The 56396-nt window shown below is 73.3% G+C and carries 53 protein-coding genes and 1 pseudogene (1 of these 54 running past the window's edge); 30 read left to right on the plus strand and 24 right to left on the minus strand.

The features are described from left to right. Positions 1 to 126: 126 nt before the first annotated feature. Positions 127 to 1596 carry a dihydroorotase gene (locus tag QP089_RS40670; protein WP_285919549.1) on the plus strand — a complete coding sequence of 490 codons (1470 nt, stop codon included), beginning with the start codon at positions 127 to 129 and terminating at the stop codon, positions 1594 to 1596. Positions 1597 to 1615: 19 nt separating this feature from the next. Further along, positions 1616 to 2413, plus strand: a complete 798-nt coding sequence (locus QP089_RS40675; RefSeq protein WP_285919551.1) for an IclR family transcriptional regulator — start codon at positions 1616 to 1618, stop codon at positions 2411 to 2413. On the opposite strand, the gene QP089_RS40680 is transcribed toward QP089_RS40675, so the two are convergent. Then, positions 2364 to 3116 (minus strand): phosphodiesterase, encoded by a 753-nt coding sequence (locus QP089_RS40680; protein ID WP_285919553.1) that lies wholly within the window; start codon positions 3114 to 3116, stop codon positions 2364 to 2366. The genes QP089_RS40675 and QP089_RS40680 overlap by 50 nt on opposite strands. A gap of 46 nt (positions 3117 to 3162) precedes the next feature. Here QP089_RS40680 and pdxR point away from each other — a divergent pair, with 46 nt between their 5' ends. Both pdxR and bioB read left to right on the plus strand, forming a co-directional pair. Then, positions 3163 to 4629 carry a MocR-like pyridoxine biosynthesis transcription factor PdxR gene (gene pdxR / locus QP089_RS40685; RefSeq protein ID WP_285919555.1) on the plus strand — a complete coding sequence of 489 codons (1467 nt, stop codon included), beginning with the start codon at positions 3163 to 3165 and terminating at the stop codon, positions 4627 to 4629. A 33-nt stretch (positions 4630 to 4662) separates the two neighbouring features. After that, positions 4663 to 5724, plus strand: a complete 1062-nt coding sequence (gene bioB / locus QP089_RS40690; protein WP_285919557.1) for a biotin synthase BioB — start codon at positions 4663 to 4665, stop codon at positions 5722 to 5724. Positions 5725 to 5773: 49 nt separating this feature from the next. Here bioB and QP089_RS40695 read toward each other — a convergent pair whose 3' ends face one another. Next, a complete protein-coding gene (locus QP089_RS40695) occupies positions 5774 to 7336 on the minus strand; it encodes a GMC oxidoreductase (protein ID WP_285919558.1) in 1563 nt (520 codons plus the stop codon). A 162-nt stretch (positions 7337 to 7498) separates the two neighbouring features. On the opposite strand from QP089_RS40695, the gene QP089_RS40700 reads away from it, so the two are divergent. Beyond that, the gene (locus QP089_RS40700) at positions 7499 to 8497 is read left to right on the plus strand and encodes an aminoglycoside phosphotransferase family protein (RefSeq protein ID WP_285919560.1); all 999 of its coding nucleotides are present in this window, start codon (positions 7499 to 7501) and stop codon (positions 8495 to 8497) included. 266 nt (positions 8498 to 8763) lie between these two features. On the opposite strand, the gene QP089_RS40705 is transcribed toward QP089_RS40700, so the two are convergent. Further along, entirely contained in the window at positions 8764 to 9204 is a 441-nt protein-coding gene (locus QP089_RS40705) for an ATP-binding protein (RefSeq protein WP_285919562.1), read from the minus strand. Between the two features lie 231 nt (positions 9205 to 9435). Here QP089_RS40705 and QP089_RS40710 point away from each other — a divergent pair, with 231 nt between their 5' ends. From QP089_RS40710 to QP089_RS40720, 3 genes are read left to right on the plus strand one after another with little or no spacing between them, the layout of a single operon-like run. After that, positions 9436 to 10290, plus strand: a complete 855-nt coding sequence (locus QP089_RS40710) for a helix-turn-helix domain-containing protein (protein ID WP_285919564.1) — start codon at positions 9436 to 9438, stop codon at positions 10288 to 10290. After that, positions 10287 to 10493 carry a DUF397 domain-containing protein gene (locus QP089_RS40715; RefSeq protein ID WP_285919566.1) on the plus strand — a complete coding sequence of 69 codons (207 nt, stop codon included), beginning with the start codon at positions 10287 to 10289 and terminating at the stop codon, positions 10491 to 10493. Before QP089_RS40710 ends, QP089_RS40715 begins: the two co-directional genes overlap by 4 nt. A 20-nt stretch (positions 10494 to 10513) precedes the next feature. Next, complete coding sequence (locus QP089_RS40720; protein ID WP_285919764.1) at positions 10514 to 10696, plus strand: DUF397 domain-containing protein; 183 nt, start codon at positions 10514 to 10516, stop codon at positions 10694 to 10696. Between the two features lie 75 nt (positions 10697 to 10771). Here QP089_RS40720 and QP089_RS40725 read toward each other — a convergent pair whose 3' ends face one another. Next, a complete protein-coding gene (locus tag QP089_RS40725) occupies positions 10772 to 11821 on the minus strand; it encodes a LacI family DNA-binding transcriptional regulator (protein ID WP_285919568.1) in 1050 nt (349 codons plus the stop codon). A 37-nt stretch (positions 11822 to 11858) separates the two neighbouring features. Between QP089_RS40725 and QP089_RS40730 the strand changes: the two genes are divergently transcribed. Beyond that, on the plus strand, positions 11859 to 13073 hold the full coding sequence (locus tag QP089_RS40730; RefSeq protein ID WP_285919570.1) for an MFS transporter: 1215 nt from the start codon (positions 11859 to 11861) through the stop codon (positions 13071 to 13073). Positions 13074 to 13084: 11 nt separating this feature from the next. Here the strand turns inward: QP089_RS40730 and QP089_RS40735 are convergent, their stop codons facing one another. Further along, positions 13085 to 13684, minus strand: a complete 600-nt coding sequence (locus tag QP089_RS40735; protein WP_285919572.1) for a TetR/AcrR family transcriptional regulator — start codon at positions 13682 to 13684, stop codon at positions 13085 to 13087. 63 nt (positions 13685 to 13747) lie between these two features. Here QP089_RS40735 and QP089_RS40740 point away from each other — a divergent pair, with 63 nt between their 5' ends. From QP089_RS40740 to QP089_RS40750, 3 genes are all read left to right on the plus strand, one after another. Then, positions 13748 to 14563, plus strand: coding sequence for a class I SAM-dependent methyltransferase (locus QP089_RS40740; protein WP_285919573.1), 816 nt, complete (start codon positions 13748 to 13750; stop codon positions 14561 to 14563). A 91-nt stretch (positions 14564 to 14654) separates the two neighbouring features. Next, positions 14655 to 15209 carry a PadR family transcriptional regulator gene (locus tag QP089_RS40745; protein ID WP_285919575.1) on the plus strand — a complete coding sequence of 185 codons (555 nt, stop codon included), beginning with the start codon at positions 14655 to 14657 and terminating at the stop codon, positions 15207 to 15209. Continuing rightward, positions 15210 to 15980, plus strand: a complete 771-nt coding sequence (locus QP089_RS40750) for an SGNH/GDSL hydrolase family protein (protein ID WP_285919577.1) — start codon at positions 15210 to 15212, stop codon at positions 15978 to 15980. 2 nt (positions 15981 to 15982) lie between these two features. Here the strand turns inward: QP089_RS40750 and QP089_RS40755 are convergent, their stop codons facing one another. Beyond that, a complete protein-coding gene (locus QP089_RS40755; RefSeq protein WP_285919578.1) occupies positions 15983 to 16627 on the minus strand; it encodes a TetR/AcrR family transcriptional regulator in 645 nt (214 codons plus the stop codon). A gap of 76 nt (positions 16628 to 16703) precedes the next feature. Then, positions 16704 to 17159 (minus strand): MarR family winged helix-turn-helix transcriptional regulator, encoded by a 456-nt coding sequence (locus QP089_RS40760; RefSeq protein ID WP_285919580.1) that lies wholly within the window; start codon positions 17157 to 17159, stop codon positions 16704 to 16706. Positions 17160 to 17242: 83 nt separating this feature from the next. Between QP089_RS40760 and QP089_RS40765 the strand changes: the two genes are divergently transcribed. Continuing rightward, positions 17243 to 18772 (plus strand): MDR family MFS transporter, encoded by a 1530-nt coding sequence (locus QP089_RS40765; RefSeq protein WP_285919582.1) that lies wholly within the window; start codon positions 17243 to 17245, stop codon positions 18770 to 18772. Here QP089_RS40765 and QP089_RS40770 read toward each other — a convergent pair. The 3 genes from QP089_RS40770 to QP089_RS40780 all read right to left on the minus strand — a co-directional run bounded on the left by QP089_RS40770 (position 18747) and on the right by QP089_RS40780 (position 21156). Next, complete coding sequence (locus QP089_RS40770) at positions 18747 to 19412, minus strand: response regulator transcription factor (RefSeq protein ID WP_285919584.1); 666 nt, start codon at positions 19410 to 19412, stop codon at positions 18747 to 18749. The genes QP089_RS40765 and QP089_RS40770 overlap by 26 nt on opposite strands. 53 nt (positions 19413 to 19465) lie before the next feature. Further along, positions 19466 to 19888: a pyridoxamine 5'-phosphate oxidase family protein gene (locus tag QP089_RS40775; RefSeq protein ID WP_285919585.1), complete on the minus strand. Its 423-nt coding sequence runs from the start codon at positions 19886 to 19888 to the stop codon at positions 19466 to 19468. Between the two features lie 71 nt (positions 19889 to 19959). Then, positions 19960 to 21156 (minus strand): sensor histidine kinase, encoded by a 1197-nt coding sequence (locus tag QP089_RS40780; RefSeq protein ID WP_285919587.1) that lies wholly within the window; start codon positions 21154 to 21156, stop codon positions 19960 to 19962. A gap of 204 nt (positions 21157 to 21360) precedes the next feature. Between QP089_RS40780 and QP089_RS40785 the strand changes: the two genes are divergently transcribed. Continuing rightward, a complete protein-coding gene (locus tag QP089_RS40785; RefSeq protein ID WP_285919589.1) occupies positions 21361 to 22533 on the plus strand; it encodes a serine hydrolase domain-containing protein in 1173 nt (390 codons plus the stop codon). Between the two features lie 11 nt (positions 22534 to 22544). After that, positions 22545 to 24092, plus strand: coding sequence for an alpha/beta fold hydrolase (locus tag QP089_RS40790; protein WP_285919591.1), 1548 nt, complete (start codon positions 22545 to 22547; stop codon positions 24090 to 24092). 9 nt (positions 24093 to 24101) lie between these two features. Here QP089_RS40790 and QP089_RS40795 read toward each other — a convergent pair whose 3' ends face one another. Further along, complete coding sequence (locus QP089_RS40795) at positions 24102 to 24305, minus strand: DUF2249 domain-containing protein (protein ID WP_285919766.1); 204 nt, start codon at positions 24303 to 24305, stop codon at positions 24102 to 24104. A gap of 339 nt (positions 24306 to 24644) precedes the next feature. Here QP089_RS40795 and QP089_RS40800 point away from each other — a divergent pair, with 339 nt between their 5' ends. After that, a complete protein-coding gene (locus QP089_RS40800; RefSeq protein WP_285919592.1) occupies positions 24645 to 25277 on the plus strand; it encodes a helix-turn-helix transcriptional regulator in 633 nt (210 codons plus the stop codon). Between the two features lie 56 nt (positions 25278 to 25333). Then, the gene (locus QP089_RS40805; protein ID WP_285919594.1) at positions 25334 to 25768 is read left to right on the plus strand and encodes a hypothetical protein; all 435 of its coding nucleotides are present in this window, start codon (positions 25334 to 25336) and stop codon (positions 25766 to 25768) included. Here the strand turns inward: QP089_RS40805 and QP089_RS40810 are convergent, their stop codons facing one another. From QP089_RS40810 to tkt, 8 genes and pseudogenes are all read right to left on the minus strand, one after another. Further along, positions 25769 to 26974, minus strand: a complete 1206-nt coding sequence (locus QP089_RS40810; RefSeq protein WP_285919596.1) for a L,D-transpeptidase — start codon at positions 26972 to 26974, stop codon at positions 25769 to 25771. A 189-nt stretch (positions 26975 to 27163) separates the two neighbouring features. Then, entirely contained in the window at positions 27164 to 27946 is a 783-nt protein-coding gene (gene pgl, locus QP089_RS40815) for a 6-phosphogluconolactonase (RefSeq protein WP_285919598.1), read from the minus strand. Between the two features lie 182 nt (positions 27947 to 28128). Further along, positions 28129 to 29049 (minus strand): annotated as a pseudogene (gene opcA, locus QP089_RS40820) (glucose-6-phosphate dehydrogenase assembly protein OpcA); the annotation flags it as partial. Beyond that, a complete protein-coding gene (gene zwf, locus QP089_RS40825; protein ID WP_285919601.1) occupies positions 29049 to 30575 on the minus strand; it encodes a glucose-6-phosphate dehydrogenase in 1527 nt (508 codons plus the stop codon). The pseudogene opcA and the gene zwf, both read right to left, overlap by 1 nt. A gap of 201 nt (positions 30576 to 30776) precedes the next feature. After that, positions 30777 to 32483, minus strand: a complete 1707-nt coding sequence (locus QP089_RS40830; protein WP_285919603.1) for a phosphoheptose isomerase — start codon at positions 32481 to 32483, stop codon at positions 30777 to 30779. 154 nt (positions 32484 to 32637) lie between these two features. Next, entirely contained in the window at positions 32638 to 34308 is a 1671-nt protein-coding gene (locus tag QP089_RS40835) for a glucose-6-phosphate isomerase (protein ID WP_285919605.1), read from the minus strand. Next, positions 34305 to 35414 carry a transaldolase gene (tal, locus tag QP089_RS40840; RefSeq protein WP_285919607.1) on the minus strand — a complete coding sequence of 370 codons (1110 nt, stop codon included), beginning with the start codon at positions 35412 to 35414 and terminating at the stop codon, positions 34305 to 34307. Before tal ends, QP089_RS40835 begins: the two co-directional genes overlap by 4 nt. An 87-nt stretch (positions 35415 to 35501) precedes the next feature. After that, positions 35502 to 37628, minus strand: a complete 2127-nt coding sequence (gene tkt, locus QP089_RS40845; protein ID WP_285919610.1) for a transketolase — start codon at positions 37626 to 37628, stop codon at positions 35502 to 35504. Positions 37629 to 38237: 609 nt separating this feature from the next. On the opposite strand from tkt, the gene QP089_RS40850 reads away from it, so the two are divergent. The 3 genes from QP089_RS40850 to QP089_RS40860 are packed head-to-tail and all read left to right on the plus strand — an operon-like array spanning position 38238 to position 41563. Next, positions 38238 to 39233 carry a heme o synthase gene (locus QP089_RS40850; RefSeq protein ID WP_446474131.1) on the plus strand — a complete coding sequence of 332 codons (996 nt, stop codon included), beginning with the start codon at positions 38238 to 38240 and terminating at the stop codon, positions 39231 to 39233. Between the two features lie 60 nt (positions 39234 to 39293). After that, the gene (locus tag QP089_RS40855; protein ID WP_285919612.1) at positions 39294 to 40517 is read left to right on the plus strand and encodes a PrsW family intramembrane metalloprotease; all 1224 of its coding nucleotides are present in this window, start codon (positions 39294 to 39296) and stop codon (positions 40515 to 40517) included. Positions 40518 to 40564: 47 nt separating this feature from the next. Then, entirely contained in the window at positions 40565 to 41563 is a 999-nt protein-coding gene (locus tag QP089_RS40860) for a COX15/CtaA family protein (protein ID WP_285919613.1), read from the plus strand. A gap of 16 nt (positions 41564 to 41579) precedes the next feature. Here QP089_RS40860 and polX read toward each other — a convergent pair whose 3' ends face one another. The 5 genes from polX to QP089_RS40885 form a co-directional block, all read right to left on the minus strand. Beyond that, a complete protein-coding gene (gene polX / locus QP089_RS40865) occupies positions 41580 to 43298 on the minus strand; it encodes a DNA polymerase/3'-5' exonuclease PolX (protein WP_285919615.1) in 1719 nt (572 codons plus the stop codon). A 100-nt stretch (positions 43299 to 43398) separates the two neighbouring features. Continuing rightward, positions 43399 to 44238, minus strand: a complete 840-nt coding sequence (gene prcB / locus QP089_RS40870; protein WP_285919617.1) for a proteasome subunit beta — start codon at positions 44236 to 44238, stop codon at positions 43399 to 43401. Between the two features lie 61 nt (positions 44239 to 44299). After that, the gene (locus tag QP089_RS40875) at positions 44300 to 45235 is read right to left on the minus strand and encodes an EamA family transporter (RefSeq protein ID WP_285919619.1); all 936 of its coding nucleotides are present in this window, start codon (positions 45233 to 45235) and stop codon (positions 44300 to 44302) included. Positions 45236 to 45238: 3 nt separating this feature from the next. Further along, entirely contained in the window at positions 45239 to 46018 is a 780-nt protein-coding gene (locus QP089_RS40880; RefSeq protein WP_285919621.1) for an ABC transporter permease, read from the minus strand. Then, positions 46015 to 46941, minus strand: a complete 927-nt coding sequence (locus tag QP089_RS40885; protein WP_285919622.1) for an ABC transporter ATP-binding protein — start codon at positions 46939 to 46941, stop codon at positions 46015 to 46017. The genes QP089_RS40880 and QP089_RS40885 overlap by 4 nt, the downstream gene beginning before the upstream one ends. Before the next feature lie 201 nt (positions 46942 to 47142). Here QP089_RS40885 and argF point away from each other — a divergent pair, with 201 nt between their 5' ends. The 10 genes from argF to QP089_RS40935 form a co-directional block, all read left to right on the plus strand. After that, complete coding sequence (gene argF / locus QP089_RS40890; protein WP_285919623.1) at positions 47143 to 48144, plus strand: ornithine carbamoyltransferase; 1002 nt, start codon at positions 47143 to 47145, stop codon at positions 48142 to 48144. A 50-nt stretch (positions 48145 to 48194) separates the two neighbouring features. Beyond that, positions 48195 to 49130, plus strand: coding sequence for a carbamate kinase (arcC, locus tag QP089_RS40895; protein WP_285919625.1), 936 nt, complete (start codon positions 48195 to 48197; stop codon positions 49128 to 49130). Further along, positions 49127 to 50602 (plus strand): amino acid permease, encoded by a 1476-nt coding sequence (locus QP089_RS40900; protein WP_285919626.1) that lies wholly within the window; start codon positions 49127 to 49129, stop codon positions 50600 to 50602. The genes arcC and QP089_RS40900 overlap by 4 nt, the downstream gene beginning before the upstream one ends. Next, complete coding sequence (locus tag QP089_RS40905; RefSeq protein WP_285919628.1) at positions 50599 to 51546, plus strand: universal stress protein; 948 nt, start codon at positions 50599 to 50601, stop codon at positions 51544 to 51546. Before QP089_RS40900 ends, QP089_RS40905 begins: the two co-directional genes overlap by 4 nt. Positions 51547 to 51648: 102 nt before the next feature. Beyond that, positions 51649 to 52482, plus strand: coding sequence for a helix-turn-helix transcriptional regulator (locus tag QP089_RS40910; protein WP_446474132.1), 834 nt, complete (start codon positions 51649 to 51651; stop codon positions 52480 to 52482). Next, positions 52479 to 53888, plus strand: coding sequence for a Fe-S cluster assembly protein SufB (sufB, locus tag QP089_RS40915; protein WP_285919630.1), 1410 nt, complete (start codon positions 52479 to 52481; stop codon positions 53886 to 53888). Before QP089_RS40910 ends, sufB begins: the two co-directional genes overlap by 4 nt. Then, entirely contained in the window at positions 53888 to 55030 is a 1143-nt protein-coding gene (gene sufD, locus QP089_RS40920) for a Fe-S cluster assembly protein SufD (RefSeq protein WP_285919632.1), read from the plus strand. Before sufB ends, sufD begins: the two co-directional genes overlap by 1 nt. Then, positions 55027 to 55344, plus strand: coding sequence for a bifunctional 3-phenylpropionate/cinnamic acid dioxygenase ferredoxin subunit (locus QP089_RS40925; RefSeq protein WP_285919633.1), 318 nt, complete (start codon positions 55027 to 55029; stop codon positions 55342 to 55344). The genes sufD and QP089_RS40925 overlap by 4 nt, the downstream gene beginning before the upstream one ends. A 15-nt stretch (positions 55345 to 55359) precedes the next feature. After that, on the plus strand, positions 55360 to 56127 hold the full coding sequence (gene sufC, locus QP089_RS40930) for a Fe-S cluster assembly ATPase SufC (protein WP_285919635.1): 768 nt from the start codon (positions 55360 to 55362) through the stop codon (positions 56125 to 56127). Further along, positions 56124 to 56396: the 5' end (the start) of a cysteine desulfurase gene (locus QP089_RS40935; RefSeq protein ID WP_285919637.1), read on the plus strand. The gene runs 1011 nt beyond the window's last position; only the first 273 of its 1284 coding nucleotides appear in the window; the start codon lies at positions 56124 to 56126; the stop codon falls past the right edge of the window. The genes sufC and QP089_RS40935 overlap by 4 nt, the downstream gene beginning before the upstream one ends.

Here is a 56396-nt window from a genome sequence, read left to right on the forward strand (position 1 = left end):
GGGGCTCTGGGCGGCCAAGTCTCCTCAGCCATCGGACGGCGACTACATGGCAGCCATACCCAGAGCCCCCGGGCCCACCGATCTTACGAACGACCAGTTCAGACCCAAGGAAAAAGGTAGGACTCCATGGCAACGACCGAGCTGCTGCTCAAGAACGTGCGGGTGGTCCGCCCCGACGCCCCCGAGGGCGCTGAGCCCGAACCGCTCGACATCGCCGTCAACGACGGCACCATCGTCCGCCTTGCGCCCGACCTTCCCGATGACGACGCCGCGACGGTGATCGACGGCGGCGGCAAGCTGGCGTTCCCGGGCGTCGTCGACGCCCACCAGCATTGGGGCATCTACAACGAGCTGGCCACCGACGCCCGTTCGGAGAGCCGCGCCAGCGCGCAGGGCGGCGTCACCACGTCGTTGACCTACATGCGCACGGGCCAGTACTACCTGAACAAGGGCGGCCCCTACCGCGAGTTCTTCCCCGAGGTGCTGAGCGCCGCCAGTGGCAACGCCTATGTCGACTACGCGTTCCACCTTGCGCCGATGATGGCCGAGCACATCGACGAGATCCCGTACCTGGTGGAGGAGCACGGCGTCACCTCGTTCAAGATCTTCATGTTCTACGGCAGCCACGGGCTGCACGGGCGCTCCACCAGCCAGAGCGAGTTCCTGATGACGCCGCCGGACGAGCGGTACGACATCGCGCACTTCGAGTTCGTCATGCGCGGCATCCAGAAGGCCCGCGAGCAGCTGACGGACTACGCCGACCACATCTCCCTGTCGCTGCACTGCGAGACCGCCGAGATCATGACGGCCTACACCAAGATGGTCGAGCAGGAGGGCAAGCTCACCGGGCTGCGCGCCTACAGCGCGTCGCGTCCGCCGCACTCGGAGGGCCTGGCCGTCACCATCGCGTCCTACCTCGCGCACGAGACGGGCCTGCCGAACATCAACCTGCTGCACCTGTCGTCGGAGAAGGCGCTGTCGGCGGCGCTGACCATGGCGTCGGCGTTCCCGCACATCGACTTCCGCCGCGAGGTCACCATCGGCCACCTGCTCGCCGACGTCGACACCGCGCACGGCCTGGGCGGCAAGGTCAACCCGCCGCTGCGCGAGCGCGAGGACGTCGAGGCGCTGTGGCGGCACGTCCTGGCCGGCGAGGTCGACTGGATCGTCAGCGACCACGCCTGCTGCCGCGACGAGATGAAGTTCGGCGCCGACCGCGACGACGTCTTCCTGGCCAAGTCCGGGTTCGGCGGCGCCGAGTACCTGCTGCCGGGCCTGGTCGGCGAGGGCCTCAAGCGCGGCCTGCCGCTCCAGCGCGTCGCGCAGCTGACCTCGTGGAACCCCGCCCGCCGCTACGGCCTGCTCACCAAGGGCACGATCGCCGAGGGCTACGACGCCGACATCGCGCTGGTCGACCCGGACGTGTCCTGGACGGTCCGCGCCGCCGACTCCGAGTCCGCGCAGGAGTACACCCCGTTCGAGGGCTTCCCGATGACCGCGAAGGTCACCGACACCTTCGTGCGCGGGCACCACGTCTACGGCGACGACCGGGTGCTCGGCGACCCGGTCGGCACGTACCTGCGCCGCGGGCGCTGACGGCTCCTAGGATCATCGGGTGACCGACCAGACCGTGGAACGGCAGTCCTCCGGCACCGAGGTGGCCGGGCGGGTCGCCGACGTGCTGCTGCTGTTCGCCGGGGGCCCGCAGTACCTCGGCGTCAGCGCGATCAGCCGCGAGCTCGGCATCTCCAAGGCCGTCGTGCACCGCATCCTGCGGTCGCTGGTGTCGCGGGAGATGCTGGAGACCGACCCCGGCGGGTACCGGCTCGGGCCCGCCGCCGTCGCGCTCGGCGTCAGCGCGCTGCGCCGGTTCAACGTCCGCAACGCCGCCGCGCCGGTGCTGCGCCGGCTGCGCGACGAGACCGGCGAGACGACGACGCTGTCCGGCCTGGTCGCCGACGAGCGGGTCTACCTCGACCAGTTCGAGAGCCCGCACGAGGTGAAGATGACGGTCGAGGTCGGCCGCCGGTTCCCGCTGCACGCGGGCTCCTCGGGCAAGGTGATCCTCGCCTTCCTGCCCGAGGAGCGCCGCGAGGCGCTGCTGGCGCGGCCGCTGGCCGCGCTGACGCCCGGCACCGTCACGGACGTGGCGGCGTTGCGCGCGCAGCTCGCCGAGACCGCGCGCGACGGCGTCGGCGTCTCGCTCGGCGAGCGGCAGGCCGACGCCGGGTCGGTCGCCGCCCCGCTGTTCGGCCCGGACGGCGAGGTGCACGGCTCGATCAGCGTCTGCGGGCCCCGGCACCGCTTCACCCCGGAGGCGATCGACCGGTACCGGACGCTCGTCCGCGACGCCGCCGAGGAGATCACCCGGAACTGGACGACGCGGGGCCGACCGTCCGGAAGTGGGTCGTGAAGCGCCGCTGGTCGTCCAGCGTGTGGAACGCGACGCCGGGTGGCGCCGCGTAGTCGGCGACCGCGCCGTCCTGTCCGGGCAGCCGGATCGTGGAGACGACCCCCGGCGCCACCAGCAGCGGCCGTCCGGCGAACGTCGTGACCGCCGCAGTGTGCGCATGCCCGCACAGCACCGCCACCACCTGCGGGTTCCTCTTGAGCACAGCGGCGAGACGGTCCTCACCGAACTGCCGGATCGCGTCCACGTACGGGACGTTCAGCGTGACCGGCGGATGGTGGAAGCAGACGAAGGCGGGAGCGTCGGGCTGCTCGCCGAGCACGCCGTCCAACCAGGTGATCGTCTCGTCGTCGAGGAACCCGTGATCCTCCCCGGGGACGGACGAGTCGCACATGGCGAAGACCGCGCCGCCGACCGTGTGCACCCGGTTGACCGGCCCGCCGGACGGCTCCTCGCCGAGCAGCGCCTTGCGGAAGGCCTCCCGCCGGTCGTGGTTGCCCGGGCACGTCAGCACCGGGAGCGGCGACCGGAGTACCGCGCGGGCCTGCTCGTACTCGGCGGGCGCGCCGTGGTCGGCGATGTCGCCGGTCACGAGGACGGCGTCGAGCGGCAGGCCGTCCAGCCGGCGCATGACGCGGCGGGCGCGTTCGAGGGCGCGCTCCCCGCCGTCGAGGTGGGTGTCGCTGAGCTGCGCGAAAGTGAGCATGCCGCGAACCTAGGCACCGACCGGACCGACTTTAAGATCCAGTTCCATGGCGAAAGACTGGACCAGTTCCGGAGTGGACCTGCATCTGGAGCTCGATCCGTCCGGCGGGCGCCGGGACGCCCTCGAACGGGCCCTGCGCGACGCGATCCGCACCGGGCGCCTCGGGCCCGGCGCGGCCGTCCCCTCGACGCGCGCCCTCGCCGCGCAGCTCGGGGTCTCGCGCGGGACCGTGACGGCCGCCTACGACCAGCTGGCCGCCGAGGGCTACCTGACCGCGCGGCAGGGCGCCGCCACCCGCGTCGCCGAGATCCGCCCCGCCGAACCGCAAGCGCCGCGCCCCCGCCCGGCTCTCGCGGCAGCGCCCGCCTGGGCCGGTTCGTGGGCGACCGCCGGGACGGTGGCGCACGACCTCCGCCCGGGCCGTCCCGACCTCGGCACCTTCCCCGCCTCGGCCTGGCTGCGCTCGACCCGCCGCGTCCTGAACACCGCGCCGCCGGAGGCGCACGCGCTCAGCGACCCGCGCGGACGCCCCGAACTGCGCGCCGCGCTGGCCGGATACCTGCGCCGCGTCCGGGGCGTGGACGCCGACCCGGAGCGGATCGTGATCACGTCCGGGTACGCGCAGGCCCTCGGGCTGCTCGCCCGCGTCCTCGCCGACGCCGGGACGTCCGCGATCGCCATGGAGGAGCCCGGCCACCCCTACCACCGCGCCATCGTCGAGTGCGCCGGGCTGCGGGTCGCGCCGCTCCCGGTGGACGACGGCGGTGCCCGCACCGACCTGCTCGGAGACGTCGGCGCCGCCGTGCTCACCCCGGCGCACCAGTACCCCGCCGGCGCGACGCTCGCCCCGGACCGCCGCCGCGCCGCGACCGCCTGGGCCCGCGGGACCGGCGGGATCATCGTCGAGGACGACTACGACGGCGAGTTCCGCTACGACCGCCAGCCCGTCGGGTCGCTGCAGGGCACCGCGCCCGGCCACGTCGTCTACGCGGGCACCGCGTCCAAGACGCTGGCCCCGGCACTGCGCCTGGCCTGGACGGTGCTGCCCGCCGGCCTGGTCGAGCCGGTGACGGAGGCCAAGCGGCTCGCCGACGCGCACACCCCGTCGCTCGGGCAGCTCGTCCTCGCCGACATGATCGACAGGCACGCCTACGACCGGCACGTCCGCGCCGCCCGCCTGCGCTACCGGCGCCGCCGCGACGCGCTGGTGGCCGCGCTGCGGCGCCGGGCGCCGCACGTCCGGGTGCTGGGCGTCGCGGCCGGGCTGCACGCGCTCGTCCTGCTGCCGGACGGCGGCCCCGGCGAGGAGGAGATCATGGCCCGCGCCGCGGCCCGCGACCTGGCACTGCAGCCGCTCGGCGAGTTCTGGCAGCGTCCGGACGGCCGGCCGCGCGGCCTCGTCGTCGGCTACAGCACCCCGCTCCAGGCCGGCTACCCCGCGGCCCTCGACGCGCTGTGCTCGGTCCTGGCGTACAAACCGCGATCGGTCCGGTTTGTCGGCCCTGGTCATTAGCGCCGGAGGGGGGTTCTGCAAGGATCGTCTGCCATGAGCCTTCTCGAGACCCTGGCCGGCAAGGGACTGCGGCGCGAGCCGCCGACGCGGGACGAGGCGCTGGCGGTGCTGGCGACGTCCGACGACGACCTCCTCGACGTGGTGGCCGCCGCGGGCCGCGTCCGCCGGCACTGGTTCGGCCGCCGGGTCAAGCTGAACTACCTGGTCAACCTCAAGTCCGGGCTGTGCCCCGAGGACTGCTCGTACTGCTCGCAGCGGCTCGGCTCGCAGGCCGACGTCCTCAAGTACACCTGGCTGAAGCCCGAGGAGGCCGCCGACGCCGCCGCGGCCGGGATGGCGGCGGGCGCCAAGCGCGTCTGCCTGGTCGCCAGCGGCCGCGGGCCCACCGACCGGGACGTCGAGCGCGTCGCCGACACCATCGCCGCGATCAAGGAGCGCGGCGACGTGGAGATCTGCGCCTGCCTCGGCCTGCTCCGCGACGGCCAGGGCGAGCGGCTCGCCGAGGCCGGCGCCCACGCCTACAACCACAACCTCAACACCTCCGAGGGCGTGTACGCCGACATCTGCTCCACGCACGACTTCAGCGACCGCCAGGACACCGTCAAGAAGTCCAAGGACGCCGGGCTGTCCCCGTGCTCCGGGCTGATCGCCGGCATGGGGGAGACCGACGAGGACCTCGTCGACGTCGCGTTCGCCCTGCGCGACCTGGGCGTCGACTCCGTCCCGGTCAACTTCCTCATCCCGTTCGACGGCACCCCGCTGGCCGAGCGGTGGACGCTGACCCCGCAGCGCTGCCTGCGCATCCTGGCGATGGTCCGGTTCGTCAACCCGGACGTGGAGGTCCGGCTCGCCGGCGGCCGCGAGATCCACCTGCGCAGCCTCCAGCCGCTCGCCCTGCACATCGTGAACTCGATCTTCCTGGGCGACTACCTGACCAGCGAGGGCCAGGCCGGCAAGGCCGACCTGGAGATGATCGAGGACCTCGGGTTCGAGGTGGAGGGCGCCGACACGCCCAGCATGCCCGAGCACCGCCGCACCGAGGCCGTGGCCGTGCGCCGCCGCGGCGCCGGCACGGCGCTGCCGCCGAACGCCTGACCGCCCGTCCCGGCGCCCGGCCGCACTCGGGCGGGCGCCGGAACGGCCGTCACCCGGACTTGGCGATGATGTCGGCGATGTTCCGCTCGGTCAGGGCCGCGATCGTGAACGACGGGTTGGCGCCGCCGACGCTGCCGGGGATCATCGACCCGTCCAGCGCGTACAGGCCCTTGTAGCCCTTCACCCGCCCGTACAGGTCGGACGACTCGCCCAGCACGCAGCCGCCCAGCGGATGCGCGGTCAGCGTCGCCGGCCACCTCACCGAGATCGGGATGGCGTCGGAGTTGGCGTGCATGACCTTGTTCACCCAGTCCGACGCCGACTTGGCCGCCGCGTCCGCCTTGCCCGCCCAGTCCGTCAGCTTCACCTGCTTGCTCGCCTTGTCGTAGACGAACGCGGCCCGGTTCTCCGTGTCGGCGGTCATCACCAGCGTCTGAAGGATCGGCAGGCCCTGCGCCTCGATCAGCTGCCAGCTCTCCACGCGGATCGGAAGCGCGAACTCCCCGTCCACGAAGATCGTGGACGCGCTCGGCGCGCCCTGGCTCGGCCCGGCCGGGCCCGTGTAGCTGTAGCCCGCGTACTGGTCGCCGTTGTCGCCGAAGCCCGTCCCCACCGAGGCGGCCAGGTCGGGCAGCGCGCCGGTCTCCCGCGCCGCGACGAGCAGCCGGTTGGTGTTGAGCGTCCCGGCGCACAGGAACAGCATGTCGCAGGTGTACTCGACGGTGTCGAGGGTCTTGCCCGCGGTGTCGAGGTGCCGGACCGCGAGCCGGTACCGCCCGTCCGTCCCGACGCCGATGGACTCCACCTCGCTCATCGTCTGGAACTGCACCTTCCCGGTGGCCTTCGCCGCCGGGATGTAGTTCACCGTGAGGCTGTTCTTGGCGCCGTCACTGCACCCGAAATCGGTCTCGCCCGCGATGGCCGACGGCCGCACGGTCCCGGAGAGCTCCTTGCGGATGACGTCCCAGTTGAACATCGACAGCAGCTTCTCGGAGCTGTACCCGGCCTTCGCGATGTGCTGGTCCCACACCCGCGAGTGCGTGAACGGCGCCGACCCGTAAATGTCGTCCGGCATCACGCTGGGTTTCAGTACCGACTGCACCATCGGATACCACTTGGACGTCATCTCCTGATAGGTGATGCCGGTCGGGAACAGCCTCTCGAAGTACTTCTGCGGCGGCGCCACGGTCGCGCACGTGTAGACCAGCGACCCGCCGCCGAGGCCCGCCCCGCACGCGATGTTGAGGTTCTTCTCGTTCGACACCTCCATGACGCCCGCGTACGGCGTCATCGGGAACGGCAGCACCATCGGCCAGTCGGCGTAGGTGCGGAACCAGAACATCTTCTCGCTGTAGTTCAGCTGCGACCCGAACACCGCCTTCTGCGGGTCGGTCGGCCATTCCTGCCCGCGTTCCAGGACGAGCGTGTCGACGCCCGCCTGCCCGAGCCGGTACGCGCTGATCGACCCGCCGAAACCGGAGCCGACCACGATCGCCTTGTAGTCCGTCCGTCCCGCCGCGGCCGCGGGACGGCCGAGCGCCCCGCCCAGCGCGACGGCCAGCCCGCTCCCCGCGGACACCTGCAGAAATGATCGGCGACTGAGAGTGCTCATTGGGGTGAACCTCCGGCCTCGGGGTGGTTGCCGGAAACTGTCACCCACGCCTGCGGCGCGCGGAATGAAGCCTGTGACCAACTTCACTCCGCGGCTTTGTCAATGGACTGACAGAACGGAAATCCGTTGCGCCCGAACCCGCAGGATCGGCAGCATGCGGGAATGATCCCGCCCGCCGACGCCACACCCGCCACGCCGGAAACGCCCGCCACACCGCCCCCTGCCGCCGGTGAACGCCTCCCGTGGACGGCCGTCCCCGCCGCCCTGCGCACCGCCGTCGAAGAGGCCCTCGGCGGGCGCGTCGCCGAGGCGGTCACCCAGCGCGGCGGCTTCTCCCCGGGCGTGGCCGCCCGCCTGCGGCTCGCCGACGGCCGCCGCGCCTTCGTCAAGGCGGTCGGGCCGCACCTGAATCCCGACAGCCCGGACATCCACCGGTCCGAGGCGACGATCGCCGCCGCGCTGCCCGCCCACGCGCCCACGCCCGCGTTCCTCGGGTCGTTCGACCGCGACGGCTGGGTGGTCCTGCTGTTCGAGGACGTGGACGGCGCGCCCCCGGCGCAGCCCTGGATCCGCGCCGAACTGGACCGGGTCCTAGACGCCGTGGACGACCTGGCCCGCAGCCTGACCCCTGCCCCCGTCCACGCCCCGTCGGCCGAGTTCCGCTTCGCCGACGAGTTCCGCGGCTGGCGCCTCCTCGCCGATGCGCACCGCCGGGGCGAGGACGACCTGACCGGCCTCGACCCGTGGGCCGCCCGCCACCTGCCTCAACTGGCGGCCCGCGAACCCGCCTGGCCCGCCGCCGTCCACGGCACCACCCTCGCCCACGCCGACCTGCGCGCCGACAACCTCCTCCTCACACCCGACCGAGTGGTCGTCGTCGACTGGCCCTGGGCCTGCACGGCCGCCCCCTGTTTCGACCTGCTGCTGCTCCTGCCCAGCGTCCGCATGCAGGGCGGCCCGCCCTGCGAACCGCTCTTCGCCGCCCACCCCCTCGCCCGCGACGCCGACCCTGACGCGGTGACGACCGCCCTCATCGCCTGGGCCGGCTTCCTCGTCTGGAACGGCCGCCAACCCCCGCCACCCGGCCTGCCCACCCTCCGCGCCTTCCAGACCGCCCAAGGCACCGCCGCCCTCGAATGGCTGAAAACCCGAACGCTCTGAGAGCGTTCCACTCACGGTGCGAGGCCGCTGCGCCGTTCGCATCGCTCCCAGACGGCATCGCACACGGCCTCGCCCAACACGCTCGCGCGCCTCGGTGGGCGGTCCTTCGCGAGTGGGGAGAGCGCATCCACCTCACCGGTTGCGCCGCAGCGGCGCTGGACGCCGCGAACCGCGAATGGCTCCGCAGCGACGGCGCGGCCGACCGCACCGACCTGCTCGACCGCGCGTTCGGCGCGATGGCCCCCACGATCTGACGAAGGCGCTGATCACGCGAGCGGCCGGGGGCCGGCGGCCAGGTTCCGCTGCCCCCGCCCGGCCGGGAAGTCGGCCCATACCGTTGTGCCCGGGCCGTCGGGGCGGTGTCCCCACGCCTTGGCGAGCGCGGCGACGATGTGCAGGCCGCGCCCGCTCTCACCGCTCGGGTCGGTCCGCACGACCGGCCGCGCGCCGTTCGCGCCGTCGTCGGTCACCTCGGCGCGCAGCACGCCCCGTCCCGCCCACAGCGCGATCGTGATCTTCCCGCCCCTCCCGGACGCGGTGTGCCGGATCCCGTTCGCCGCCAGCTCGTCCACCACCAGCGCCATGTCGGCCAGCAGTTCGTCACCGGGCGCGACGTACCCGGGAACGAACGTGTCCCGTAGAAAAAGCCGAACATAAGGGACGGACCGCTCAATTCCCGGAAGCGTGAGCGCTCCCAGAAGTTCCATCGCGTCTTTCTGTCCCGTCCACGCATACCGAGCCTTGCCGGATGTCATCGCACCCTTCCTCTCTTCGACATCCGTCAGGCTCACTGCACTCCGTCACCTCATCAACACGTTCCTGCGAGGTGAGAGCCATCTGCCCGTGGCGTGTGCAAAAGCTGAAGTATCTAATTTCGAATGTATGGAAGCCGTGGCAAGCCACCGCCAATCGAACACCCAGGGTGACATCATGCTGACATGTCGTCAGGAGATCAGTTCTCATATCGTCGGCGAAAGATCGGGAATGCGCTACGCCGATACCGGGACGAGCGCGGCCTGACGCAGGAGGCCGCGGCACGGCTGGTCGAGCGCTCTCCGGCGTCGCTCAGCGCCTACGAGAACGGCCACCGCGCCATCCGCCCTCGGGACCTCCGCCAGATTCTCGACCACTATGGCGTTACGGACGAACGCGAACGTGCCCGTCTGCTCGACCTCGCCGCGCAGGGGCGCAAACCCGGCTGGTGGCGCGACTTCGACGTTCCGAAGACTCCGTTCATCGTGGACTTCGTGTCCCTTGAAGGGGAAGCCTCACGCATCCGCTCCTTTGAGAGCACGGCCGTCCCGGGCCTCCTGCAGACCCCCGCGTACACGGCCGCGGTCTTCGCGGCGTACGACTCCATCCGAACCGAGCCGCATCGAAAGAAGGCGGTGGAGTTCCGGCTGAGGCGGCAACACATTCTCGACAAGCCCACGCTGCGCGCCTCCTGGGTCGTCGCCGAGGCCGTGTTGCGCATGCTCGTCGGGGGCCCGAGCGTGATGAACGGGCAACTCACGAAGATCCTGGCGGTCGCGGAGGAAAGTCGACATGACCTGAGGGTGATGCCGTTGTGCGCGGGCGCGCACCCGGGCATGGACGGCTCGTTCACGATTCTGGACGTCGGGGCGGAAGTTCCTCTGCAAGTCGTGGCGACCCACAGCCTCACCCGCAGCTGGCTCATCGACGAGCCAGCAAGAATCGCCGAGTACGAACGGGTGCATACGGAGCTCACATCGCGGGCGCTCTCGGAGAGTGACTCCTGTGATCTCATTCGGGAGATAGCGTCTCAACTATGAGCGGACATTTCCCTGAGCGGGCGCGGTGGCGCAAGAGCAGTTACAGCACGCAGGACCCGGCCGAGTGTGTGGAGGCCGGCCGCCTGGCGCGGGACGTCGTAACGCGGGACTCAAAGGATCCGTCCGGACCGGTGCTCGCGTTCGAACCACGGGAGTGGGCGGCGTTCCTCAGCGAGATCAAAGGTGGTGCGTACGACTCATGAACGGGCGCGAGTTGCCCACGATGTGTTGGCGGACCAGCAGTTACAGTTCTGGGCAAGGGACTCAGTGTGTCGAGGTCGGGTGCATGACGCGAGGTGTCGTGGCGCGGGACTCGAAGGACCCGTCGGGGCCCGTGCTGGCCTTCAGTCCGGGGGAGTGGGCGGCGTTCCTCGGTGACGTTAAGCGCGGCCTTTATGACGCGTGATCTGCCCGAGGCGGTAGCGGTCCTTCTGAGGGACGCCGGTTGAGTCGCTGCGTTGCGGGATGGGTGGTGGGCTGGTCAGGGGTGGGTGGTGGTTCGGCGGACGATGGTCCAGGGGGCGGCTCGGGAGTCCAGTGGTTCGCCGAGGGCCGCGCGGGCGCAGGCGGCGCCCTGGTCGCGGAGCGACTGGGCGACCGTCGTCAGGCCGAGCCGCGCCGCCACCGCCGCGTCGTCCCACCCGGTCACCGCCACGTCGCCCGGAACGGTGCGGCCGGCGGCGCGGACGGCGTCGAGGACCCCGGCCGCCTGCTGGTCGCTCATCGCGGCGATCGCGTCGGGCGGCTCGGGGGAGGCCAGCAGGGCCGCCGCGATCCGCTCGGCCTCGGCCGTGTCGTTGCGCGCGCACACCGCGACGGTCACGTCGCGCCAGGCGATGCCGGCGCTCTCGGCCGCCTGCCGGTAGCCCTCCAGCCGGTCGCGGGTCACCGGGAACAGGACGTCCGGCGGATCGATGCCGGTAGTGATCGTGCTGACCCGGTCCCGGGAGAGCGGGAAGCTCACCACCGCCGGACGTGACGCGCCCGCGAACGCGAGCGCGCCGATCGCGCGGGCCGCCGCGCGGTTGTCGATGCTCACCAATCCGAGCCCGGGGACCGCCGGGCCTCCGTGGACCACCGCGGGACGCTTCACCGCCCGGACGGCCGGCAGGACCGGGTCGTCGTCGGAGGTGGTCCAGACGACGAACCCGTCGACGGCGGCCTCGGTGATCCGGCGGCCGTCGTCGGCGGCGCCGGTGATCGGCAGGATGGTCATGCCGTACCCGCGATCGGCGCAGACGTCGGCGATCCCCGCCAGGAACGACGCCGCCTCCGGATCCTCGAACGCGTAGCTCAGATGCTCGCCCATGACGACGCCGAGGGCGCGGGTGCTGCCGCGGCGCAGCGACCGGGCGCTCGGGTCGGGACCGGCGTAGCCGAGCCGGGCCGCCGCGTCGAGCACCTTCGATCGCGCCCGGTCCGACACGCGCTCCGGCCGGTTGTAGGTGTACGAGGCGGTCATGACCGAGACCCCGGCCAGCTCGGCGACCTGCGCGAGCGTCACCCGCTTGGCATCCGCGGACGATTCCATGACGACCAGCCTAGCGGGCTTGTGTATCGTTACACATATGTCCGGGATGCCTGCCTCGTCGCCGCGCCGCCTGATCGCTTCGGCGATCGTGGCCTTCGCGGCGTTCGGCGCTTTCTGGGGTGTGTGGGGTGCCTCCGTGCCACGGGTGCAGCGGCAGGCCGGCATCGACGACGGCGGACTCGGCTTCGCGCTGCTGTTCGTGGGCGGTGGCGCCCTTCCCTCGATGCTGCTCATGGGCCGGGCGCTCGACCGATGGGGGCCGCGGGTCGCGGCCGCGGCCATCGCCGCCCTCGGCTGCGCCGGCGCCGGAATGGCGCTGACCGCGGTGGACCTGCCGTCCCTGTGCGCCGGGCTGGCCGTCGTCGGCGCCACCAGCGGAGCGGCGGACGTGGCCATGAACGCGGTCGCGGGTCGTGCGGAGAGGATCGCCGGCCGTCCCGTCATCACCCGCGCCCACGGCGTCTTCTCCAGCCTCGTGGTCCTCGCGAGCCTCGCCACCGGGTCGGCCGCGTCGCTGCCGGTCGTGGTCCCGTTCGCGGCCGTGGCCGTCGCCTCCTTGGCGGCCGGCGCCGCCCTGCTCGCGACCCTGGGCGCCGGAAGCGGCGACGGGCGGGCCCGGGAGCACGTCCCGATGCCGTCCGGACGGGGCGGGATCGTCCCGTTCGTGCTCATCGGGACGCTGGGCGCGCTCGGTTTCGCCGGGGAGAACGCGCACCAGAGCTGGAGCGCCGTCTTCGCCCACGACGAACTCCACTCGGGCACCGGGCTCAGCGCCGTCGCGCCCGCCGTGTTCGCCGGAGCGGTCGCGATCACCCGGTTCGCCGTCGGCGGGCTCAAGGCCGCCCACGCCCGCACCGTCCTCCTCGCTGGCGCGACGGTCGCCGCCGGCGGGGCGGCCCTCATCGCGGCGGCGCCCACGCTCCTCGTCGCCGGGCTCGGGCTCGCGGTGGCCGCCGCCGGAACCGCGGTACTGTTCCCGACCCTGCTCGGCATCGTCTCGCGGAACGTCGAGGAGTCCCGCCGCGGCCGCGCCACCTCCGTCGTGACGACCGTGTCCTACCTCGGGTTCCTCCTCGGACCGGTGTACGTCGGGCTGTGGGCCGACGCCGTGGGGCTGCGCGCAGCCATGCTCGCGATCGCCGCCCTCGCCGCCGCCCTGCTCGTCCTCACCCCGGTGTTCCTGCGTCTCAGCGGCCTCGGCACCAGTACGCCGGACGCACGTGAGCGGGACGGCCGGGTCCCGGTGCGCTGATCAGCGGACGATCAACCCCGCGGGTCGCGGACGACCCCGGCGATCGTCGTGCTGACGACCCGGCGGACGGCCTCGGGGTCCGGGCGGGGGCCGGTCCGGTCGGCGAACACCAGGTGCCCGGCGCCGACCAGCATCGGGGCGAGGGCGTCCACGTCGGCGTCGGCGGCGATGCGGCCCAGGTCGCGTTCGGCGACCAGGTAGGAGGCGATCATGGCGGTCGCCTCGGAGGCGAGCGGCACCCCGGTCGGCCTGGTCGCGCGGAGCTTGGCGCGCAGCTCGTCCCGCGAGGTGATGAGGGCGACGATGGCCACCGCGACCGTCTCGAACACGCTGGTCAGGGCCTCGGCGAGGTTGCCCGCGACGGTCCCGGTCCCGGCCGACGCGCGCAGGTCCGCCTCCTGCGCCCGGACGCGGGCGATGCGGTCCTCGACGAGTTCGGCGAGGAAGGTGTCGAAGTCGCTGAAGTGCCGGTGCAGGACGCCCTTGGCGCATCCGGCCTCGGTGGTGACGGCCCGGCTGGTCAGCGCGTTCGGCCCGTCGCGGAGCAGGACGCGCTCGGCCGCGTCGAACAGCTGCTGCCGAGCGTCCCGCAGAGCCACCCCGGTCGGCACAGTGCACCTCTCCCTCCGTGCGCCCGTTGACAGAGTGGGCGACCGCCCATTTATAGTGGGCACATGACCACTCTACCGCCGGGGCGGCCGCTGGCCCCTCACCAGCACCGGGACGTGGCCGAGTCGTTCGGCATCGACACCGAGCGCTACGACCGCACCCGCCCGCCGTACCCGGACGCCCTCATCGAGCGGATCGTCGAGGGCAGTCCCGGACGCGACGTCCTCGACATCGGCTGCGGCACCGGCATCGAGGCACGGCAGTTCCGGGCGGCCGGATGCCGGGTCCTCGGCGTGGAGCCCGACCCCCGGATGGCGGCGTTCGCGCGCCGCACCGGCGTCGAGGTGGAGGTGGCGACGATCGAGGAGTGGGACCCGGCCGGCCGGACGTTCGACGCCGCCGTCGCCGGCACGGCCTGGCACTGGGTCGACCCGGTCGCCGGCGCCGCCAAGGCCGCGCTGGCCCTGCGCCCCGCCGGCCGCCTGGCCGTCTTCTGGCACGCGTTCCAACTGCCGGCCGAGGTCACCGAGGCCTTCGTCGCGGTCTACCGGCGCGTGGCACCGGACTCGCCGTTCAACACGCAGGCGGCGCGGCAGGCCACGGACGCCTACCGCCCCATCCTCGACAAGGCCACCGAGGGGATCGAGGAGACCGGCGCCTTCACCGCCCCCGAAGAGTGGCGTTTCAGGTGGGAGTGCACCTACACCCGCGACGAGTGGCTCGACCAGATGCCCACGCAGGGGCCCCTCACCCGCCTGCCACCGGAGAAGGTGGCGGAGGTCCTGGACGGCGTCGGCTCCGCGATCGACGCGCTGGGCGGCTCGTTCACCATGCCCTACACCACCATCGCCCTGACCGCCACGCGGGCTGCTGCTCCCTGACCCGCCCGCCCGCCGCCGGCAGGCTCGTGGTGGTAGTCACATTCGTGTCTAGTCAATAGATTGAATAATGGTCCGGCGCTATCTTCGGATCATGTCGTTGCGTCACGCGGTGATGGCCGCGTTGCTGGAGGGTGAGGCGTCGGGGTACGACCTCGCCAAGGGGTTCGACGCGTCGGTGGCGAACTTCTGGATGGCCACGCCGCAGCAGCTGTACCGGGAGCTCGACCGCATGCGCGACGACGGCCTGGTGGCGGCGCGGCTCGTCCAGCAGGAGCGGCGGCCGAACAAGCGGCTGTTCTCGCTGACCGAGGAGGGCCGGCGCGAGCTGCGGGAGTTCACCGCGAGGCCGCCGCGCCCGGGCGCGATCCGCGACGAGATGATGGTCATGGTGCAGGCCGTCGACGCGGGCGACGCCGAGGGCGTGCGGGCGGCCGTCGAGGAGCGGGTGGAGTGGGCGCGGGCGAAGATCGCCCGGTTCGAGCGGCTGCAGGCCAGGCTGCTGGACGGCCGCACCGAGGAGGAGTTCCTCGCGCACGCCGACCGCGTCGGCCCCTACCTGACGCTGATGCGCGGCCTGGAGTTCGAACGCGAGAACCAGCGGTGGGGCGAGTGGGCCCTGAACGTGCTCCGGCAGCGGGTCGGCTGAATGGGGTACCTCAGATACGTCGCGGTGGGGGACAGCCAGACCGAGGGCCTGAACGACGGCGACGAGCGCCGCGGCTACCGGGGATGGGCCGACCGGCTGGCCGAGCTGCTCGCGGCGGACGAGCCGGACTTCCGCTACGCCAACCTCGCGGTGCGCGGGCGGCTCGCCGCGCGGGTGCGGGCGGAGCAGACCGAGGCCGCGCTCGCCCTCGAACCGGACCTGGTGACGGTCATGGCCGGCATGAACGACCTGGTCCGGCCAGGATTCGATGCGGGCGCCGTCGCGGCGGAGCTCGAGGCGATGCTGTCGGCGTTCGCCGCGTCCGGTGCGAGGGTGGTCACGTTCACCTTCCCCGACGTCGCGCGGATCGCGCCGCTGGTACGGCACCTGCGGCCGCGGGTGGTCGATTTCAACGAGCGCATCCGGGAGGCGGCCGGCCGGCACGGTGCCGCCGTGGTGGACACGTTCCCGCATCCCGTGACGACCGATCCGCGGCTGTGGAGCACCGACCGCATCCACGCGTCCCCGCTCGGGCACGCGCGCATCGCGGCGGCCACCGCGCACGCGCTCGGCCTGCCCGGGAGCGACGCGTCCTGGTCCGACGCGCTCGCGCCGCTGCGGCCCGTCCCGCCGTGGCGACGGGCCGCGGGCGAGGCGGCATGGGCGGCCGGGTTCATGGGGCCGTGGATCGTGCGCCGCCTGCGCGGACGCTCATCGGGGGACGGCCGCACCGCGAAGAGGCCGCGGCTGGAGCCGGTCGTCCTGACGTGAGGTCACCGGTCCGGGCCGTCGGGCAGGGCGAGCATCCGTTCCAGGAGCGTGTGCAGGTGGGTGCGGAAACGCTCCAGCTCGGCCGGTGAGATCTTCCGGTAGGGGCCGTCGGAGTCGTCCTTGGCGGCCTCGGCGGCCTCGCCGGAGCGCGTGCCGAGCGCGCGCTGGCTGAGGAAGCCCGAGATCACCCAGGGGATCGTCCAGATCGTCAGGTCGAGGTCGATATCGTCGGAGACCGCCTCGCGCAGCGCCTTCACGATCGAGCCGAGCCGCGGGCGGACGTACTGCTCCTCCAGGTCGGCGGTGTCGGCGGCGTCGCCCGTCCGGCGGTGCAGCCACAGCCCGAGGTACTCCGGATGCGCGGCGTAGAAGTCGAGGTACTCGTCCAGCAGCCGCTCGACGCCCTGCCGGGTGGGGGTGAACCCGCCCGCCGCGCCGGCGACGGCGCGCTTCTCTGCGTCGGTGGCGCGCCGCATCACCTCGCGGTACAGATCGGTCTTGCCGCCGGTGAGGCGCGTGACGGTGCCGGCGTCGACACCGGCCGCGTCGGCGATCAGCCGCGGGGACGTCCCGTCGAACCCGAGCTCGGCGAACAGCCGGGTGGCGGCGTCGATGATCCGATCCAGGTCGTCGGTGTCGGCGCTCATACTCCCGACCCTAGCCACGCAGGGTAGCGGCCCGTGACCGGAAAGGTCATGGACGCCCCAAATTGGCGCCGCGCGCTCAGCCCTCGTAGGCGTGGACGAACCGGGCGAGGAGGCGGGCGAACTCGGCGCGCTCGGCGTCGGTCCAGTCGCGCATGGCCTTGGCGAAGTGCTCCTGCCGGGTGCGGCGGGTCGCCTCCACGACCGACCGGCCCGCCGGCGTCAGCTCCAGGTGGATGCGGCGGCCGTCCTCCTGCGACGCGACGCGGCGCACGTACCCGGCCTTGACGGCCTCGGCGACGATGCGGCTGCCGCGCGAGGCGTCGACGCCGAGGCGGGCGGCGACGAGGCCGACGCTCATCTCCTGGCCGGGGCCGTCCGGCCCCTCGTCGACCACGTCGACGACGTGCAGGACCTGCACGTCGACGGGGAGGTTGTGGTCCCGGATCGCCGCCCTGCCGAGCCGCTGCCGGGACATGCCGCGGCGCAGCTTGACCATGTTCCGCTCGACGGCGTCCAGTGCCTCGTCGGTCATGCCGCCCACTCTAGTTGGGTTGCCGTTCACACATATCTGTGCTTAGCATCTAGTTGCTCAAAGCATATAAATGTGAGGTGCACATGACAGTCACCCGTGCGGCGCCGCCGGCGGCCATGGGCCACCGGCACCGGGTCCTGGTGTTCGGCGGGCTGATGCTCGCCGGCCTGATGTCCTCGCTGGACGCGACGGTCCTCGGCACCGCGCTGCCGACGATCGTCGGCGACCTCGGCGGGCTGGACCGGCTCGCCTGGGTCTCCACCGCGTACGTGCTGGCCACCAGCGTCACCGTCCCGCTGTCGGGACGGCTCGGCGACCTGTTCGGCCGCCGGCCGGTCCTGCTCACCGGGCTGGCCGGGTTCCTGGCGGGCTCGGCGGCGTGCGGGGCGGCGCCGTCGATGGACGCGCTGATCGCGTTCCGGGCCGTCCAGGGCGCGGCGGCCGGCTGCCTGATGAGCTCGATGTTCGCGGTGACCGGCGAGCTGTTCGAGCCCCGCGAGCGGGCCCGCTACCAGGGCTACTCGGCGCTGGTCTTCGCCGTGTCCAGCATCGCCGGGCCGCTGGTCGGCGGCTTCCTCACCGACCACGCGTCCTGGCGCTGGGTGTTCTACGTCAACATGCCGCTGGGGCTGGCCGCGACCGCGACGACCGCGGCGTTCCTGCGCCTGCCGAAGCCGGAGGGACGGCCGCGGGTCGACTACGCCGGCATCGTGCTGCTCGGCGCCGCCGTCACCTGCTTCACCCTGCTCACCAGCTGGGCCGGGACGAGGTACGCGTGGGACGCGCCCGAGATCCTCGCGCTCGCCGCCGGATCGGTGGTGCTGTTCGCCGCCTGGGTCCTCGCCGAGCGCCGCGCCGCCGAGGCGGTCATCCCGCCGCGGCTGTTCCGCGACCGGTCGTTCGCCATCGCCTGCGTCGTCGCCGCGGTGGGCGGCGCGACCGGCTTCGGCCTCGCCACCTACCTGCCGATGTTCTTCCAGGTCGTCGGGGGAGTGGGCGCGACCGAGTCAGGGCTGCTGCTCCTGCCGATGATGATCGGCCTGCTGGCGGCGTCGATGGGCGCCGGACGGTACATCGCGCGCACCGGCCGCTACCACCGGCTGCCCGCCGCCAGCATGGCGATCAGCGCGGTCGGCGTCGCCCTGCTCGCCACCCTGGACGCGGGCACCGGGCTGGTCACCGCCGGGCTCTACATGACCGTCCTCGGCTTCGGCGCCGGGCTGTCGCAGCAGGTCGTGATGCTGATCGCGCAGAACGCGGCGCCGCGGCGAGACCTCGGCGCGGCCAGCTCGGGGGTGTTCGCGTCCCGGATGCTCGGCACCGCCGCCGGTATGGCGGTGTTCGGCGCGATCGTCTCCAGCCGGTTCGCCGAGGAGATCGGACGGCGCGTCCCGGCGGGGAAGGTGCCCGCGTTCGGCGACGCCGTCCGGCCCGAGGTGCTCGACACCCTCCCGGGACCGGTCCGGCACGGCGTCGCCGAGGCGTTCGCGCAGGCGTTCTCCGACCTGTTCCTCGCCGGATTGCCCCTCCTGGCGATCGGCCTGGCGGCGGCGGTGCTGCTCAGGCACGTCCCGCTCGGCGATCCGGCTACCCGTCGAGGTCGGCGTCGTTGACCAGCAGCGCGACCTGCACCCGGTTGTTCAGCTCCAGCTTCGTCAGCAGCCGCGACACGTACGCCTTCACCGTCGCGACGCTGAGCGACAGCTCCTTGCCGATCTCGCTGTTGGTCTTGCCCTGCCCCACCCGGACCGCGACGGCCCGCTCGCCCTCGCTGAGCCGCTCCAGCAGCTCCCGCGCGCGGGCCCTGCGCGGATCGGCGCCGGCGTCGGCGACGAACGACATCATCTTGCGCAGCACTGCCGGCGACAGCATCGGCTCCCCGGCCGCGACCTGCCGGATCGCCTGGATGATCTCCGGCGGCGGGGTGTGCTTGAGCAGGAACCCGCTCGCGCCCGCCCGCATCGCGCGCAGGATGTGGTCGTCGGTGTCGAACGTCGTCAGCAGGATGATCTCCGGCGGGTCGCGGCGCGAGCGCAGCAGCTCGGTGGCGGCCAGGCCGTCCATCCGCGGCATCCGGATGTCCATCAGCACCACGTCCGGGCGGTGCTCGTTGACCGCGGGCACCGCCTCGGCGCCGTCCGCGACGTCCCCGACCACCCGCAGGTCGCCGGCGCCCGCCAGCATCATCGACAACCCGGACCGGACGAGCGCGTCGTCGTCCACGATCAGCACGCGGATGGGCGGTGAGTCCATCCCCCAACCCTAGGGCCGCCGGCCCGCCCGCCTCACCGCCGCAGGCGGCCGTCTCACCGCCGCAGGCGGCGGCCGCTGACCTCCCGGGCGGCCAGGCTGAACCAGGCGTCCCGCTCGCCGCCGGGCCACGGGTCGACCCGCGCGGCGCGCGCCCGCTCCTCGCCCTCCAGCGGATGGGCGCCGCCGCGCACCAGCACGCTCCAGCCCTCGTGGGTGCTCTCCTCGATCCGGTCGACCTCGAACGCGGCCCGGACCTGCCCGCCCGGGACGGCCGTCAGCAGGCTGCGGTTCAGCCGCCCCTCCAGCGAGGTGCGGAACACCACCGCCCCGTCGTCGACGGTGTAGTTCACCGGGACGACCGTCGGCCCCTCGCCGTCGTCGAAGGCGACCCGGCCGATGCCGCCGGGCGCGATGAGCCGCAGGCACTCCTCCCGGTCGAGCTCTTCCAGGACGGGCTGCGCGGAGTCAGATGCCATGTTCTCGGCCATGCCCGCAAGTCCGGCCGCCATGCGTCCCCGCCGGGCCGCCGTCGCGGCATCGTCCGAGGTCAGCCGGGGAGCGGGAGGCGGGCGCGCAGCCGGAACCCGCCGTCGCCGGTCGGGCCGTGCTCCAGCGTGCCGCCGAGGAGCGCGACCCGCTCGCCGAGGCCCACCAGGCCCGCACCGGCGCCCGGCAGCGCGGGGGCCGGCGGGCCGGGCGGGACCGGGTTGACGATCTCGACGGTCAGCGCCGTGCCGTCCGGCGCGTCGAGCGTCACCCGGACCCGCGCGCCGGGCGCGTGCTTGCGGGCGTTGGTCAGCCCCTCCTGGACGATCCGGTACGCGTGCCGGCCGACCCGGACCGGGACCTTCGCCGGGTCGGGGACCCGGTCGTCCAAGTCGACGCGGGCCCCGGCCGCGGACGACTCGCGCACCAGGTCCGGCACGTCGGCGAGCGCGGGCTGCGGGCGGTCGGCCTCCGCGCCGCCGGGGCCGCCGCGCAGCACCCCGATCACCTCGCGCAGGTCCTCCATCGCCTCGTAGGCGCTCTGCCGGATGATCCCGGCGGCGGCGCGCTGGTCGGCGGGCGCGTCCGGGCGGAACTCCAGCGCCCCGGCGTGCACCGCCAGCAGCGAGATGCGGTGCGCGAGGACGTCGTGCATCTCCCGGGCGATCCGCTCGCGCTCCAGCAGCCGCGCCTCCTCCACCCGCAGCCGCTGCCCCTCCTCGGCGGCGCGCGCCCGCTCCTCCACGGAGGCGATGAGCTGCCGCCGGGACCGCACCAGCATCCCGGTCGTGATCAGCACGGCGTAGATCAGGCAGAAGACGACGGCGCCCTGGCGGAACTGGTCCAGGGGCGAGGTGGCCCAGAAGAGCGTGACGATCAGCGCCATGTTGGCGCCGGCGATCGGCAGGAGCGTCTTCCAGGGGCGCAGCATCGCCAGCGAGTACATGGCGACGGCGGCGGTGCCCATCGTCGACGTGGCCGTCCACTGCACGACCATCATCGTGACCGCGACGGCCACCGGGAAGCGGCGCCGGAACAGCAGGAGGAACACCAGGGAGGCCGCGCCGACCGACAGGTCCAGCGGCACCACGATCTTCTGGCCGGGCGTGGGGTCCTCCAGCGTCCCCTGGAGCAGCAGCAACCCCAGCGCCGCGGCCCCGGCGGTGACGCCGAGGTCGCCGAGCCAGTCCCGCCACGGGCGCCGCAGGTCGAGCCGCCCGGCGAGGCGGGGAACGGCGGAGGCGGGGCCGGGATCCATGCCGCCCACGCTAGCGAGCCCCCGCCGGGCCCCGGAGCGGCCCAGGGTCGGCGCGGGCATCGACTTTGGTCGACGGCCGCCGGACGCTCGCGGCGATCCCCGAAAGGGGGGCTGGCCCCACCCGGCCGGTGCCGCCTGCCGGAAGCGGAACCGGGGTGATCGCGTCACTGTGCCGCGGCCGGGGCGCGCCTAGCGTCGAAGCACATGACGACACGAGAACCGAGGCGCCGGCGGACCGTCCGGGGAGCGATCGCGGCGGCGGCCGCGGGCGCCGCGATGGCGGGGGCCGCGGCGTTCCCCGCCCCCGCACACGCCGTCTCACCGCCCGGATGCGGCGACCGCTCCGCCACCGGCCGCGCCCTCCACCGCATCACCGACGTCGACCGGCTGACCGGAGCCGCCGTCCGGATCGACGACCCGCGCTGCGGGACGTGGACGGCCGCGAGCGGCGTGGCCGACCGGCGGACCGGACGGCCCATGCCGGCGAACCCGCGCGTGCGCATCGCCAGCATCACCAAGACCTTCACCGCCGTCACCGTCCTGCAGTTGGCCGCGGAAGGCCGCGTCTCGCTGGACGCGCCGGTCGCCCGCTACCTGCCCGGACTGATCGACGGCGGCGGCCACGACGGCCGGGCCATCACCGTCCGGAGCCTGCTGCGGCACACCAGCGGCCTGCCCGACCACATGGACTCCTTCCGGAGCACAGGCGAGTTCCGCTTCCGGCATTTCGAACCGGAGGAACTCGTCCGGCGGGCACTGCGGCTCCCCGCTCCCGGCCCGGGCTGGCACTACTCCACGACCAACTACGTCGTCGCGGGGATGATCGTGGAGAAGGTCACCGGGCACCGCCTGGAGGACGAGGTCGAGCGGCGGATCCTCCGGCCGCTCGGCCTGCGCGACACCTACTGGCCCGGTGACGGGACGCGGATCAGGGGCCCGCATCCGCGCGGCTACGACCGCGTCGAGCAGGACGGAACGGTCCGCTGGGTCGACACCACCGACATGAACACGTCGGTCGCCTGGGCGGGCGGCGCCCTGATCTCCACCCCGCGCGACGTCAATGCGTTCTTCGGCGCGCTGCTCGGCGGGCGGCTGCTCTCCGCGCCGCTGCTCGCGGAGATGGAGCGGACCGTCCCGACCGACCCCGACCGCACCTGGCCCGGCGCCGCCTACGGGCTCGGGCTGATCAGGACCCCGCTGCGCTGCGGCGGCTTCTGGTGGGGCCACGCAGGCGACATCGACGGCTTCACCACGCTCGCCGGCGTCGCGCCGGGCGGCCGGCGCGCGTCGATCGCCTTCAACGAGAACCCGACCACCCAGGCCGCCTTCGACGACGAGCTGAACCTCGTCCAGACCGCCCTCTGCGACCACCGCTGAACGGAGACCACATGACCACGAGCAGGAGCCTGGCCACGGCCGCGACGGGGCTGGCCGCGGCCGCAACCGTCGCGGCGTTCCCGACGGCGGCGAAGGCCGCGCCGGATGCGCCGGCCGGCGGCGGCCTCGCCCGCTACTACTCCCAGCACCTCGCCTGGAAGGCGTGCACGCTCGGGCCGGACGACGAGGTGGGGCAGAGCCTGGACAAGGCGGGCGCCCGCTGCGCGGACGTGACCGTCCCGCTCGACTACGCCCGCCCGGACGGGCGCACCATCAAGATCGCGATCTCGCGGCTCGCCGCGTCCGACACGGCGCACCGGATCGGCACGATGGTGCTCAACGGCGGCGGCCCCGGCCCCGCCATCGACATGCCGCCCTACATGCGCGACCTCATGGGCAAGGCCGGCCCGCGCTACGACCTGATCGGCATGGACCCGCGCTCGCTCGGCCGCAGCGCCGCGATCGACTGCGGCTGGCCCACCGCCACCTGGATCAGGTCCGCGGGGGAGACCCGGCGCTCGTTCGAGCGGTCGGTCCGGTTCGCCGGGGACCTGGCCGCCCGCTGCGCCCGCACGAACGGCGCCGTGCTGCCCCACATCAGCACCCGCAACATCGCCCGCGACATGGACGTCGTCCGGGGCGCGCTCGGCGAACGGAAGATCTCCTACAACGGCGCCTCCTACGGCACCTACCTCGGCGCGGTCTACGCGACGATGTTCCCCGGCCGCCTCGACCGGACGGTCCTGGACAGCTCGGTCGACCCGAGGCGCTGGGGGCCGTCGCTGCTCGCCGGCACCGAGGGCGCCAACGACCACGCGCTCGCCGGATGGGCCGCGTGGACGGCCAAGCGGAACGCCGAGTACGGCCTCGGCGACTCGCGGGCGAAGGTCCTGGCCAGGGTCCGGGCGATCGTCGAGGCGTCCGCCCGCAAGCCCCTGGAGGTCGGCCGCTATCGCGTGGACGACTCGATCGTCCCGGTCGTCCTGTTCGACGACCTCGGCACCGACGAGGACGCGGCGCGGGCCGTCCTCGCGGGCTCGGTGCGGGTGTTCGGCGAGGCGGCGGCCGGACGTCCCGCACGGCCGACCAAGGACCTGGACGAGGAGCTGGCGTTCCTGCTGAACGGCGACGAGTCGCTCTACGGCAGCGGCCAGAGCGCGATCATCTGCGGGGACGCGGCGGCCTCGCGCGACCCGGAGTCGTACTGGCGCGCCGTCCAGCGGCATCGCAGGACCAGCCCGGTGTTCGGGCCGCTCACCCGGGGGATCAACCCGTGCGCGTTCTGGCCCACCGCACCGCGCGAGCCCCTCACCCAGGTCGGCGGACGGCTGCCCGCGCTGATGGTCGCGGCGACGGGCGACACCCGCACGATCTACCCGGCGAGCCGCGCGCTGCACGGGCTGCTGCCCGGCTCACGCATGATCACTCTGCGGGACGCCGACGTCCACGCCCCCTACCAGCGCGGCTACGACAACGACTGCATGACCGGCCAGGTGAACGAGTACCTGCTGACCGGCCGGCTGCCCGCCCGCGACCTCACCTGCGCTCCGGAGCGGTGAGCCGGAGCGTCAGTTCGCGGGGCGGCCGATGCGCACCCGCCACAGCTCCGGCCCCGAGTCGACGTAGTCCCAGGTGAACGCGGACGGGTGCGCCAGCTCGAACTCGCGCCGCAGATGCTTGGGGTCGTGGTTGTTGACCAGCGCGAACGACTCGCCCGGCACCAGCCGCGCGAACCGGGCGAAGATCCGCGGATGCCGCTGCCCGCGCGGGATCTCCCGGACGGCGCGCCGGACGCGGGCGCGTAGAGCGCCTCGTCGGCGGCGGCGAGGTGGCGGCGCAGCTCACCGGCCAGGAACCCGGCCAGGACCGTGTGGTCCTGGCCGGGTTCGCGTTCGGCGAGGGCGGTGAGCCGGCCGAGCAGCCGCCGGTGCACGCCCCGCACCTCCGCAGCCGAGCGGACGGCCGGGTCGGTCTCGGTGGCCTGGATGAACACGTCGCTCATGGGAGCCCCTCCCGGTCACCACGATTTTCACATGTACTATTTGGAGAAACTCGGAGGGGGACGCCATGACCTACGTGATCGCCGAGCGGCCGGGGCGGGGATGAGGGCCGTGTCCTCCGAACGCCCCCGCCGCCGCGAGGTGCTGGACGCCCTGCGCGGCAGCGCCGCCCCGCTCGGCGTCGCCGACGTCGCCGAGCGGCTCGGCGTCCACCCCAACACCGCCCGCTTCCACCTGGACGCCCTGGTGGAGGACGGAGCGGCCGAGCGGGCCCTCGAACGGCCGTCCGGCCCCGGACGGCCCCGCACCGTCTACACGGCCCGCCCCGGCATGGACCGCGGCGGCTCGCGCGGCTACCGCCTGCTCGCGCAGATCCTGCTCAGCCGGCTCGCCGCGGCCGGACCGGCGGCGCGCGGCGAGGCCGAGCGCGCCGGCCGCGAATGGGGCCGCTACCTGGTCGACCGGCCCCCGCCGTTCGGCAGGATCAGCGCCGACGGCGCGGCCGGGCGGCTCACCGCCCTGCTCGCCGACCTCGACTTCGCCCCCGAACCCGGCGGCGACGTCATCCGGCTGCGGCACTGCCCGTTCCTGGAACTGGCCGAGGAGTACGGCCCGCTGGTCTGCGACGTCCACCTCGGCCTGATGCGGGGCGCGCTGGCCGAGCTGGACGCGCCGCTCCAGGCCGAAGCGCTCGAACCGTTCGCCGAGCCCGACGCCTGCCTCGCCCGGCTCCGGCGCACCTGACCCGCCCCGCCGACCGGCCCCTGCGAACCGACCCCCGCGAAAGGTGAATGACGACCATGAACTCGACCGCGGCCGCCACGGCAGGCGCGCTGACCTTCCTGTGGCTCGGAATGGTGCTCGGAATCTCGTTCCTGGAGGCGCCGCTGAAGTTCCGCGCGCCCGGCGTGAGCATCCCGATCGGGCTCGGCATCGGCCGCATCGTGTTCCGCGCCCTCAACCTCGTCGAGACCGCGCTGGCCGTGGCGGTCGCCGTGGCCGTCGCGGTCGGGAGCCCTCCGACCGCGGTGATCGTGCTCACCGCCGTCGCGGTGGTGCTGCTCGCCGTGCAGCTGGGCGTCGTCCGGCCCCGGCTGAACAAGCGCTCGGACCGGGTGCTGGCCGGGGAGACCGACCTGCCCCGGTCGCGCGGCCACTACGTCTACGTCGCGCTGGAGGGCGTGAAGGTGGCGCTGCTGGTGGCCCTCGGCGTCGTGGCGCTGGCGGCGGGCTGATCAGCTCATCGGGGCGCCGGTGACGGGGGCGCCGAGCGCGCTGCCCTGCAGCCACTCGTCCCACGACTTCACCCACGGCGTCGGGCCGTTGCCGAACTGCAGCTTCCGCGACGTCCCCGTCACCTTGACGACGTCGCCCCGGTTGGTGAAGTTGTAGAACCACTTGGCGTCGGTGGGGGAGGCGTTCACGCATCCGTGGCTGACGTCCGAGACGCCCTGGTCGCCCGTCGACCACGGCGCCGAGTGCACGAACGTCCCGCTGTAGGTCAGCCGCACGTTCCAGCTCGTCGGGATCCGGTACTCGCCCGGGTCGCCGGTCGTGGCCGAGTCCATGACGATGTGCGCCGCCTTCTCCTGCGCGATCATCGTGCCGCTGTAGCTGTCGTGGCCGGGCTTGCCGAGGCTGACCTTCATCGTCCGCACCACCCTGCCGTTCTCGGTGACCCTGGCGCGGTGCGTGTCGTCGCTGATCGTGGTGATGTGCTTCGGGCCGACGGTGAAGCTCAGCGTGCGGTCCTTCATGCCGTACATGCCCTCGCCGGCCTTCAGCCCGGCGAGGTGCGCGATGACCTTCACCTTCTCGCCGGACGGCCAGTAGTCGCGGGGCCGGAAGTCGACCTCCCGGTCGGTGACCCAGTACCAGGCGCCCTGCACCGGCGTGGACATCCGGACCTCCAGCGCGCGCTCCACGGCCTGCTTGCCGGCCTTGGTGCTCACCGCCTTGGACAGCAGCAGCTGCACCGGCATGCCCACGCCGACCGTCTCGCCGTCCAGCGGCGACATCCCGGTCTCCAGCTTCTTGGCGGGCGTCAGCGTGGTGAAGGTCGACGTCGTGGTGACCTTCTTGCCGTCCTCACCGCTGCCCTGCGCGGTGACCGTGTAGGTGGTGGACGGGCGCAGCGTCCACGCCGACTTCCAGGACTTGCCGTCCGGCGCCAGCTTGCCGTCGGCCTTCTGGTTCTTGCCGTAGGTGAGGGTCACGCCGGTCAGCTTGCCCTTGTCGGCCTTCACCGTGACGGGCTGGTCGGGCGCCACCTGCCTGGCGCCGGTCGCCGGGGTGATGGCCAGCTTCGGGGCGTCCGCCGCCTTGCCGCCGCCCGAACCGCCGCCCTTGCCGTCTCCGCCGCCGGACGAGCACCCGGCGACGGAGATCGCCAGAGCCCCGATGATCGCCGTACCCGCCGTCGCGGCCCGACCCTTGCGCATCACCGATCTCCTCATCCTCGACACGCGGAACGTCATCGTCAGGTTATGCGCCGCCGACGGCACGGTATGCGGATGCGGGGATTTGTCATGGACTTTGCACAGGTCGGCGATCGAACCGCAAGAACCGCGGAGGCCGGTGCCGCGCGGCGATCCCCGCCGCGCGGCACCGGCCGCGACGTGATCAACGCCTCAGGGGGAGGCGATCCGCTCGATCCCGGGCGGAAGCTCCGCGGCCGCGGCCCGGTCCAGCAGGAACAGCGTGCCCTTCCGGCCGCGCGCGCCCGCGCACGGCACCTGCACCGGCCCGGCCTCCGACGACAGGCCGAGACGCACCGCCTTCGCCTTCGACTCCCCGGACGCCAGCACCCACACCTCGTGCGCGGCGCACAGCGACGGGAGCGTCAGCGACAGCCGCGTCGGCGGCGGCTTCGGGGCGCCGTGCACCGCCACCACCGGCCGCTCGTCGTACAGCGCGGGCATCTCCGGGAACAGCGACGCGACGTGCGCGTCCGGCCCGACGCCGAGCATCAGCACGTCGAACGAGGGGACCGGGCCGTGGTCCTCGGGACGGGCGGCGGCGCGCAGCTCGGCGGCGTACCGCTCGGCGGCGGCCTCCGCGTCGTCGCCGTCCGGGCCGTCCGAGGCCGGCATCGGGTGCACCCGCGCCGGGTCGAGGTCCACGTGGTCCAGCAGCGCCGCGCGGGCGCCGGTCTCGTTGCGCTCGGGGTCGCCGGTCGGCAGGAACCGCTCGTCGCCCCACCACACGTCCAGCCGCCGCCAGTCGATGGCGTCGCGGGCGCCGGTCGCGGCGAGCGCCGCCAGCACCGCCGTGCCGACGCCGCCGCCGGTCAGCACCACCGACGCCGAGCCCCGCGCGGCCTGCGCGTCGACGATCCGCGTCACCAGCCGCGCCGCCGCGGCCTTGGCCAGCAGGTCCTGGTCGCGGTGGACGAGGACCGCCGGGGGGGTCACGCGTCCCCCGCGGACTTGCCGCGCGGCGCCCTCTTCCCGCCGGACGACTTCGCCGCGGACGATTTGGCCGCCGACGAGGTCGGCGCCTCGGGCAGGCCCTCCTTCGCGGCCTTCTTCTCCGCCTTCTGCGTCGCGGCGGCCTCCTGCGTGCCCGACAACGGCTCGCTGGCCACACCCTCGTCGGAGGAGCCGCCGGTCAGGTCCTTGGCGAACCGGCCCGCCGCCTCCCGGTACACCTCGTCGGGGTCGAGACGGCGCAGCTCCTCGGCGAGCAGCTCCGACATCGGCCGGCGCATCAGCGCCACCTGCCGGTCCGGCTGGCCGGGCCGGCACAGCGTCGCGACCCGCCCGTCCGGACGGTCGATCACGATGTCGCCGCCGGTCGTCGCCAGCCGGACGCCGGTGATGCCGGGGCCCTCCGAGACCGTCCGCCCCACCGCGACGCCGAGCCGGATCGACAGCCACGCCGCCAGCAGCTCCGCGCTCGGGCTGTCCGGCTCGGCCATCACCTCGCCGGAGACGATCTCCTCGTGGTCCTGGTCGAGCGCGGCGGCCAGCAGCGACCGCCACGACGTCAGCCGCGTCCAGGTGAAGTCGGTGTCGCCGGGGCTGTAGTTCTCCGCCAGCTGGGCCAGCGTCCCGAGCCGGTCGCGGGCCGCGTAGGCGTCGGTGATCCGCCGCGTCGCGAGCTTGCCGAGCGCGCTCTTGGACGGCGACTTCGGCACCTTGCCGCCCGGCCACCACGTCACCACCGGCGTGTCGGGCATCAGCAGCGGCACCACGACCGAGTCGGCGTGCTCGGCCAGCGGCCCGTACATCCGCAGCAGCACCGTCTCGCCCGGGCCGGTCTCGCCCATCCGGATCTCGGCGTCCAGCCGGGAGGAGTTGCCGCGCGGGTCGCGGGAGATCACCGTCAGCACCCGGCAGGGGTGCTCGCGGGCCGCCTCGGTCGCCGCGCGGACCGCGTCGTACTGCGCCGACTCGTCCGTCACGATGATCAGCGTCAGCACCATGCCGACCGCCGGGCCGCCCATCAGGTGCCGCGACTGGGTCAGCGCGTCCTGGATCTTGCGCGTGGTGGTGCCGGTGAGGTCGATGTTCATCAGAGCCTCCTCCAGGCGCGGCCGTCGCGCGCCATCAGCTCGTCGGCGCTGTCGGGCCCGTAGCCCCCGGACGGGTACTGGTCGAGGCCGCCGCGGCTCGCCCAGTACTCCTCGATCGGGTCGAGGATCCGCCAGGACAGCTCGACCTCCTCCTGCCGCGGGAACAGCGGCGGGTCGCCGATCAGCACGTCCAGCAGCAGCCGCTCGTAGGCCTCCGGGGACGCCTCGGTGAACGACTCGCCGTAGGCGAAGTCCATGTTCACGTCGCGGATCTCCATCGAGGTGCCCGGTACCTTCGAGCCGAACCGCACCGTGATGCCCTCGTCCGGCTGCACCCGCATCACCAGCGCGTTCTGCCCGAGCTCCTCGGTGTCGGTGTGCGAGAACGGCAGGTGCGGCGCCTGCTGGAACACCATCGCCACCTCCGTCACCCGGCGGCTGAGCCGCTTGCCGGTGCGCAGGTAGAACGGCACGCCCGCCCAGCGGCGGTTGTCGATCTCCAGCTTGACCGCCGCGTAGGTCTCGGTCCGGGAGTCGGCCGGGATGCCCTCCTCCTCCAGGTACCCCTTGACGCTCACGCCGCCCTGCCAGCCCGCCGCGTACTGGCCGCGCGCGGTGGAGGTCGTCAGGTCGCCCGGCACCCGCACCGACGACAGGATCTTCGCCTTCTCGGTGCGGACGGCCTGGGCGCTGAACGACGTCGGCTCCTCCATCGCCGTCAGCGCCAGCAACTGCAGCAGGTGGTTCTGGATGACGTCGCGGGCCGCGCCGATCCCGTCGTAGTAGCCCGCCCGGCCGCCGATGCCGATGTCCTCGGCCATCGTGATCTGCACATGGTCGACATAGGAGCGGTTCCAGATCGGCTCGAACATCGTGTTGGCGAACCGCATCGCCAGGATGTTCTGCACCGTCTCCTTGCCGAGGTAGTGGTCGATCCGGAAGATCGACTCCTCGGGGAAGACGCGGTGCACCGTGTCGTTCAGCTCCAGCGCCGTCTTCAGGTCGCGGCCGAACGGCTTCTCGATCACCACCCGCCGCCAGGCGCCCTCCTTGCGGTCGGCCAGCCCGCTGCGCTGCAGCTGCTCGACCACCTGCGGGAAGAACTTCGGCGGGATCGACAGGTAGAACGCGTAGTTGCCGCCGGTCCCGCGGCTCTCGTCCAGCTCCTTGACCGCCATCGACAGCGCGTCGAAGGCGCCCGGGTCGCCGAACTCGCCGGGGACGAAGTGCATGCCCTCCGACAGGTGCGTCCACACGTCCTCGCGGAACGGGGTGCGCGCGTGCGCCTTGACCGACTCGTAGGCGATCTGGCGGAAGTCCTCGTTCTCCCAGTCGCGGCGGGCGAAACCGACCAGCGAGAAGCCCGGCGGCAGCAGCCCCCGGTTCGCCAGGTCGTAGATCGCCGGGAGCAGCTTCTTGCGCGACAGGTCCCCGGTGACCCCGAACAGCACGAGCACACACGGCCCCGCCACCCGTGGCAGGCGCTTGTCCCGCGGGTCCCGGAGCGGATTGGCTGCGTCGGTCACGTTGCGGCCCCCTCTTCTCGCACCTTGCCTACCCTCACTTGTACTCGCATCCGATCAGACCACGCATCCTGTGTGCATCGACCCCGTGTAATGACAGTGTCGCCTTCCTGAAGAGCCGCTTCCCCGAAAACGCGGTTTCATCGTGAATCCGTCCCGGCGGGCGGCGCCGGGACGGTGATGATGATCACGATCGAACCATGGTCACGGCCGTGGCCCGGATCCCGCCACCGCGCGCACCGCCTCGATCAGCCGGCCCGCGCCCTCCACCGGGTTGCGCAGATGCAGGCGAACCACCGGCAGCCGCCGCTGCCGCAGCGCCCGGACCTCCCCGAGCGCCCGCGCCAGCTGGAGCTTCGCCAGGCCGTACGGCCGTCCCGGCACCGGATGCGCCGCCAGCGCGTCGCCCGGCGCCGGATCGCCCGTGATCACCAGGAACGCGCCGTTGCCGGCCCCCTCCTTGTGGATCGGCCCGGTGGCGTGCGGGTAGGCGGGACCCGGCCCGTACACGACCGGGCGTCCCGCGGCGCGCGACAGCGACGGCGCCAGGTAGCGGCCCGAGAAGTCGCCCGACAGGTACGTCAGCACCGCCAGGTAGCCGTCGGCGGGCACCGAGGCGATCAGCCCGCCCAGCACCGTCCCGAGATCGGCGCCCGACGGCCACGCGAAGTCGGCGTGCACCTCGATGTCGTCCTCGACGTACACCGGCCGCCCCGCGGGCAGCGGCCCGCCGCCGGCCGAGCGCAGCAGCGTCGCCGCGTCGTCCTCGGCCTCCTGCACCGCCGTGCCGCCCGGCTCGAACGGGTTCACGCCGAGCAGCCACCCGGCCACCGCCGTCGCGTACTCCCAGAGCAGGAACTGCGCGCCGAGCGGCGCCCACACCGAGGTGTCGGCCTCCTCCTGCGCCGCCGACCGCGGATTGATCGCGATCCCGTGCAGGTCGGGGAAGCCACCCTTGCCGCCCGGCGGCTCGAGCACCAGCACGCCCCGGCCGCGCTTGCCGGTGCCGACCGCCAGCAGCTGGGAGACCCAGGCGCTCAGCGCTCCGGAGCCGCCGGGCTCGCGCAGCACCACCTTGTCGCGGGTGATGCCGCCCGGCCCCTGCTGGGCGCAGCCGCCGAGGACCGCGCCGAGCAGCAGCCCCGGGTTGTCCTCGTCCTTGGCCAGCGACGGCGCCAGCGACGCCGCCTCCTCCAGCAGCCGCTCCGCGTCCGCGCCCGCCAGCACCGCCGGGACCAGCCCGTACGCCGACAGCGCGCCGAAGTGCCCCGGCAGGTACGGGTCGGTGAGCCCGATCCGGTAGCCGCACTGGCGGGCGAAGTCGTGCAGCGGGCTGCCGTGGTCGGTGATCACCAGGAACCGGCCCGCGATCTCCCGCTCCGACAGGCCCCGCTCGCGGAACGCGCCCGCGAAGATCCGCCGGTAGGCGTCGCCCTCCAGCGACACGCCCGCCTTGCTGGCCAGCACGACCAGCGTCCGGTCCAGCCGCTCCAGCGCGAACGCCAGCGCGGCGGTGTCGCTGCCGTCCAGCACGGTCAGCCCGCCCGCCGGGCCGGCGTTCGGGTCGGCGGGCGCGCCCGGAACGCCGCCCCCGCCGGCCATCGCGGGCGCGTGCGCCTCCATGATCGCCTGCGCGGCGAGGCTCTCCGCGCCCACGCCGATCAGCACGATGTGGTCGAGGCCGGAGTAGCGCGCCTCGGCGACCAGCCCGTCGATCTGCCGCAGCAGCCCGCGGGAGGCGAACGGCAGGTCGAGCCAGCCCAGCCTGCTGTGGTCGACCGCGCGCCGCCCCCACAGCCGCGGGTCCTTCGCGGCCAGCGCGCCCGGGACGCCGCAGCCGACGAGGTAGTCCCTCGCCTGCAGCGCCGAGTCGAGCACGTCGCCGCGCGTCAGTACGTCGAATCCGGACACGCCCCCCATCGTTTCAGGAGAGAAAGGGCATCCGCGACCATCTCCATCGATCTTCTGCGTTCCGTTGCCGAACCGGACGCCGGTCAGCGCTTGCGCGGGGGCGCCCCCGCGCCCCCGGCGAGCCCTCGCCCGGCCGTCGCCTTCCGGCTCCGCCTCAGGCGAGGGCTTCGGCCAGCTGGGCCAGGCCCTCGGCGCGGTCGCGCAGGTGCAGCCGGAACGCCGGACGGCCGAGCGAGCGCAGCACCCGCTGGTCGCCGAACGCCTGCGCCAGCTGCAGCTCGCCGAGCGTGTAAGGCCGCCCGGGCACCGCGACGTCCGGCGTGACGGCACCCGTGACCAGCAGGAACGTGCCGTTGCGCGGCCCGCCCTTGTGGTACTGGCCGGTCGCGTGCAGGTACCGCGGACCCCAGCCGAAGGTGACCGGCGCCGGATGCCTGCGCAGCTCGGCGCCCCGCGCGGCCAGCAGCGGGCGCAGTCCCGCGGCCGCCGCGTCCCCGGAGCGGTCGAGGTAGGCCAGGACGGCGAGGTAGCCGCCGTCCGCGACGTCCTCCAGCACCGCCTCCAGCGCCTCGGTCAGCGTCTTCGCCCCGTGCAGCGCCTCCTCGGGCGCGTGCACCTCGACCGCGTCCGACACCAGCGCGGGCGGGCGGCGCACCACCGTCGGGGCGGCGCCCTCCTCCGAGCGCAGCAGCGCCGCCGTGCTGTCCTCGGACTGGCGGACGTCCGGCTCGGCGAACGGGTCGACGCCCATCACCCGGGCGGCGACCGTCGTCGCGTACTGCCACAGCAGGAACTGCGCGCCGAGCGGGCCCGCCACGCTCACCCCCGCCTCGCGGCCCGGCCCTGGCTCGTCCGGGCGGCGGCCGAGGATCACCCGGCGCAGGTCGCCGGTCAGCTCGAACCCGGGGGAGTCCACGCCCTCCACCACGACCGGCAGCAGCCCCCGGCCGTCCTTGCCGAGCGCGCCCGCCACCAGCTGCTCCGCCCAGCCGGCGAAGCCGTGCAGGCCGGAGCCGTGGTCGGCGACGACGAGCTTGTCGCGGCCGCCGAGCGCCGACGAGCCGAGCGCGGCGCCGAACGCCAGCGCCGGGTTGTCGTAGGGCTGCCGCAGCACCTCCGCCAGCCGGTTCGCCTCGTCCAGCAGGGCGAGGACGTCCACGCCCGCGAGCGCGGCGGGCACCAGCGCGCCCGCGCCGAGCGCCCCGTACCGGCCGTCGAGGTCGGTCTCGGACTCCACGAAGTGGTGGCCGACCTCCCGGGCGGCGCGCTCGGGCGCCGATCCGGGCCCGGCCACGACGACGAACCGGCGGGCCAGCTCCGCGCGGTCCAGCCCCGCCTCGGAGAACGCCCGCCCGAAGACGCGGCGCAGCGCCTGCGCCTCGACGTCGTCGCCCACGACCACCACCAGCGTCCGGCCGAGGTCGCCCGCGAGCACGCCCGACACCTCGTGGGGATCGGTGGTGTCGAGGACGACGAGCTCGGCCTCCGGCCCGCTGCGCGCCGCCGTCCGGTGGATCGCCTCCGCGGCGATCGCGGAACCGCCCGCGCCCGCGACGACGATCCGGTCCAGGCCGGCGTCGCGGAACTGCTCCGCCGGCCCGGCGAGCCGGGCCGGCAGCGCGCGGGACGTCTCCGGCAGGCCGAGCCAGCCGAGCCGGCGGGCGGCCAGCGGCGCCGCGTCCGGACCCCACAGCTTGGCGTTGCGGGACGCCAGCGAGCTCGGCACGCCGTCGGAGGCGAGACGGTCCAGGACCGTCTCGCTCTCGTCGACGACGGCGCCGCGGATGGTGACCGAGATCCCCCCGGCGGTCACCACCGACGTCACGCGCTCTTGTCCTTCAGCTCGCCGTCGATGGAGCCGAGCAGCTCCTTCCAGGACGCCTCGAACTTCTCGACGCCCTCCTCCTCCAGGACCCGCACGACGTCGTCGTAGTCGACGCCGGCGTCCCTGAGCGCCGCCATGTGCGCGCGGGCGTCGTCGTAGGCGCCGCGGACGGTGTCGCCGCGCAGCTTCCCGTGGTCGGCCACCGCGTCCAGCGTCGCCTCGGGCATGGTGTTGACGGTGCCGGGCGCGACGAGCTCGTCCACGTACAGGGTGTCGACGAGGTTCGGGTCTTTCACGCCGGTCGAGGCCCACAGCGGGCGCTGCGGACGGCCGCCCGCGTCCTTCAGCGCCTTCCACCGGTCGGTGCCGAACTTCTCCTCGTACAGCGCGTACGCCAGCCGCGCGTTCGCCACGCCCGCCTTGGAGCGCAGCTTCTTGGCGTCCTCGGAGCCGATCTTGTCGAGCCGCTTGTCGATCTCGGTGTCGACCCGGCTGACGAAGAACGAGGCCACCGAGGCGATCTTCGACAGGTCGTGGCCGTTCGCGCGGGCCCGCTCCAGGCCCTCGAAGAACGCGTCGATGACCTTGCCGTAGCGCTCCAGCGAGAAGATCAGCGTCACGTTCACGCTGATGCCCTCGGCCAGCGTCGCCGCGATCGCGGGCAGGCCCTCCTCGGTCGCCGGGATCTTGATGAACAGGTTGGGCCGGTCCACCATCCACCACAGCGCCTTGGCCTCGGCGACCGTCTTCTCGGTGTCCTTGGCCAGCCGCGGGTCGACCTCGATCGACACCCGGCCGTCCAGGCCGTCGGTGCGGTCGTAGACCGGCCGCAGCACGTCGCAGCCCCAGCGGATGTCGTAGGTGGTGATCGCGCGGGACGCCTCCTCGACGTCCACGCCCCGCACCGCCAGGTCGCGGACCTGGTCGTCGTAAGCGTCGCCCTTGCTCAGCGCCTTGGCGAAGATCGTCGGGTTGGAGGTGACGCCGACGACGTGCCGGTCCTTGACCAGCCCCTCCAGGTTCCCGCTGCGCAGCCGCTCCCGGCTGATGTCGTCCAGCCAGATCGACACGCCCTCGTCCGAGAGCGCCTTCAGGATGTCACTCATCGCTTTCTCCTCGTCGTCGAGTTCCGCGGGGGGATCGGCCGCGCCGGTCCCCGGCCCGCCGGGGGCGGACCGGGGACCCGCCGGGGCCTAGTTGCCGGTGGTGCTGCCGCGCCCGGCCTCCTTGACGCCGGCCCGGATCAGGCTGGCCTTCGCCGCCGCGACGACCCGCTCGGCGGTGATGCCGAACTGCTCGAACAGCGTCTTGTAGTCGGCGGACGCGCCGAAGTGCTCCAGCGACACCGACTCGCCGGCGTCGCCGACGTAGCCGCGCCAGCCGAGCGCGATGCCGGCCTCCACCGACACCCGCGCCCGCACGCCGGGCGGCAGGACCTGCTGCCGGTAGGCGTCGGTCTGCGCCTCGAACCACTCCACGCACGGCATCGACACCACCCGGGTCGGGGTGCCCTGCGCCTGCAGCGTCTCGCGGGCCTCCAGCGCCAGCTGCACCTCGCTGCCCGTAGCGATCAGGATCACCTCGGGCTGCCCGCCCTCGGCGTCGGCCAGCACGTAGCCGCCCTTGGCGACGCCCTCGGCGGAGGCGATCTCGCCGCCGCGCTCCAGCGTCGGCAGCTTCTGCCGGGTCAGCGCCAGGCCCGCCGGCCGGTCGGTGTGCTCCAGGACGGTCCGCCACGCGACCGCGGTCTCGTTGGCGTCCGCCGGGCGCACCACGTCCAGGCCCGGGATCGCGCGCAGCGCCCACAGGTGCTCGACCGGCTGGTGCGTCGGGCCGTCCTCGCCGAGCCCGATCGAGTCGTGCGTCCACACGTAGGTGACCGGCAGCTTCATCAGCGCCGCCAGCCGGACCGCCGGCCGCATGTAGTCGCTGAAGATCAGGAAGGTGCCGCCGTACGGGCGCGTCCCGCCGTGCAGCGCGATGCCGTTGCAGATCGCGCCCATCGCGTGCTCGCGGACGCCGAAGTGCAGCGTCCGGCCGTACCGGCCGCCGGGGAACTCCTTGGTCTGGAACTCCTCGGGGATGAAGGACGGCTCGCCCTTCATCGTGGTGTTGTTGCTCTCGGCCAGGTCGGCCGACCCGCCCCACAGCTCGGGCAGCACCGGCGCCAGCGCGCCCAGCACCTCGCCGGACGCGGCGCGGGTCGCCACGTCCTTGCCCGCCGGGAACTCCGGCAGCTTGCCCTCCCAGCCCGCGGGCAGGTGCCGGCCGCTGATCCGGTCGTACTCGGCGGCGCGCTCGGGGTTCGCCGACCGCCACTCCTGGAACGCCTCGTCCCACTCCGCGCGCAGCGCGCGGCCCCGGTCGGAGACCTCGCGGGCGTGCGCCAGCACGTCGTCGGGGACGATGAACGACTCGGCCGGGTCCAGTCCGAGGATCCGCTTGGTCGCGGCGATCTCCTCGGCGCCCAGCGCGGAGCCGTGGGCCTTGCCGGTGTTCTTCTTGTTCGGCGCCGGCCAGCCGATGATCGTGCGCAGCGCGATGAACGACGGGCGGGCCGTCTCGGCCTTGGCCGCCTCGAACGCCGCCGCCAGCGCGGCCACGTTCTCCTCGTAGTCGCCGTTCACGGTCCAGTCGACGTGGTGGACGTCCCAGCCATAGGCCTCGTAGCGGGCCCGCACGTCCTCCGACAAGGCGATCGCGGTGTCGTCCTCGATCGAGATGTGGTTGTCGTCGTACAGCAGGACCAGGTTGCCGAGCCGCTGGTGCGCCGCGAGAGCGCTCGCCTCGTGGCTGATGCCCTCCTCGATGTCGCCGTCGGACGCGAACGCCCAGATGGTGTGGTCGAAGGGGGACTCGCCCGCGGGTGCGTCGGGGTCGAAGAGGCCGCGCTCGCGGCGGGCCGCCATCGCCATCCCGACCGCGTTGGCGATGCCCTGCCCCAGCGGCCCGGTGGTGGTCTCCACGCCCGCGGTGTGCCCGTGCTCGGGGTGGCCCGGGGTGAGGCTGCCCCACTTGCGCAGCGACTTCAGGTCGTCCAGCGTCAGCGGGTAGCCGGAAAGATAGAGCTGGATGTAGAGGGTCAGGCTGGAGTGCCCGCAGGACAGGACGAACCTGTCCCGGCCGGCCCAGTCGGGGTCCGTCGGGTCGTGCCGAAGGAACCGCTGGAAAAGAAGGTAGGCGGCGGGCGCGAGGCTCATGGCCGTACCGGGGTGGCCGGAGCCCGCCTCCTCGACCGCGTCCATGGCGAGGGCGCGGATGACGTCCACCGCCCGCCGGTCCAGGTCGGACCATTCAAACGTGCTGCTGTCCCTGCTCACGGAACGCCAGGCTCCTCTCGAACCGCTGTCGTACAGAGTTCATGGGCGATGTGCCGCCGCGCGGCATGACCGGCGCCCGTGCCGTCGGCCCCCTGTGCCGCAACGTCCGGCGGCACCGTCCGTCTTCCCCTCGGGCCCCCTTGCGGCCACCTCGTCCGTGGCCTCGCGAAGATCATGCCGCGCCCTCGGCGAGCCTATCGCGCGGGCGGGCCGCCGCAGGCGAGGGCGAGAACACGCCGAAGGGGCGCCGCCGCCCGCGCCAGGTCCGCGCCGCTTCCTGCACCCTTGCCCGATCGGCTCGCCGACTAACCCCCCGCACGGGTGATAGCGAGGGGGGACCGGCGCTCCGCCCCCGCCCGCCCGGACGGCCGCCGGAAGGGCGCCCGGCACGGCGCCCGGCACTGGGACCGGCGCGTCCGGTGCCCCGGTGCACGCCCCCGGGAGGGGTCGCACTACAGTGATTGCGCGGCCGGCGACGGCGGCCGCCGTTGCCAGACCAAGCAGGATCACCAAGCCGAAGTTGCACTCGACCAAGGCCGGCCCGGATCGCGGGGGCGCCGCCGAGGTGGTACGCGATTTCTTCATGCCTAGTTGGACGTGGACCCGATTGTGACGGTGCTCAGTAACAAGCGCGGGGTCGAGCTCGACGAGCCGGTGCCGCTCGACGGGGCGGGGCCGGGGGCGCCCGCCGCGCCGGAGCCGGTGGCCGAGGCCCGCCGGACGGTCGGCGCCAGCGTGCGCGCCTACGTGGCGCTCACCAAGCCGCGCGTGATCGAGCTGCTCTTGATCACCACGATCCCGGTGATGTTCCTCGCCCAGCGCGGCGTCCCGCCGCTGGCCACGGTGCTGCTGACCTTCTCGTTCGGCGCCATGTCGGCCGGCGCCGCGAACGCGATCAACTGCTACATCGACCGCGACATCGACGTCAAGATGCGCCGCACCCGGCGCCGCCCGCTGGCCCGCGCGCAGGTCACCCCGGCCCGCGCGCTGGTGTTCGGGATCACGCTGGCGGTGGTGTCGACCGCCGGGTTCTTCTTCACCGTCAACCCGCTGTCGGCCGCCGGGTCGCTGTTCGCGATCCTGTTCTACGTCTTCGTCTACTCGCTGCTGCTCAAGCGCCGCACCTCGCAGAACGTCGTGTGGGGCGGCATCGCCGGCTGCATGCCGGTGCTCATCGGCTGGACGGCGATCACCAACGGCCTGGCCTGGACGCCTTTCGTGCTGTTCGGCGTGGTTTTCCTGTGGACGCCGCCGCACACCTGGACCCTCGCCATGCGCTACCGCGAGGACTACGCGGTCGCCAAGGTGCCGATGCTGCCCGTCGTCGCGACCGAGCGCCGCGTCATCACCGAGAGCCTGGTCTACGCCTACGCCACCGTGGCGTGCTCGCTCGCGCTGTGGCCCGTCGCCGGGATGGGCCCGGTGTACGGGGCGGTCGCCGTCGTCCTCGGCCTGGTCTTCGTCGGCGAGGGGCACCGGCTGCTGCGGGCCGTCCGCGCCGGTGTGACGGGCGTCCACCTGCGGCCGATGCGCTTCTTCCACCTGTCGAACGTCTACCTGGCGCTGCTGTTCACCGCCGTCGCCGTGGACCCGCTCCTGCACTGACCCGCCCCTCCGGGCGTCGGGGCGGGGCGGGGACCTGCACCGACCCGTTACGCTCACGTCATGGCGCGTGTGGACCCCAAGGCGGTGCTGGAAGGCCGGATCCCGGGCCGGCCCCCGGTCGGCCTCATCGTCGGGCTGACCGTCTCGTCCCTGTGCGTGGTGCTGGCGCTCGCCGCCGACGTGCTGTCGGGCGGCGCAGGGTTCTGGGTCGGCGTGGTCCTGGCAATCCTGCCGATCCCGGCGCTGGTGGCGCTCGCCCTCACCCTGGACCGGCTCGAGCCCGAGCCGCCGCGCGCCCTGCTGTTCGCGTTCATGTGGGGCGCCGGAGTGGCGGTGTTCGGCGCGCTGGTGCTCAACACGCTCGGCCTGCTGTACGTCACCGTCCCGATCTTCGGCGAGACCAAGGGGCACTTCGTCAGCGCGACGTTCGGCGCCCCGGTGATCGAGGAGTCGCTGAAGGGCTCCGTGCTGATCGGCATGCTGTGGTACCGCCGCAACGAGATCGACGGCTTCGCCGACGGCATCATCTACGCCGCCATGGTCGGCCTCGGCTTCGCGATGATGGAGAACATCACCTACTACATGCGGGCCTTCGAGGACGGCGGCGCCCAGCAGCTGCAGGCGGTGTTCATCCTGCGCGGCCTGATCGCGCCGTTCAGCCATCCGCTGTTCACCTCGATGACCGGGCTCGGCGTCGCCTACGCCGCCACCCACCGCCGCGGGCAGCTCCTCGCGCCCGCCGCCGGGCTGCTCGGCGCGATGATCCTGCACGGGCTGTGGAACGGCGCCACCACCTTCGGCCTAGGCGGCCTCGGCGTGGTCTACCTCCTCGACTTCGGCGTCCTGGTCACGCTGATCGTCATCGTCTCGGTCGAGCGCCGGCACACCGTCCGGCGCATCGAGAGCTACCTGCCGATGTACGGCGGCACCGGCCTCGTCACCCCGCAGGACGTGCGGATGCTGCGGTCCATCCCGTCCCGGCGGGCGGCCCGCCGGTGGGCCAAGTCCGTCGGCGGCCCGCCTGCTAGCCGTGCCATGGTCGACTACCAGCTCGCCGCGACGGAGCTTGCGCTGCTGCACAAGCGCGCCGAGCGCGGCAACGCCGAGCCGCACTGGTTCGCCGCCCGCCGCGACTCGCTGCTGGAACTGATGTCGCTGGCCCGGCAGGCGTTCCTGCGCACCCCGCCGCGCCCCGGCGGGCCCGCGGCCGGAGCGCCGCCCTGGGCGCCGCAGGGGCCGTCCGGCTTCCTGCCGCCGCCCCCGCCCGGCCCGTACGCGCGGTAACCGGGGGGTGCGTCGGGGGCACCGGAGGGCGGCCATACGATTGACGCGTGGCTGAGCGAATGTCGTCGACGAACCCGCTGATCCGTGCCCGGGACGCCGTGTGGCACCCCACTCCGGGGTCGCTGCGGCTGCTCGCCCTGCTCGGCGTCATCGGCAACGTGGTGATCGTGGTCAGCGGCGGCCTCGTCCGGCTCACCGAGTCGGGGCTCGGCTGCCCGGAATGGCCGCGCTGCTCGGGCGACAGCCTCGTGCCCACCCGCAATCCCGAGCACCACACGTTCAACATGGCGGTCGAGTTCGGCAACCGGCTGATCACCTTCGTGGTGCTGGCCATCGGCGTGCTGGTCTTCGTCGCCGCGCTGCGGCTCGTCCCGCGCCGCCGCGACCTGGTCTGGTGGTCGCTCGCCCAGCCGATGAGCGTCGTCGCGCAGGCCGTCATCGGCGGCATCGTGGTGCTCACCGACCTGAACCCGGCGGCGGTGTCGGCGCACTTCCTCGTCTCGCCGGCGCTGCTGGTGTTCTGCGTGGCGCTGTGGGTGCGCGCGGGCGAGGGCGACGCCCCCGCCCGGCCCCTCGTCGGCCCCTGGACGCGCCGCCTCGGCGCCGTGCTGCTGGTCGCCGCCGCGGCCGTGCTCGTCGCGGGCACCGTCGTCACCGGCACCGGACCGCACGCCGGCGACGCCTCGTCCCGCCGCTACGGCTTCGACATCCAGGACGTGGCGCGCATCCACGGCGAGCTCGCCTGGGTCATGATCGCGTTCACCGTCGCGATGGCCATCGCGCTCTACCGCACCGGCGGCCCGGCGGCGGCCAAGCGCCGCGCGCTGGAGCTGATCGCGCTGATCGTCGCGCAGGGCGCCGTCGGCTACGCCCAGTACTTCCTCGGCGTCCCGGCCGGGCTGGTGCTGCTGCACATGCTCGGCGCGGTGCTGATGTGGATCGCGGCGTTCCGGCTGTTCTTCGCGCTGCGCGACCGCGGCTCCATGCCGGCCGCCCGGCCGCGTGCGGTGCCCGCGCGTCCCGCCGAGGCCCCGCAGCCCGCCTGACCGGCTCCGGGACGGCTCAGGCCTTGCCGAGGAACTCGCGCAGGCGCTCCAGCGGCCAGGCGTTGACGACGTCGTCGGGGGTGAGCCAGCCGCGCTGCGCGGTGCCGACGCCGTAGCGGATGTTGCGGTGGTGCCCGAGCGAGTGCGCGTCGGTGTCCACGGAGAACCGCACCCCGAACCGCTTGGCGCGCCGGACCAGGTCGGCGGGCAGGTCGAGCCGGTCGGGGAAGGAGTCGATCTCCATCGCCGTGCCGGTGCGCGCGGCGGCGCGGAACACCTCGTCCCAGTCGGCGTTCACCGGCGGGCGGCGGCCGATGCTGCGCGCCGTCGGATGCCCGATGACGTGGACGTGCGGGTTCTCGCAGGCGCGGACGAGCCGCCGCGTCATGGCCGCCTCGTCCTGGGTGAAGTGCGAGTGGACGGACGCGACGCAGATGTCGAACCCGGCCAGGAATTCGGCGTCCCAGTCGACCTCGCCGTCCGGGTCGATGTTCAGCTCGGTGCCGTGCAGCAGCGTCAGGCCGGGGTACTCCTTCTGCAGCTCGCGGACCCGCTCGCGCTGGGCGAGCATTTTCTCGTCCGTCATCCGCTGCATGAACAGATTCGGCGCGTGGTCGGTGATCGCGTAGTACTCCAGGCCGCGGTCCGCGGCGGCGGCGACCATGTCCTCCAGCGAGGCGATGCCGTCGGTGAGGTCGGTGTGGCTGTGCAGGTCGCCGCGCAGGTCCTCGACGGTGACCAGGCGCGGCAGGTCGTCCTTCAGCGCCGCCTCGATCTCCCCGGTGTCCTCGCGCAGGGCGGGATGGATCCACGGCAGGCCGAGCCGCTCGTAGACCTCCTCCTCGGTGCTGGACACGACCAGGTCGCCGGAGTCGGCGTCGAAGAGGCCGTACTCCGACAGCTTCAGGCCCGCCTTCACCGCGATCTCCCGGGTGCGGATGTTGTGCGCCTGCGAGCCGGTGAAGTACTGCAGCGCCGCGCCCCACGACTCCGGCGGGACGACGCGCAGGTCGACCTGCAGGCCGCGGTCGGTGCGGATCGAGGTCTTCTTGTCGCCGCCGACGATCACCTCGGCGACCAGCGGCAGCGCGGTGAACGCTTCCATGATCGGGTGCGGGTCGGTGGAGGCGGCGAGCACGTCGACGTCGCCGATCGTCTCGCGCATCCGGCGCAGCGACCCGGCGTGCATGCACCGCTCGACCTGGGGGAGCGCCGACAGCGCCGCGACGATCTCGTCGGCGACGCTCGCCGCCGCGTCGACCAGGACCCGCTCGCCCGAGCTGCGCATCAGCTCGATGCCGCGCAGGATGTTCTCCTCGGTCTTGGCGCCGAAGCCCTTCAGGCCGCGCAGACGGCCCTCCTGGATGGCGGTGGCGAGCTCGTCCACCGACGAGATGCCGAGCTCCTCGTAGACCGCCAGGGCCTTCTTCGGGCCGAGCGTCGGGATCGCGGTCAGCGCCCGGACACCGGCCGGGATCTGCGTGCGCAGCTCCTCCACCTGCCGGATCGTCCCGGTGGTGTTGTAGTCGAGCACCTTCTTGGCGATCGCGTCGCCGACCGTGGGGATCTTGCGCAGCCCGGCCAGGTCGAGCCCGGAGATGTCGTCGGGATGGCCCGCGATCGCCCGCGCGGCCTTCTCGTACGCCCGGATCTTGAAGGCGTCGCCGCCGGTGATGGAGAGCAGGTCGGCCAGCTCCTGGATGAGGGCGGCGGCCTCGTCGTTCGCGCGTGCCATACGGCCGAGTCTATGAGCCGGGTACGACGTTCCCGGAGGTCGGCCGGTCCCGCGGCGGGCCGTGTCAGCGCGGCGGGCCGTGTCGGCGCGGCGGGCCGTGTCAGCGCAGCGGCGCGACCGGGCCGTCCGGGGCCTGCATCCGGGCCTCCAGCACCTCGGCGGAGATCGCGGCGACCTGCTCCTCGGGCAGCCGCCGGTAGCCGTCCGCGGTCACGGCCGCGATCGTCGGGTAGATGCGCCGGGTCGGGTCGGGGCCGCCGGTGGCCGAGTCGTCCTCGGCGGCGTCGTACAGGGCCTGCACGCAAACCGTCGCGGCGTCCTCCAGCGACAGGTCGCGCCGGTACAGCTTCTTCATGGCGCCCAGCGCATAGGGGGAGCCGGAGCCGTCGGCATGGTAGTCGCGGGCGAGCTGCGGGGCGCCGGTGATGTCGTAGGTGTAGATCCGCGCGTCACCGGAGTCGGGGTCGTACCCGGCGAACAGCGGGACGACCGCGAGCCCCTGCATGGCCTGGGCGAGGTTGGCCTGGATGACGGCGCCGAGCCGGCGGGCCTTGCCCGGCAGCGACAGCGGGACCGTCTCCATCTTCTCGTAGTGCTCCAGCTCGACCTGGAACAGCCGGACCATCTCCAGCGCGAGCCCTACCGTCCCGGCGAACGCCACGGCGGAGTACTCGTCGGCCCGCTGGACCTTGTCCAGCTCGCGGTTGGCGATGCGGTTGCCCTGGGTGGCTCGGCGGTCCCCGGCCATCATCACCCCGCCCGGGAACGTCAGCGCCAGCACGGTGGTGCCGTGCGGCAGCTCCGGGACCGTCCCGGCGCCCGGCACCCTGTTGACCGGCAGCAGGTCGGGCGAGTGCCGGCGCAGGAGGTCGACGAACGAGGCCGTTCCCGCCTCGAAGAACTCCGGCGGCACTCCCTGGTCATCGGTCCGGCCGTTCACGGCGGCTCCCCTCCACGGCGACGGTGCTGCGATCATCCTTCCACCGATCCTGCCACGCCGGTCACGCCTCCGGTGCCTGCGGCGGTTCCTTCTGCCCGCGGGTGGCGCCCGCGCAGGCCACGATGACGCAGCCGATGGCGGCCCACTGGCGCCCGGTGAGGATCTCGCCGAGCACGACCACGCCCACCAGCGCGGCGACGGCGGGCTCCAGGCTCATCAGGATGCCGAACACGCGGGCGGGCACCCGCCGCAGCGCCTCCAGCTCCAGCGAGTAGGGGATGACCGACGACAGCAGGCCCACCCCGAGCCCGATCAGCAGCAGCCACGGGTCGAACACGGCGCCGCCGCCGGTCGCGATGCCGCCCGGCAGCATGACCAGCGTCCCGATGATGCTGGCGAGCGCCAGGCCGGTGGTGCCGGGGATCCGCCGCCCGGTGGCGGCGGTCAGCAGGATGTAGGACGCCCAGCCGACCGCGGCCAGCAGCGCGAACAGGATGCCGGCGAGGCCGACGTCACCGCCGCCGCGGGCGAGCATCACCACGCCCGCGCCCGCCAGCGCGACCCACAGCAGGTCCCGGGGGCGGCGGGAGCCGGCGATGGCGACCGACAGCGGCCCGAGGAACTCGATGGTCACCGCCACGCCGAGCGGGATGCGCGACAGCGCCTGGTAGAACGCGAAGTTCATGCCCGCCAGCGCGACCCCGTACCCCGCGACGACCGCCAGGCTGTTCCAGGAGTGGTCGCGCAGGACGGTCCGCAGCGCCTTGCGGGCGAGGAATCCCAGCACCAGCGCCGAGGTCAGCAGCCGGATCGACACCACCGACGTCGGCGGCAGCCGCTCGAACAGGTGCTTGGCCAGCCCCGCCCCGACCTGCACCGACACGATGCCGAGCAGGATCATGGCGGGCGGCGGCACCGACCCGAGCGACAGCGTGCGGACGCGGCGGGCGGCACGGCCCGCCGCCCCGTAGGACCCGGGGGCCTCGGCGAGTGCCAACGATCACTCCCAGCGGAAGAAACGGGCGGCGAGGGCGAGGCCTGCGGCCGCCCACACCGCGAGGACCAGCAGCGGCTTGCCGGGGAACGCCGCGCCGTGCTGCAGCACCTGGCGCAGCCCGTCCGCGAGCGCCGAGATCGGCAGCAGCTCCAGCACGTCCCGGACGGCGCCGGGGAACTCGTCCAGGGGGAACACCACGCCGCCGACCGCCAGCAGCAGGATGTACACCAGGTTGGCGGCGGCGAGGGTGGCCTCGGCGCGCAGCGTCCCGGCCATCAGCAGCCCGAACCCGCTGAACGCGGCCGTCCCGAGCAGCAGCAGGACGATCACCGAGACGGGGTCGCCGTGCGGGTGCCAGCCGAGCGCCAGCGCGACCGCGCACACCACGACCGCCTGCAGGATCTCGACCGCGATCACCGACAGGGTCTTGGCGGCGATGAGGCCGCCGCGCGGCAGCGGCGTGGCGCCGAGCCGCTTGAGCACGCCGTAGCGGCGCTCGAAGCCGGTGCCGATCGCCTGCCCGGTGAACGCGGTGGACATCACCGCCAGCGCGAGGATGCCGGGGGCGAGGAAGTCGACCCGGCGGCCGGACCCGAGGTCCAGCAGCGAGGTGGTGCTGAACAGCGTCAGCAGCACCACCGGGATGATCAGGGTGAGCAGCAGCTGCTCGCCGTTGCGGACCACGGCCCGGAACTCGTAGCTGGCCTGCGACAGGATCATCCGCGGCAGCGGGACGGCGCCCGGCGCGGGCGTCAGGTCCAGCGCGGCCGGAGTGGCGGTCATGAGCGCAGCTCCCGTCCGGTCAGTTCGAGGAAGACGTCCTCCAGCGTGCGGCGCTCGATCCGCAGGTCCTCGGTCAGCACGCCGTGCGAGGCGCACCAGGCGGTGACGGTGGCCAGCAGCTCCGGCCGGACGTCGGCCTCGATCAGGTAGTGCCCGGCGGGCGACTCCTTGGCGGCGCTGCCGGCCGGCAGCGCCGACAGCAGCTCCTCCAGGCCGAGGCCGGGACGGGCGCGGAAGCGCAACTGCCGCTCGGCGCCGGTCAGCTCCTGCGGGCTGCCCTCGGCGACGACCTTGCCGTGGTCGACGATCACGACCCGGTCGGCGAGTCGCTCGGCCTCGTCCATGTTGTGCGTGGTGAGCACGACCGACACCCCGGCGGCGCGCAGCTCCTCGATCAGCTCCCAGGTGGCGTGCCGCGCCTGCGGGTCGAGGCCGGTGGTGGGCTCGTCCAGGAACACCAGCTCGGGCCGTCCGACCACGGCCACCGCGAGCGACAGCCGCTGCTGCTGCCCGCCCGACATCCGCCGGAACGGGGTGCGGGCGTGCTCGGTCAGGCCGAGCCGCTCCAGCAGCGCCGCCGGGTCGAGCGGGGTGGCGTGGAACGAGGCGACCAGCCGCAGGAACTCGGCGGCCTTCGCGGTGCCGGGCACCCCGCCCGACTGCGGCATCACCCCGACCCGCGGCTTGAGGGCCCGCGCGTCGGCGACCGGGTCCAGGCCGAGGACGCGGACGGTGCCCGCGTCGGCGCGCTGGAAGCCCTCGCAGATCTCGATCGTGGTGGTCTTGCCCGCGCCGTTCGGTCCGAGCAGCGCGGTGACGGCGCCCCGGGCCGCGGCGAACGACAGGCCGTCCACGGCCGTCGCCGTGCCATAGCGCTTGACGAGCGCGTCCAGCTCGACGGCGCCGCCTCCGGGGGTTGTCATGGCAATGAGTTTAGGTCCGCCGTCCGGTGCGTCCGCGCGGGGTGCCGCCGCCGCGCCGGTGAAGGAGGGGTAAAGGGCGCCGGCGGGCGGCGGGTGCCGGAGTGGATCTAGTTTCGCCCGCCGGGGCGCAGGGAAGCTCTCGGCTGTCACCGGGCCGGGCCGGTGGCCTGCACGGCATGCCGAACGGGAGACCGGGGACCGATGGCCTACAACCTGCGCGGGCGCAGCCTCATCCGCGAGCTGGACCTCACCCCGAAGGAGTTCGGCTTCCTGATCGACCTGTCCGCCGAGCTGAAGGCCGCCCGGTACGCCGGGACGGAGCGGCGCCGCCTGGAGGGCCGCAACATCGCGCTGATCTTCGAGAAGACCTCGACCCGGACGCGCTGCGCGTTCGAGGTGGCCGCCCACGACCAGGGCGCCCACGTGACCTATCTCGACCCGGCCGGCTCCCAGATCGGCCACAAGGAGTCGATGAAGGACACCGCCCGCGTGCTCGGCCGGATGTTCGACGGCATCCAGTACCGGGGGTCGCGGCAGCGGCACGTGGAGGAGCTGGCCGAGCACGCGGGCGTCCCGGTGTGGAACGGCCTGACCGACGAGTGGCATCCGACGCAGATGCTCGCCGACATGCTCACCATGCGCGAGCACAGCGACAAGCCGCTGCGCGACGTGACGTACGCCTACCTCGGCGACGCCCGCAACAATATGGGCCATTCCTACGTGGCGGCGGGGGCGCTGCTCGGCATGGACGTCCGGATCGTCGCGCCCAGGACGCTGTGGCCGGACGAGGAGAGCGTCGTCAAGCCTGCCAACGCCGTCGCGGCCGGGACCGGCGCCGAGATCACCATCACCGAGGACGTCGCGCAGGGCGTGCGCGGCGCCGACTTCGTCCTCACCGACGTGTGGGTGTCGATGGGCGAGCCGGCGGAGGTCTGGGACGAGCGGATCGCGCTGCTCGAGCCGTACCAGGTGAACACCGAGGTGATGCGGGCGACCGGCAATCCCGGCGCGCGGTTCATGCACTGCCTGCCCGCCTTCCACAACCGGGAGACCGAGGTCGGCGAGGAGATCTACCGCAGGACGGGGCTGGAGGCCCTGGAGGTCACCGAGGAGGTGTTCGAGTCGGACGCCTCGATCGTGTTCGACGAGGCCGAGAACCGGATGCACACGATCAAGGCCGTGATGGTCGCGACGCTCGGCTGAGCCGGGCGCCGCCGGGCGCGCCGGCCGGCGCGCCCGCGGGGAGGGGGGACATGCGCGTCGTCGTCGCGCTCGGAGGGAACGCGCTGGTCAAGCGGGGCGACACGCCCGACGCCGCGCTGCAGCGGGCGAACGTGGACCGGGCCGTCCGGGCGCTCGCGCCGCTCGCCGAGCGGCACGAGCTGATCGTCACGCACGGCAACGGCCCGCAGGTCGGGGTGCTGGCGCTGGAGAGCGAGCGCGACGACCGGCTGACCCGGCCGTACCCGCTGGACACCCTGGGCGCCGAGACCCAGGGCATGATCGGGTACTGGATGCTGCAGGCGCTGCAGAACGCGCTGCCCGGCCGCCAGGTGATGGCGATGATCAACCAGACGCTGGTGTCGGCGGTGGACCCGGCGTTCCGGGACCCGACCAAGTTCGTCGGGCAGGTCTACGAGCGCGCGGAGGCCGAGCGGCTCGCCGCCGAGTACGGCTGGACCGTCCGGCGCGACGGCGAGGGCTGGCGCCGCGTGGTGCCCTCGCCGAGGCCGCAGCGGGTGATCGAGACCCGGCTGATCAGGGAGCTGGTGCGGGCCGGGACGGTCGTGGTCTGCGCGGGCGGCGGCGGCATTCCGGTGTTCCGCAACGACGTCGGCCGGCTGGAGGGCGTCGAGGCGGTGATCGACAAGGACCTCACCGCGTCCGTGCTGGCCGAGACGCTCGACGCGGACGCGCTGCTGATCCTCACCGACGTCCCGAACGTCATGCGCCACTACGGCACGGACCGGCAGGAGCCGATCACCCACACCACCCCGCACGAGCTGCGCGGCGTGGAGTTCCCCGCGGGGTCGATGGGCCCGAAGGTCGCCGCGGTCACCGGGTTCGTGGAGCGCACCGGCGACATGGCCGCGATCGGGCTGCTCGACCGGTGCGTCGAGATCCTCGCCGGGGCCGCCGGCACCATCGTGACGCCGAACGCGACCTGGCCGCTGGAGAGCACGCTGTGACCCGGGGGCGGGCCGCGACCGGGGGCCCGGAGACGTTCGCGCGGACGCTGCTGCGGACCAAGCCCGTCGACCGGATCGTCGCCGAGGGCGGGCACGGCGAGGGCGGCGAGCTGAAGCGCTCGATGAGCCTGCTGCAGCTGACCCTGTTCAGCGTGGGCGCGACCCTCGGCACCGGGATCTTCGTCGTGCTCGGGGAGGCGGTGCCGAAGGCGGGCCCGGCGGTGGTGCTGTCGTTCGTGCTCGCCGCGGTGACGGCGCTGTTCTCCGCGCTGTCCTACGCCGAGCTGGCCGGGACGATCCCGGTGTCGGGTTCGTCCTACTCCTACGCCTACGCCACGCTGGGCGAGCTGGTGGCGTGGGTGTGCGGGTGGTGCCTGCTGCTGGAGTATGCGGTCTCGGTGTCGGCGGTCGCGGTCGGCTGGGGCTCCTACCTCAACGAGTTCTTCGACAAGGCGGGCGTCGGCACGATGCCGGCCGCGGTCAGCAACCCGCCGGGGGACGGCGGGCTGCTCAACGTCCCGGCCGTGATCGTGGTGGTGATCGCGGCGCTGCTGCTGCTGCGCGGCACGTCCGAGAGCGCCCGCGCCAACACGGTCATGGTCTTCCTGAAGATCGCGGTGCTGCTGTTCTTCTCCGCGGTCGCCTTCACCGCGTTCCGCTCGGGGAACCTCACCCCGTTCGCGCCGATGGGATGGGCGGGCATCAGCGCCGCCGGATCCAAGGTGTTCTTCTCCTACATCGGCTTCGACGCCGCCTCCACCGCGGGCGAGGAGGCCCGCAATCCGCGCCGCGACCTGCCCCTGGCGATCGTCCTGTCGCTGGCGATCGTGACGGCGGTGTACGTGCTGGTCGGGCTGGCCGCGGTCGGCGCGATGCACTGGACCCGGTTCTCGCTGAGCGGCTCGGAGGCGTCCCTGGCCCTGGTGCTGGACCAGGCGACCGGGCGGGCCTGGCCGTCGATGGTCCTCTCGCTCGGCGCGGTGGTCGCCATCGCCAGCGTCGTCCTCACCGTCATGTACGGCCAGACCCGCATCCTGTTCGCGATGTCGCGCGACGGCCTCGTCCCGCCGGTGTTCCAGCGGGTCAGCCCGCGCCGCGCGGTGCCGGTCGCCAACACCGTCATCGTCGCGGCGTTCATCGCCGTCCTGGCCGCGGCCGTCCCGCTCGGCCGGCTGGTGGACGCCACGAGCATCGGCACGCTCTTCGCGTTCGCGCTGGTCAGCGTGGGCGTCATCGTGCTGCGCCGGACCAGGCCCGAGCTGCCGCGCAGCTTCCGGACGCCGGTCTACCCGGTGACCCCGCTGATCGGCATCGCGCTGTGCGTGTACCTCATGATCGGGCTGGGCGGGGTGACCTGGGTGGTGTTCGCGCTGTGGACCGCGGCCGGGTTGCTGGCCTACTTCCTGTACGGGCGACGCCACTCGCGCCTGGCGGCCGAGCCGTCCGGCGTCCCCGGAAAGGAGCCGCGATGAGCGACGCACCGCGACTGCGGGTGCTCGCCGGCTACTGCCCGGACGAGCGCGGCGACGACGCGCTGGCCTTGGCGGCGCTGGTGCTGCGGGCGGTGAAGGCGCCGCGGACGGTCGCGGACGTCCGGCTGACCGTGGCGAACGTGCGTCCGCCGGCGTGGCCCGCGCGCGGCCCCGGCTCGGTCGACGCCGAATGGGTCGGCTACCTGAAGGAGAGGGCGCGCGAGGCGCTGGAACGGGCCGCCGGGCGGCTGGCGGAGCTGAACGTGCCGGCGCGGCAGGCGGACCTGCGGGTGCACGCGCACCGGGGGAGCGGGCGCGGGCTGATCGAGGTGGCGGCCGAGACGGACGCCGACCTGATCGTGATCGGCTCGGCGCCGCGCGGCCGGCGGGGGCGCGTCGCCATCGGCAGCACCGCCGACCAGCTGCTGCACGGGTCGCCGGTGCCGGTGCTGCTGGCGCCGCGCGGATACGCGGCGCATGCCCCCGACCAGTTCGAGCGGCTCACCGTGGCGTACTGGCGGCGGCCGGATGTGGACGGCCCGCTGCAGGCGGCGGCGCGGACGGCCCGCACGCTGGCGCTGCCGATACGGCTGGTCACGCTCGTCCTGAGGCCGCCGGGGCTGGCCGCCCGGTTGCGCAATGCCGACGACGCCATGGCGCGGCAAGTGGCCCGGGCCGAGGAGGACCTGGCGCACGCCGCCGGACGGCTCGGCGAGGCCGCGGGCGAGGAGACCGCGGTCCGCACCGAGGCCGTGACCGGCACGGGAATCGCCAAGGCGCTCGCGTCGGTCGATATGCTTCCGGGTGAGCTGCTGGCCTGCCTTTCCAGCCATGACGGCCCGCTGCGCAAGGTCTTCCTCGGCGAGGGCTCCGGCAAGATCGTCCGGGCCGCGGCGTGCCCGGTCCTGGTCCTCCCGCAGGGGGCCGCGGGCGCTTTCGCCTAGCGAGAACGTAAAGGTTAGGTAAGGCTAACCTGCGTGAGCCACGACATCCGCGTTCCGGTGTTTCGCGGGAAGTAATTACGGCACACTGATGTTGTGAAATACGTGAGCGAGGATCAGGCGACCCCGGAGAGCGCACCCGTGCGCCCTTCCGGCGTGCCGTCGGCCGCGTCGCACACCGAGCGCGACACCCGCGCCCGGGTGGCGAGGCTGATCCTCGAGCACGGCCCGGTCACCGCGTCCACGCTCGGCGAGCGCATGGGCCTCACGCCCGCCGCGATCCGCCGGCACCTGGACGCGCTGCTGGCCGAGGGCATGATCGAGGTCCGCAAGGCCCGGGTCCCGCAGACCCGGCGCGGCCGGGGCCGTCCCGCCAAGTGGTTCGCGATCACCGACGCGGGGCGCAGCGCGTTCGTGCACGCCTACGACGACCTGGCGAGCAGCGCGCTGCGGTTCCTGGCCGAGACGGCCGGCGACCACGCGGTCGCCGAGTTCGCCCGCCGGCAGATCGCCGACCTCGAGCGGCGCTACCGGCCCGTCGTGCAGGACGCGCCGCCCCAGCAGCGGGTCCGCACGCTCGCCGAGGCGCTGTCGGGCGACGGCTACGCGGCCGCCGCCGGAAAGGCGCCCCAGCCGGGCGGCGGCGAGCAGCTGTGCCAGCACCACTGCCCGGTCGCGCACGTGGCGGCGGAGTTCCCGCAGCTGTGCGAGGCCGAGACCGAGGCGTTCAGCCGGCTGCTGGGCACCCCCGTCCAGCGGCTGGCCACCATCGCCCACGGCGACGGGATCTGCACCACCCACGTCAGCCCCCGTTCCCTGTGCGGAACGGAGGCGGCGGACGGTCCCGCCGCGAGCGTCGCCCCTGGCGGGGACGCGGGGGAGCGGTCCCCCGAACAGACACTGACCAGTGACGAGGAGTCCGGGAGGACGTCCCTATGACTACAGCCCACCCCGAGCTGGAAGGGCTCGACAGGTACAAGTTCGGCTGGGCCGACTCCGACGCGGCCGGAGCCTCGGCGCGGCGCGGCCTGAACGAGGACGTCGTCCGCGACATCTCGGGCAAGAAGAACGAGCCGGACTGGATGCTCGACCTGCGCCTCAAGGGGCTGCGGCTGTTCGACAAGAAGCCGATGCCCACCTGGGGCTCGGACCTGTCGGCGATCGACTTCGAGAACATCAAGTACTTCGTCCGCTCCACCGAGAAGCAGGCGGCGTCCTGGGAGGAGCTCCCCGAGGACATCAAGAACACCTACGACAAGCTCGGCATCCCCGAGGCGGAGAAGCAGCGCCTCATCGCCGGCGTCGCCGCCCAGTACGAGTCGGAGGTCGTCTACCACAAGATCCGCGAGGACCTTGAGGAGAAGGGCGTCATCTTCGTCGACACCGACACCGGCCTGCGCGAGCACCCGGAGATCTTCCAGGAGTACTTCGGCTCGGTGATCCCGGTCGGCGACAACAAGTTCGCCGCGCTCAACACCGCCGTGTGGTCGGGCGGCTCGTTCATCTACGTCCCGCCGGGCGTGCACGTCGAGATCCCGCTGCAGGCGTACTTCCGGATCAACACCGAGAACATGGGCCAGTTCGAGCGGACGCTGATCATCGCCGACGAGGGCTCCTACGTCCACTACGTCGAGGGCTGCACCGCGCCGATCTACAAGTCGGACTCGCTGCACTCGGCCGTCGTCGAGATCGTCGTGAAGAAGGACGCCCGCGTCCGCTACACGACCATCCAGAACTGGTCGAACAACGTCTACAACCTGGTGACCAAGCGCGCCGTCGCCTACGAGGGCGCCACCATGGAGTGGGTCGACGGCAACATCGGCTCCAAGGTCACCATGAAGTACCCGGCGATCTACCTGCTCGGCGAGCACGCCAAGGGCGAGACGCTGTCGATCGCGTTCGCCGGCGAGGACCAGCACCAGGACGCCGGCGCCAAGATGGTGCACGCCGCGCCGAACACCTCCAGCAGCATCGTCTCCAAGTCGGTGGCGCGCGGCGGCGGCCGCACCTCCTACCGCGGGCTGGTGCAGATCCAGGAGGGCGCCGAGCACAGCAAGTCCACGGTCAAGTGCGACGCGCTGCTGGTCGACCAGATCAGCCGGTCCGACACCTACCCCTACGTCGACGTCCGCGAGGACGACGTGGAGATGGGCCACGAGGCCACCGTCTCCAAGGTGTCGGAGGACCAGCTGTTCTACCTCATGAGCCGCGGCATGACCGAGGACGAGGCGATGGCGATGATCGTGCGCGGGTTCGTCGAGCCCATCGCGCGCGAGCTGCCGATGGAGTACGCGCTCGAGCTGAACCGCCTGATCGAGCTGCAGATGGAAGGGGCCGTCGGCTGATGGGGCTGGAGACCGGCAAGCCGCTCTCGACCCTGCACGAGAAGGCTTCGTACGAGGTGGGCGACTTCGACGTGCCCACCGGCCGCGAGGAGGAGTGGCGGTTCACCCCGCTGCGCCGGCTGCGCGGCCTGCACAACGGCACCGCCGAGGCCGACGGCAAGGTCATCGCCGAGGTCGAGGCGGCGCCCGAGGTGACCGTCGAGACCGTCGGCCGCGACGACGCCCGGCTCGGCAGGGCCTACACGCCCGCCGACCGGGTCAGCGCCCAGGCGTGGACGTCGTTCGCGCAGGCGACCGTGGTCACCGTGCCGAAGGAGGCCGTCGCCTCTGCGCCGACCGTGATCCGGCTGCGCGGCGAGGACGCCTCGGCCGCCGCCTACGGGCACACCACCGTGATCCTGGAGCCGTTCGCCCAGGCGACCGTGGTGCTCGCGCACCGCGGCTCGGCCACCTACGCCGACAACGTCGAGTTCGTCGTCGGCGACGGCGCGCGCCTCTCGGTGATCAGCCTGCAGGACTGGGCGGACGACAGCGTGCACGTCTCGCACCAGCACGCCAGGCTCGGCCGGGACGCCCGGTTCGTCTCGCACAACATCTCGCTCGGCGGCGACCTCGTGCGGATCTCCCCGTCGGTCGCCTACGACGGGCCCGGCGGCGACGCCGAGCTGTACGGGGTGTACTTCGTCGACGGCGGCCAGCACCTGGAGCACCGCCTCCTGGTCGACCACGCCGTGCCGAACTGCCGCAGCCGCGTCGACTACCGCGGCGCGCTGCAGGACCAGGACGCGCACGCCGTCTGGATCGGCGACGTGATCATCCGCGCGGAGGCCGAGGGCACCGACACCTACGAGCTGAACCGCAACCTCGTCCTGACCGACGGGACGCGGGTCGACTCGGTGCCGAACCTGGAGATCCTCACCGGCGAGGTCGCCGGCGCCGGGCACGCCTCGGCGTCCGGGCGGCTCGACGACGAGCACCTGTTCTACCTGCAGGCGCGCGGCATCACCTTCGACGAGGCGCGCCGCATGGTGGTCCGCGGGTTCCTCGGCCAGCTGGTCGAGCGGATCGAGGTCCCCGAGGTGCGCGCGAAGGTCACCGAGGCGATCGAGGCCGAACTGGACGTGCGCGCGGAGGGGCGATGAGCTTCCTCAGGGTGTGCGCGCTGGAGGAGATCCCCGAGGACGGGGCGCTCGGCGTCGAGATCGGCGACACGCCGGTCGCGCTTGCCCGCACCGGCGGCGAGGTCTACGCCGTCAACGACATCTGCTCGCACGCCGAGGTGTCGCTGTCCGAGGGCGAGATCTACAACGGCACCATCGAGTGCTGGCTGCACGGGTCCTGCTTCGACCTGCGCACCGGCAAGCCCACCAACCCGCCGGCCACCCAGCCGGTCGCCACCTACAAGGTCAAGGTCGAGGACGGCGACGTCTACGTCTCGCTCGGCTCCGACGATTGAGGAACGACAACCACCATGGCCACGCTTGAGATCCGCGACCTCCACGTCTCCGTCGCCGACGGCTCCGACGGGACCAAGGAGATCCTGCGCGGGGTCGACCTGACCGTCAAGGCCGGCGAGACCCACGCGCTCATGGGGCCGAACGGCTCCGGCAAGTCCACCCTCGCCTACGCCGTCGCCGGCCACCCCAAGTACCAGGTGACGTCCGGCTCGGTGTCGCTGGACGGCGAGGACGTGCTCGCGATGTCCGTCGACGAGCGCGCCCGCGCCGGCCTGTTCCTGGCGATGCAGTACCCGGTCGAGGTGCCGGGCGTGTCGGTGTCGAACTTCCTGCGCACGGCGGTCACCGCGGTGCGCGGCGAGGCGCCGAAGCTGCGCGAGTTCGCCAAGGAGATGAAGAAGGCGATGGACGAGCTGTCCATCGACCCGGCGTTCGCGCAGCGCAGCCTGAACGAGGGCTTCTCCGGCGGCGAGAAGAAGCGGCACGAGATCCTCCAGCTGGAGATGCTCAAGCCGAAGATCGCGGTGCTGGACGAGACCGACTCCGGGCTGGACGTCGACGCGCTGAAGGTCGTCTCCGAGGGCGTCAACCGGTTCTCCGCGACGCCCGGCACCGGCGTCCTGCTGATCACGCACTACACGCGCATCCTGCGCTACGTGAAGCCGGACTTCGTGCACGTCTTCGCCGCCGGCCGCGTCGTCGCCGAGGGCGGCCCCGAGCTGGCCGACCAGCTCGAGAACGAGGGCTACGAGAAGTACGTGAAGGCGGAGGCGGCCCTATGACGCTTCTGGCCGAGGGGGCCCTGCTTCCCGAGGAGCTGAAGAAGGACTTCCCGCTGCTGCAGCGCACCGTCCGCGGCGGGCGCCCGCTGGTGTACCTCGACTCCGGTGCCACGTCGCAGAAGCCGACGCGGGTGCTGGACGCCGAGCGCACCTTCTACGAGCGGCACAACGCGGCGCCGCACCGCGGGGCGCACCTGCTCGCCGAGGAGGCGACCGAGGCGTACGAGAACGCCCGCGCGTCGATCGCCCGGTTCATCGGCGCGACGCCC

The sequence above is a fragment of the Actinomadura opuntiae genome (assembly GCF_030283205.1).
Lineage (GTDB): Bacteria > Actinomycetota > Actinomycetes > Streptosporangiales > Streptosporangiaceae > Spirillospora.

Excerpts from the sequence above, each read along its gene's own strand:
- QP089_RS40700 (WP_285919560.1), top strand. The coding sequence starts at position 7,499 with ATGATCCCGCCCGCCGACGCCACACCCGCCACGCCGGAAACGCCCGCC.
- QP089_RS40750 (WP_285919577.1), top strand. The coding sequence starts at position 15,210 with ATGGGGTACCTCAGATACGTCGCGGTGGGGGACAGCCAGACCGAGGGC.
- QP089_RS40670 (WP_285919549.1), top strand. The coding sequence starts at position 127 with ATGGCAACGACCGAGCTGCTGCTCAAGAACGTGCGGGTGGTCCGCCCC.
- QP089_RS40725 (WP_285919568.1), bottom strand. The coding sequence starts at position 11,821 with ATGGAATCGTCCGCGGATGCCAAGCGGGTGACGCTCGCGCAGGTCGCC.
- QP089_RS40780 (WP_285919587.1), bottom strand. The coding sequence starts at position 21,156 with ATGGATCCCGGCCCCGCCTCCGCCGTTCCCCGCCTCGCCGGGCGGCTC.
- sufC (WP_285919635.1), top strand. The coding sequence starts at position 55,360 with ATGGCCACGCTTGAGATCCGCGACCTCCACGTCTCCGTCGCCGACGGC.
- QP089_RS40885 (WP_285919622.1), bottom strand. The coding sequence starts at position 46,941 with ATGACAACCCCCGGAGGCGGCGCCGTCGAGCTGGACGCGCTCGTCAAG.
- QP089_RS40760 (WP_285919580.1), bottom strand. The coding sequence starts at position 17,159 with ATGACCGACGAGGCACTGGACGCCGTCGAGCGGAACATGGTCAAGCTG.
- QP089_RS40810 (WP_285919596.1), bottom strand. The coding sequence starts at position 26,974 with ATGCGCAAGGGTCGGGCCGCGACGGCGGGTACGGCGATCATCGGGGCT.
- QP089_RS40765 (WP_285919582.1), top strand. The coding sequence starts at position 17,243 with ATGACAGTCACCCGTGCGGCGCCGCCGGCGGCCATGGGCCACCGGCAC.
- QP089_RS40770 (WP_285919584.1), bottom strand. The coding sequence starts at position 19,412 with ATGGACTCACCGCCCATCCGCGTGCTGATCGTGGACGACGACGCGCTC.
- QP089_RS40705 (WP_285919562.1), bottom strand. The coding sequence starts at position 9,204 with ATGGAACTTCTGGGAGCGCTCACGCTTCCGGGAATTGAGCGGTCCGTC.
- arcC (WP_285919625.1), top strand. The coding sequence starts at position 48,195 with ATGCGCGTCGTCGTCGCGCTCGGAGGGAACGCGCTGGTCAAGCGGGGC.
- bioB (WP_285919557.1), top strand. The coding sequence starts at position 4,663 with ATGAGCCTTCTCGAGACCCTGGCCGGCAAGGGACTGCGGCGCGAGCCG.
- polX (WP_285919615.1), bottom strand. The coding sequence starts at position 43,298 with ATGGCACGCGCGAACGACGAGGCCGCCGCCCTCATCCAGGAGCTGGCC.
- QP089_RS40805 (WP_285919594.1), top strand. The coding sequence starts at position 25,334 with ATGAACTCGACCGCGGCCGCCACGGCAGGCGCGCTGACCTTCCTGTGG.
- QP089_RS40710 (WP_285919564.1), top strand. The coding sequence starts at position 9,436 with ATGTCGTCAGGAGATCAGTTCTCATATCGTCGGCGAAAGATCGGGAAT.
- QP089_RS40720 (WP_285919764.1), top strand. The coding sequence starts at position 10,514 with ATGTGTTGGCGGACCAGCAGTTACAGTTCTGGGCAAGGGACTCAGTGT.
- QP089_RS40695 (WP_285919558.1), bottom strand. The coding sequence starts at position 7,336 with ATGAGCACTCTCAGTCGCCGATCATTTCTGCAGGTGTCCGCGGGGAGC.
- QP089_RS40905 (WP_285919628.1), top strand. The coding sequence starts at position 50,599 with ATGAGCGACGCACCGCGACTGCGGGTGCTCGCCGGCTACTGCCCGGAC.
- QP089_RS40775 (WP_285919585.1), bottom strand. The coding sequence starts at position 19,888 with ATGGCATCTGACTCCGCGCAGCCCGTCCTGGAAGAGCTCGACCGGGAG.
- QP089_RS40755 (WP_285919578.1), bottom strand. The coding sequence starts at position 16,627 with ATGAGCGCCGACACCGACGACCTGGATCGGATCATCGACGCCGCCACC.
- QP089_RS40790 (WP_285919591.1), top strand. The coding sequence starts at position 22,545 with ATGACCACGAGCAGGAGCCTGGCCACGGCCGCGACGGGGCTGGCCGCG.
- pdxR (WP_285919555.1), top strand. The coding sequence starts at position 3,163 with ATGGCGAAAGACTGGACCAGTTCCGGAGTGGACCTGCATCTGGAGCTC.
- QP089_RS40740 (WP_285919573.1), top strand. The coding sequence starts at position 13,748 with ATGACCACTCTACCGCCGGGGCGGCCGCTGGCCCCTCACCAGCACCGG.
- sufD (WP_285919632.1), top strand. The coding sequence starts at position 53,888 with ATGGGGCTGGAGACCGGCAAGCCGCTCTCGACCCTGCACGAGAAGGCT.
- QP089_RS40680 (WP_285919553.1), bottom strand. The coding sequence starts at position 3,116 with ATGCTCACTTTCGCGCAGCTCAGCGACACCCACCTCGACGGCGGGGAG.
- tal (WP_285919607.1), bottom strand. The coding sequence starts at position 35,414 with ATGAGTGACATCCTGAAGGCGCTCTCGGACGAGGGCGTGTCGATCTGG.
- QP089_RS40880 (WP_285919621.1), bottom strand. The coding sequence starts at position 46,018 with ATGACCGCCACTCCGGCCGCGCTGGACCTGACGCCCGCGCCGGGCGCC.
- sufB (WP_285919630.1), top strand. The coding sequence starts at position 52,479 with ATGACTACAGCCCACCCCGAGCTGGAAGGGCTCGACAGGTACAAGTTC.
- QP089_RS40715 (WP_285919566.1), top strand. The coding sequence starts at position 10,287 with ATGAGCGGACATTTCCCTGAGCGGGCGCGGTGGCGCAAGAGCAGTTAC.
- QP089_RS40925 (WP_285919633.1), top strand. The coding sequence starts at position 55,027 with ATGAGCTTCCTCAGGGTGTGCGCGCTGGAGGAGATCCCCGAGGACGGG.
- QP089_RS40730 (WP_285919570.1), top strand. The coding sequence starts at position 11,859 with ATGTCCGGGATGCCTGCCTCGTCGCCGCGCCGCCTGATCGCTTCGGCG.
- QP089_RS40855 (WP_285919612.1), top strand. The coding sequence starts at position 39,294 with ATGGCGCGTGTGGACCCCAAGGCGGTGCTGGAAGGCCGGATCCCGGGC.
- QP089_RS40745 (WP_285919575.1), top strand. The coding sequence starts at position 14,655 with ATGTCGTTGCGTCACGCGGTGATGGCCGCGTTGCTGGAGGGTGAGGCG.
- argF (WP_285919623.1), top strand. The coding sequence starts at position 47,143 with ATGGCCTACAACCTGCGCGGGCGCAGCCTCATCCGCGAGCTGGACCTC.
- QP089_RS40785 (WP_285919589.1), top strand. The coding sequence starts at position 21,361 with ATGACGACACGAGAACCGAGGCGCCGGCGGACCGTCCGGGGAGCGATC.